The following is a 55,357-nucleotide window of genomic DNA, read 5'->3' as shown; positions in this document are numbered from 1 at the left end:
CGGACACAGGCTTCATAACAGTCAGGTGCAAGGACTGCGGGAACACCCAGATGGTCTTCGAGAGGGCCTCAACTCCCGTGAACTGTCTGGTGTGCGGCGCCACGGTGGCGACGCCGACGGGCGGGAAGGCGAAAATACGGGAGGAGTGCGAGGTGCTAGGGAGGGTGACGGACTAGATGGTCAAACTCTCGCCCTACCCCGAAGAGGGGGAGCTGGTGGTCTGCACCGTGAAGGAGGTGAAGAGCTTCGGAGCCTTCGTCGAGCTGAACGAGTACAAGGGGAAGGAGGGCTTCATACACATCGCCGAGGTGGCGACGGGCTGGGTCAAGTACATCAGGGACCACGTGCGCGAGGGTCAGAAGGTGGTCTGCAAGGTCCTCCGCGTCGACCCATCCAAGCAGCACATAGACCTCTCCCTGAAGCAGGTCAACGACCACCAGAGGAAGGAGAAGATACAGGAGTGGAAGAACGAGCAGAGGGCCGAGAAGCTCTTCGAGCTCGTGGCCCAGGCCCTGAAGAAGCCGGTCGAGGCCTGCTACGAGGAGTTCGGGAGGGCGCTGGTGGAGAGGTTCGGGAGCCTCTACGCGGTTTTCGAGGAGTGCGCGGTGGACCAGAGGGCGCTGGAGAAGGAGGGCTTCAAGGGCCCTTGGGTGAAGGCGCTCGTGCGCGTTGCGCAGGAGAACATAGTACCGCCGAGGGTCGAGATTCACGGCCAGTTCGAGCTCGTGTGGGAGGGCCCAGACGGCGTTAAGAAAATCAAGGAGGCCCTCATGCTGGCCGAGGGTTCCCATGGGGGAGGGGAGGTCACGATACAGTACCTCGGCGCTCCCCGGTACAGAATCACCGTCTCCGCGCTGGACTACCGGACTGCGGAGGAATCTCTCAAGGGAGCGGTGGAGCGCGTTCTGGAGCACGTAAAGAAGTGCGGCGGCCGCGCGAGCTTCACTAGGGAGAGGGGAGGGAGTTGCGCTCACACCTGAGGAAGTGTCCCGCTTGCGGGCTCTATACCCTGAAGGCATCCTGCGGCTCCTGCGGCGCGGCCACCCGCGTCGCGGCTCCGGCGCGGTTCTCCCCCGAGGACCATTACGGCGTCTACAGGAGGCGGCTGAAGAGGGAGCTGGAGGGCGAGAGCAGTGGATGAGGCGCTTGTGATTCATCACGAGAAGCCCGAGCTGAACAACCCCGTGCTCATCGAGGGTCTCCCGGGCGTCGGGAACGTGGGCAAGCTAGCGGCGGACCACCTCGTCGACGTTCTCAGAGCGAAGAAATTCATCACAATATGGAGCAAGCACCTGCCCCCGCAGGTCCTGGTCGGGGATGACGGCGTAATTCGCCTGGTCAGCAACGAGCTCTACTATGTGAAGAGGAAGGGGCGCGAAGTTCCGGATCTGATATTTCTGGTCGGAGACTATCAGGGAATCACACCCGAGGGGCAGTACGAGCTCTCCTTCAAGGCTCTCCAGCTACTAGAGAAATACAAGCTCAGCAGAATCTATACCCTCGGTGGCTACGGCGTCGGGCGCATCGTGGAGAAGCCGAGGGTCCTTGGCGCCGCGACCTCCCCCGAGCTCGTCGAGGAGATGAAGCGCGCGGGCGTGGTCTTTTCTAGCGGGGAGCCCGGGAGCGGCATCATCGGCGCCAGCGGCCTCCTGCTCGGGCTCGCGGCACTTTGGAAGATTCCGGGCGTGTGTCTGATGGGAGAGACCTCGGGCTACTTCGTCGACCCGAAGAGCGCCCGCATGGTGCTCGAAGTTCTCTCCTCACTGCTCGGCATCAAGGTGGACTACACGGCCCTCGAGGAGAAGGCCCAGCAGATCGAGAGGCTGACGGCCCAGTTCAAAGAGGCGGAGAAGGCGATGGCGGAGTCCCGGGCCGAGGACCTCAGGTACATCGGGTAGCGGCGCGCGGCGCGGGAGCGGCCACGCGGGCGAAGGCCGGGGAAAATATATATCGTAAACTGGGGATAAGGTAAGAGGGAATGACGGCGGACGAGGGCTCCGGGGGTCCGGGACCCGGAAGGAACGGGAAAGCGGTTAAGAAGGTCAAGAAGGTCAAGAGAGCGGCTGCGCCTTCCGCTGGCACTGGACCCCTCCCCCAGCCCCCGCCCCCTCCGGGTCCCGGGCAGCCGCCCACACCGCTCGCCCCCTCCACGCCCGCGCCCCCGGCTCGACTTGAGGCCCAGCCTCCGGTCGTCCAGACACCCCCGCCCCCTCCCCCGCCTCCACCTCCCACACCTTCGGCGCCGCAGCCACCGCCGCCGGCGCCGTCGCCGCCGGAGCCCCCGGCCCCGCCGCAGGCCGCCGGCTCGAGGCCTTCAACGGGCTATCTATCCACGATCGACATCGACAAGCTGACCGAGGAGCTCGAGAAGAACATCCTGAGCACGCTGACGAGCGAGCTGGGGGAATTACTGGCGTCCGAGCCATCCGAGCGTGAGCCCGGAGCGGAACAGCCGACCGGCGCGCCCACCGCGCCGGCGCCGCCCGCGCCTCCCCCGCCCCCCCGGCCCCGCGGGGCACCTGGCCCCGCAGCCCCCCCGCAAACCCCCGAGGCCCCGGCATCCGCCCCGCCTCCCCCCTCTCCCCCTCCGCCGAGGCCCGCGCCTGCCCCACCTGCACCGTCGAGGGCGTGGGACAGCGAGCAGCGGGAGAGGAGGGTGGCGCAGAGGCTGGGGCGAGAGTTCGACAAGCTGCCCGCCAACATGCGGAACGAGCTCGTCAAGACGCTGGCGAGGACGGACGACCCGAAGGTCAGGGCGGACGTTGTGATAGCGACGGCGAGCAACTTCGACAAGCTACCGCCCGACGTTCAGGCGCTCCTCAGGGCGCTCGCGAACGATCGGGATTCCCGGGTGAGGGAGGAGGTTGCGTTCGAGCTCAACCGTAGCTTCGCCCGGATACCTCCGGAGTATAGGAACGAGCTGATTCCGCTCCTCGCCCGCGACGTCGACGCCAAGGTGCGCGAGGACATCGTCGCCGCAATAGCGGCCTACTACGACCAGCACCCACCCCACATTCAGGGCCTGCTGCGCGCGCTGGCGGCCGACAAGAAAGCGAGCGTGAGGGAGCAGGTCAGGGTTGAGATTCAGACCTACGCCCACAGAATTCCAGAGGAGGTGAGGAGGGACCTCCTGAGAATAATGGAGGAGACGGCGATTCTGGAGGCCGGGGCCGCGGGAGGGGAGAGGGGCGAGCTCTGAGGAGGGGCGGGGGGACTGGGGGGATGGGTTGGGGCGAGCGCGCAGGAGGGGGTGCGGGTAAGGAGGTTGCTCTGTCATGGACCCCGTGGGAATCTACTTCGTTGGAACCGCCGGAGCTGGCAAGACCTCGCTCACGCGCGCGATGCAGGCCTGGATGGAGCTCAAGGGTCTGGACAGCGTGACCGTCAATCTCGACCCGGGGGCGGAGAGTCTCCCCTATTCACCCGAGTACGACATCCGCGAGTGGCTCTCGCTCAGGGACGTGATGGAGGAATACGGCCTCGGGCCCAACGGAGCCCAGATCGCGTGCGCCGACATGCTGGCGATGAGGGTCGGCGAGATTCGCGAGATACTCGACGGCTTCAGGAGCCCCTACATCCTCATCGACACACCCGGCCAGCTCGAGCTCTTCGCCTTCCGGAGGTCCAGCCGGCGCGTGGTCGATGCGCTGACAGGAGAGCGCTCGGCGCTTGCGTTCCTCATAGACCCGGTTCTGGCGAAAGTCCCCTCGGGGTTCATATCGCAGCTGATGCTCAGCGCGACGGTCCAGTTCAGGTTCGCGATGCCGATGATGAACGTGGTCAGCAAGGCCGACCTCCTCGAGGAGGAGGAGCTTGCGAGGCTCAGGCGCTGGGCCGAGGACGGGCTGAGCCTCCAGGCGGCAGCGCAGGAGGAGCTCGCGGGTGCTCAGGTCCAGTTCAACGTCGAGCTCTTCAGGGCGCTCGAGAGCGTGGGCGCGTTCAGGAACTTCATCACCGCCTCCGCTGAGGAGATGAGCGGGATGGAGGACATCTACGCCGCGGTGCAGGCCCACTTCTTCGCGGGCGAGGACCTGACGAAGGACTAATTCGCCGCCGCGCGGCCGGGGGGGCGAGGGGCGCGGGGCCGGGAGGCCCGGGCGACGGAGGCGCGAGTGAATTGGCGGCCGGCGGGTGCGTGGGCCCGAGTGCGCTCGGGCAGTGCTGGCGAGCTCCCCCGGCCTCAAGTATTAAATAACCGCCACATCGATTACTCGCTGGTGGTCTGAAATGCCGAGGAGGAGCCGCGCGACGCGCCAGCTGCTGACGCAGTGGCGTCACTACATTGCTGCGACGAGGAGGAACCTGAGCGACTTTCCGGACCTAAAGGAAGCGCTCGACGCTTTCGAGGCCAAGGTGAACGATATCGAGGCGACCAATCAGAGGCAGGAGAACCTTAAGGCGGAGCTGAAGGCGACGACGAAGGCGCTCGTGGCCTCGATGCGAGAGGCGGCCCGGACCGCCTCGATGCTCAAGAGGCGCTGGGAGGCGAAGTACGGCCCCCGCTCTCCAAGGCTCAGGGAGCTCGTCCCCGCGACCGAGGGCACCGTCAGGAGCCCGCCCGCGAAGGAGTGAGGAGCCGGCCACAGACGGCGGCGCTCCGCCTTCGGCCCTCTTGGGCCCCGCAACGACATCCGGGCCCCCGGCCGCGGGGCGCGGGACCCTCCGCACGAATTCGTGCGGCGGCGCGAGCCCGCGCGGGACGCGCGCCAGCCGGCGCGGGAGCCGCGCCACCCTGCCCGCGAGCCGCGCCATCTGGCGCGAGAGCCGCGCCGTGCGCCGCGCTGGCCTCGCCACGTGGCGCGAGGGCCGCGCCATGCGGCGCGCCGTTCGCGCCGTCCGGCGCAGGGGCCGCGCCATGCGTCTCGAGGGCCGCGCCGTCCGGCGCGGATGTCGCGCGCGGCCCTCCCACGGGCAGCCCCGGCCTCGCGCCCCCGGCGCGCCGCCCGGCCCGCCGGAAATCATACCAATAATGATTAATACCAAATAAGTAGAAGCGGATACGGGTCGGCGGGGTCGGCGTGGCCAAGCTCACAATCCGGGAGGGCTACGACAGGGTCGAGTTCGTCCCGCGAAAGCTCAGGGGCTACATCGACCTCGTCAGGCCATTCACGCTGCTGGCGCCCGCGATCGGCGGGACCGCGGCCGCGCTCATCGGCCTCTCTGTCTCGAATGGCGGGGCCGTCTCGAGGGCCGTTCTAATCGACCACGCCACCGAGCTCCTCTGGGGCGTGAGCGCGCTCGTGCTCGTCAATGCCGCCTCCAATGCCCTCAACGCCGCCTACGACGCTGAGATTGACAAAATCAACAAGCCCTACAGGCCCGTCCCCTCGGGCGTCGTGACAAAGGACGAGGCGAGGTCCATCGCCTGGATTCTCTACCTCGTCACAATCTGGAGGGCCGCCACGGCCTTCAGGCTCACATTCAGCTTCCTCGTTCTCCTGATAATGCTGATAACAATCACCTACTCGATGCCCCCGCTCAGGCTCAAGAAGAGGCTCTGGGTCTCCAACATTGTGATCGCGATCACCCGGGGCACGCTGGGCTTCGTCGCGGCCTGGTCCATCTTCGACGACCCGCTGCTCCCGCACGGCCCCCTGCCGTTCGACCCCGCGCCCTTCGTTATCGGGGGCATCATGAGCGTCTTCCTCACCGGAGCCACGACGACGAAGGACTTCACGGACGTCGAGGGCGACAGGAGGTTCGGCGTCAGGACGCTCCCCGTTGTCTACGGGCCCCGCAAGGCGGCTCTCCTCTCCTCGCCCTTCCTCGTCCTCCCCTTCGCCCTGATTCCCGCCGCCACATACCTCGACGTTCTGAAGATGCAGGCGAACTACCTCGTCCTCCTGCTCCCCTGGGCGCTCTACCTGATTCACCTGCTCAGGGAGGCGAGGTTCGAGCAGGACCCGCACCTCGAGAACAGCCCCGTCTGGAAGCACATGTACCTGATGCTGCTCGCCATGCAGCTCGGCTTCATGGCCGTCTTCGTCCTCCCACTCCCGTGGCCGTTCTCGTAGACTCCCTGTGTTCCGCCCCGCGAGCGCCGGGACCGAACGGCTCCCCCGAACCCTCCCCGGAGAGCACCGGCTCCTCCCCCGCGCCCCGCCACCGCCACAGCCCGCCCCCGCCACGCCCCCAGCGGGTTCTATCGCTCCTCCGCTGCCCCCCCTCCGCCGCTCCACCGGCTTTCCCCGCGCCCATCCATTCCCTCCACCCGTCCCTCCTCCCCCGGAGCCAACGAACATCAGCCCTCCCGGCCCTCCAGACTCCCCTCCGCAGTCGGCCCGCAGCCGCAGCCGCGCGCGTAGGAGCGGGCCTGACCCCGGGCCTAAACCGGCCCCCGCCCTCTTCTCTCCCTCCTCCGCGCGCTCGCCCCCCAGTGGCGCCTCCGCCTCTCCTCCGCCGGTGCGCGCACGAGCCTCTCGTAGGCGCTGCGAGCCGCGGCCGGCCCGGCCCGCGCCGCCAGATACCTCCAGCCCAGCGCCGCGAGCGCGAGCGCCGCGACCAGCGCGCCCGCGGAGGCGGCGAGCCACGGGGTGACGCCCCCCTCCTCCCTCTCGAGTACCGTCACGTTCACCGAAGCCATCGAGGAGGCTCCCCTCTCGTCCGTCACGCGCAGCTGGACAGAGTACCTCCCGGCCCTGCCGAAGGAGTGCCTGACGACCTGCACGAGGCCGGTGTCGACCGGGAAGCGGCCCCGGCCCTCGAAGTCCCACTCGAACCTGACGATTCTCCCTCCCCTGTCTGGGTCGTAGGAGCCTCCGGCGTTGAATGTGACAGTCTCCCCCGTGCGCACCCTCGTCCTCGAGGCGCTCAGGTGCGCCACGGGGGGCGTGTTGGGCTCGAGCGTCCTCGCCCAGACCTCGTTCGAGACCGAGCTCAGGCCGTAGGTATCGACCACGCGAACCCTGAACCAGTACCCCGTCGCCGGCCTCAGGCCGGTGTAGTTGTAGACGGTGACCGACTGCGCCAGCACGACCCTCGGCGTCAGGCCGGAGAGCGGGGCGCCCTCCGTCTCGGAGCAGAAGACCTCGTAGCGCGCGAAGTCCGCGTCCAGATTCTGGCTCCACTGCAGGAACACATAGTCCTCGCCCACGTCCACCGGGAACATCAGCGCAACCGCCTGCGGCGGCTTCTCGAGCGTCACGCTCCTGCGCGCCGGGACCGACAGTGCGTGGCCGTCGTAGCACCTCGCCCAGAGCGTGTGGGAGCCCGCGGGCTCGGACGAGGGCCTCCAAACGAAGGACCAGCTCTCCGCCCCCGTCGCCCTCAGCCACCGGCCATCGTCCACCCTGACCTCGACCCAGACCACCGAGTCCCCGGGGTCGGGGTCCGAGGCGTAGCCTGAGAGCTCCACCTCGCCCACGACCGTCTCCCCCTCAGAGGGCCGGAGAATTCCGCAGACCGGCGGGTGGTTGACAGTGAAGGTAACGCGGGCCTCCGAGGAGTTGACGATGCCGTCGCTCGCCTTCGCGAAGACCGCGTGCGGGCCGGCGGGGAGAGGCTCCGTGTCGATGTCGATGTGCCAGCTCTCCGCCCCCTCCGCCGCCCTCCACTCGCCTTCGTCCAACCTAACCCAAACCGCCCTCACTCCTTGCTCCTCGTCCCTCGCGGTGCCCGAGACCCTCATGACGCCCGTGACGACCTCGCCGGGCGAGGGGGTGGCGATGGTGCAGACGGGCGGCGAGTTGGGGCCCAGATTCTGGACGGTCACGTTCCTCACCGCCTCCTCCGACCAGCTCTCGCCGTCCCACGCCCTTGAGCGTATCGTGTGAGGGCCGTCGGGGAGGGCTGTGGTGTTCCACACGTAGCTCCAGCTCTCCGCGCCGCTCGCGGCCGCCCACGGGCCCCCGTCGATCGAGACCCGGACCTCCTCGACTCCGTCCCCAGCGTCGGGGTCCCGGGCCCAACCCCTGACGATGACCTCGCCCGCGACGCCCGCGCCCTCCGCGGGCTCGAGAATCGCCACCGAGGGCGGCCGGTTGGGGTTGCTGACGATGACGAGCCTGCTGTCCTCGACCGAGTGCGCGATGCCGTCGAAGGCCCTCGCGAATATCGTGTGGCCCCCGCTTGGCACCTTCGTGGTGTCCCAAAGGAAGCTCCAGCCCTCCGCCCCGGACGCGAGCTCCCACGGGCCGTCATCGACCCTCACCTCGACGGGGTCGAGCAGGTCGCCGTCCGGGTCCGCGGCCGCGCCCGAGACAAGGACGACGCCGCCGATGACATCGCCCGCGCCGGGCGACGATATGGTGCAGACGGGCGGGCTATTCGGCGGAACGTACCTGAGCACCGTGCCGTTCTCCCCCGCCGCGAGCGCGCAGCTCCCCGACGGCTCCCACGCGAGCGCGAGGAGCGCCGGGTGGCCGGAGGAGACCGTCCAAGAGCAGCTCGAGTTCAGACCGCACAGGAGACCGTCGCCCCCGCCCTGCGCCTCGGCGTCCCTCCCGGCGAGGAGCGCTAGCTCACGTCTGGGGGACCAGGCCACTGATGAGACGCTCCAGTTAAAGGGGAGGGGCACTTCAGAGGCCGAGCTCTGGTTGAAGCTGTATAGAGAGCCCCCGGCGGCGCAGAGGCCCACGCCGCTCCTCTCGCTCCACGCAATCGACGAGACTCCGGTGCCACCGGCCCCGGGAATCGAAACCCCTCCCACCACTTCCCTCCCATCGAATGCAATGACGCAGGGGGCCCCCGTCGAGCGCTCCTGTCCACCGATGAAGTAGAGGCCCCTACCCCTGCACATCGCAGTGAAGCGCCGGGCCCCGTCGGAGAGGGCCTCCGTGACGAACCCCCCCCTGAACTCAAGCACCAGAGCGCCGTCGTCCTCGTTGCCGGCGATGTAGGCCGCGGAGCCGTCCGGGGCCCACGCGATACCCCGGAGCTCGCGACAGAGGGGAATGTCCAGCCGTGTGAGCCCGCTCCCGTCCCACGCGACCAGAAGCCCCCTCTCCACGGCCCCGTCGCGCTCGACGCCAGCTAGTAGGGCCAGAAGGGGCCCCGAGGGCCTGAAGCCAACCGCGTGGAAGCTCCAGCCCGCGTCCGCCGCGATGGCCGAGAAAGCGTCCGGGGGCGTGTGGAGGAGGACCGCCCCTCCCTCGCCCGCGAGCAGAGCCACCCCGGAAGGGCCCCAGTCCAAGGCGCGCAGGGCCTGAACCGCCCCGCTCCCGAGCACTGTCACTTCGCCCCCTCCCGGCGCCGGGGAGGAAACCCCGAATTCCGCAGCGCTGGGGCCGGCACTGCCCGCGAGCGGCGCAGCGCTCTGGAGTAGGAGGGGGAGCAGAGAGATTAGGGCCGCGGCCCCGGGGCCTCGCCGCCCACTCGAGAACATCTGGAAGAACATCTCCGGCGTCGGAGATAAATATATTGGTCCGGGCATGAGACCTCCCTGGGCGCCCGTCGAAAGTTAATTAGATATAGGCAAACCGGAATAGGGGAATCGCTTCGATGCCCATTGTAAAGAGCGCCTAACGGTGAGCGAAATGGTGAAGTGCAAGAAGTGCGGAGAGGAGATCAGGAGCGGGGAGAAGGTGGTGGTCCAGTACGACGGAATCATGATGTACGAGAGGGGCGAGGCCGCGCCCACGCGCTTCGGCTCTCTAACGAAGTACTGGCACAAGAAGTGCAAGCCATGGCACGAGTGATTCGATGGGAGTCAAGCTGGTCGCCTACGACGGCTCCGAGGCCTCCAAAAAGGCCCTCCAGCAGGCCGCGGGGCTCATGAAACCGGGCGACGAGCTGGTTCTGGTCATGGTCGTCCCGACGGCGGTCATCAAGGAGTTCGCGGACGTCCCGCCCGACGTATCGACCTCAAAGGCCCGCGCGATGGTCGAGGCGGCCGTGGAGGAGCTGAGGGGCAGGGGCGTGAGCGCGCGGGGCGTGGTGCGAGAGGGCGACATCGCGGACGAGATTCTCAACCTGAGCGCGGAGCTTAGCGCGGACATCATCGTCATCGGCCACAGGGGCCTGAGCAAGATCGGCCGGTTCGCGATAGGCAGCGTTGCGGACCGCGTCGTGCGCTACGCAAGTAGGCCGGTGCTGATCGTGAGGTAAGGCCCGAAATCTCCCGGGCCGGCCACCCCCACCACCCTCGCGTCCGCTCATGGAGGGGGAGAGCGGGCGGGCGCTCGCCGGACGGGCCGCCGTGAGGACGATGACTGGAATCCGGCGGCGGGAGGGGGGCGGGTCTGGTTGTGGGTGGGCGGGGCGGAATTACTCATTGCGAGGGCTGAGGTACTCGATTACTGTTGCGGTGGTTGCGACGCCTCACCGGTGCTCCAATGAAAAATTTATCTTCTAACACATTCATTTAATAATCGCTGCGAATGCAGGAGTCCGGCATGACAGACAACAAGGGCCCACCGAGTAAATCGGCGGTCCTCCGGAAGCTGTCCTCCAGTGCGGAGAGGCTGCGAGAGTTCGGGGTCAGGAGAATCGGTCTCTTCGGCTCCGTGAGGGCGGGCCGCGCTCGTGAAGATAGTGATATTGATCTTCTGGTCGAGTTCGAGCCCGGCCGGGAGACTTTCGCCGACCTGATGGGCCTTCACTCCTTCCTGACGCAACTGCTGAGAGGGAAAATAGACCTAGTTACCGTGGGCGGCCTCAGCCCCTATCTTGGTCCGCACATCCTCCGCGAGGTTGAATATGCCGAAGGATTGCATTGAGTACCTCAGGCACATCCGGGACGAATGCGAGTATCTGGTCAATCTCACGAAAAAACGAATCTGGAGGAGTTCCTGGCTGATGAAGATTTCAAGAGAGCCTCGGTGAGGAGCCTCGAGATAATCGGGAAGGCAGCCAAGAGAATTCCTGAGGAGTTCCGGATGAGGCACTCCGAAGTCAACTGGAGGGAGATGGCGGGCATGAGGGATGTCCTTATTCATGACTATCTCGGTGTCGACTACAGAATCGTTTGGGATGTGATGACCAAACACATTCCGCCTCTGCTTGAAAAGATTTCCACAATGATTGAGTGATGCCCCTGCTTTTTAAATCTCTCCCGGGCGGGGTGTGGTAATCGTGAGCGTTAACGTGAGCGGTCAGTATCAGAGGCTTTTTTGCGCTCCCTATTGGCCCGCACAGGGGCGGGAGCGGGCTATTCATGAGGGCCCGGGACGCGGCAGGGAATGTGAACAGCATAAAATTAGTCCTGAGCCACGCCACTCCAAAGCCGCACCTGCCAGAGCCGTCTGAAAAAGTCGACTGGCTCCTGCCCGTCGCAATACTGATTGTCATCGCGGCCGCCGGGGCCGGATACATCGCCCTGAGGGCGAGGAAAAGGAGGACGGGCGAGGGGCCCGGGCCCCCGGGGCCGCCGTGAGGCGGATGGCTGAAATCCGGCGGGATATAAATGGGATATAAAGGCTATATAAACCGCGGCCGGATTTACGAAACTCATCGAAAAAAAATACTAGAAGAGCGTTATAGGAAGTGCCGGCTGGAGGGCCGGAAAAAGGGGTAGGGGGAAAGCGATATGAGGCGCGCGCAGAGGGCCAGAGTGGCGAAAGTTTTATGGAGGGCGATGGTCATTGGGATTCTGGTCATGACGACTATTCCAGTTCCAACTTTCGGCACAGGTGGCCCCTCAATTGAAGGATTCGTCACTGCAGAAAATACAGGACAACCTATTGTAAATCTGGACATAACATTTCAGCTCCAGAGGACAATGGCTGAGATCTACGCTCAAACAGATGAGCAAGGGCATTTTGAAGTTTTACTTGATGACTTTCAGGGAGGATGGCAGCCGGGGGATATAGTCTGGATAATTCCGGGGCAGATTGATGGCTACTATGTTTGCCATCCATATTTAGAAATCAGCAGTGTAATGGCACCAGATTATCAATTTCATATAGATTTATCGGCTACACCTATTTCTGAAGATTCCAATATAATTGATATGGGTTCAATGTGGTTGAAAAATCATGACCAGAACAGTAGTTATATTTACAAAACACTTATTGACGGTCAAGAAAAGCTTATTGATAAAAAGTTTAAAAGTGTGTCTATTGTATGTTCATGTTGTTATCAAGACGATGGAACCAACGACTTATCTCCAGGACAATCTTTAGATGTATATTATGTTTATACATTAGAAAGTCGTGTAAATGGGACCGTGCAATGGGGATATCACAATGACGTAACAAGTGGATATTATACTGTCTATTACGGTCGTAGTACTCAATCGAATCCTCCAAATATAAATTTCGAAATAACAAAACAAGAAAACTTTAATAGAAGATGGGATTTTCATTTCAATATATATTCAAGAAATCTTTATGATTCTAATGAAGTTTTTGTTAATAAAAGTGCTTATCTATATAATATCAAATTTAGATTTATAGAGTAAATAAGATTATGAAAACATATATTCATTACCTACTCATTTTGGGTTGCCTTTTTAATATATCAATTAATCATTATGTCTTTCCTTTTAAAACTTATGATGGAGAAAAATATCACTTGATAATCTGGGATGATAAAATAATAGATGATTATATAGTAGTCGAAAATAGCATTTTAATAATATATAAGAATTTAACAATTAAAATGGGAGGATTGTTGTGGATATCAGATTCCATAATTCTAATGAATCCAATATATAATGGTTCACACGCGATTATTATTGATTATGGAGGAACTCTTGAAATCTATAATTCAAAAATAGCAAGTAATAATTCATTTGGTTATAATGTGATATTGAAACAGAAATCAAATTGTCTCTTTTTCGAGACTGAGATTCGCAATATTGCATATTCATTACCAGAACATAAAGTCAATGGAATAATAACAGAATCCAATAATTTTACCATTTCCAAATCGACGATTTACTACGAAGGTATTGGAATTCTTACTAAAACTGATGAAATAATCGATATATCGACGACCATTCTGGATAGTACTTTTTATTCGAATAACACAAGAAGAAAAGAAGAGGGACTAGTTAGTTGGGGTCCAGTATATATCTATCAATGTTTAAATTTGATAATAAAAAATTCAACATTTTATGGCGACATTTTAAATCAAGATAATGATCTAGGTTTTTTTGATGTAGCAATTAATAATCCCGAGGGTTTTGTGATTATCGAAAACTCAACATTTATAGAAACATCCCTCTCTCTTGGAAAAGTACATATATATAATTCTTCATTCGTGAGTGATACTGGTGATTGGCTACTCGATATTATGTCTTATGGGGGATATATCGAAAAATGTAATTTTATCCACACCAATATTTCTAGAGGTTGTGCAATTCTATCTGATTACAATAGCATTGCTACATTTGTTAATTGTAGCATTCAAAGTAAAAGACTAGATATTGAGGTCGGATCTGACAATATAGTTTATGGAATTCTCAATTTAATAAACACTTCATATTCCACTTATTCGATTCAGAATAAACTAAGTAAAATTAACATATCAATGTTTTTAAATCTTGAAATTCTGCGTGAGAGTTACATGTCCGGTCTCGAGGGCGCCGATGTGAAAATATATGATGTAAAGGACAAACTAATTGCCCAGTGCACAACCGATAATGAAGGTCGCATTTCCTGGCTGCCGGTGATGTGGAAGCAAATCACGACAGACTTAATCTCTACTTTCACCCCCCACAAAATCGTTGCCCAATGGCGCAACCTCACCGCCACCGTCACCGGCGTCAACATGAGCCAGAATCAATTCGTGCGCATCATTTTGGACGACGTCCCGCCCCCGCTCGAGATCACCTACCCGCCCGAGGGCCTCATAACAAATTCATCTCAGATTAATATCATCGGCACCACCGAGCCCGGCGCGCGCGTCACCGTTAATGACGAAGCCATCAACAATATTGACGGCGTCATCAACCAGACCTGGTGGCTCAATGAAGGCCTGAACACGCTCGTCATTCAGGCCCGCGACGCGGCCGGAAACGTCGCGGAAGTGATAAGAAACGTGACCCTCGACCAGACCGGCCCCTATGTTACGATTGTCGAGCCGCCCGACGGCCTCGTGACCAACAAAAACCCGATTGAGGTGAGGGGAAGGACCAACGGAACGAGACTTGAAGTTGCGGGCAGGGAAGTTGAGATAAGTCCCAATGGCACCTTCTCCACGACCTTCACATTCCCGTTCGAAGGCCAGCACAGCATAATGGCCGTGGCGTGGGACGACGCGGGCAATACCGGAATGCACAGGGTCAGGGTCGAGTGGGACGCGACGCCGCCGGCCATTGAAATCGATAGCCCGCAGAACGGGAGCCTGACGAACAATAAGAATCTTGAGATTAAGGGGAAGGTGGTCGGGGCCTCCGTGGCCACGCTCAACGGCGTTCCCCTCGACCTGCGCAGGGACGGCGCGTTCGAGCACCCTGTAGAATTGATGGAGGGAGAGAATATATTCCTAATCGACGCCCGCGACGCGGCCGGGAACGAGAACTCGACGACGCTCATAGTTTATCTTGATACCGGGAACTTCATCGAGATTCTGGAGCCTAAGGAAGGCGCATTGCTCAACACGAGCAATGTTGTGGTCCGCGGCAGGACTGAGACCGGAGCGGCTGTGAGCGTTAATGGCATAGATGCGGCCGTTGACGACGGTAGCTTCAGCCTAATGGTTGACCTGAATGAGGGCGCCAACAAAATAACGGCCGTCTCGCTCGACCGCGCCGGGAACAGGGCAGAGGCAACCATCAGGGTTACGTTGGACACGACTCCGCCTCCGATTATTATTCTCGCGCCCGTCGAGAGGGTCCTGAAGATTGCGAATGTCGAGCTTAGGGTTCAGAGCGAGCCGGGGGCAACTGTGAGCATCAACGGCGAGCCCGTCAGCGGGACGGGTGGAATCTTTGCGCTCTCCGTGGTCCTGGAGAGGGGAGAGAATCGATTTGTTATCGAGGCCCGCGATGCGGCCTGGAATTTGAACAGGACGGAGCTGGTCCTGAGCTATTTACCCCCGAAGCCGCCGCCTCCAACCCCGTCTGAGAAGACTGACTGGCTCCTGCCTGTGGTGATACTGGTTCTCATCGCGGCCGCCGGCGCCGGATACATCATCCTGAGGCTGAGGAAGAGAAGAATGGGCGAGGGGCCCGGGCCTCCGGGGCCGCCGTGATGAGGCAGCTGCAAGCCGGCGGGATAAAACGCGGGTCCGCTCGTGAAGAGCCGGGCGGGTTAAAAAATAACTATTTTCAGAGTATTTAAATGGGATATAAAGGCTATATAAACCGCGGCCGGATTTCCGAAACTCATCGAAAAAAAAATACTAGAAAAACGATATAGGTAATGCCGGCCCGTGGGCCGGAAAAGGGGGAAAGGGATATGAGGCGCGCGCAAAGGGTCAGAGGAGCGAAAGTTTTATTGGATGCAATGGCGATTGATTGTGCGATGACTGCGGATACACTAAACCCGGCGGGGGTATATTGAAACGTCCGTAAGGAGGAGCGCAGGGATATCTGCCTCAGTTGTTCTTATCATTCTTATCCAGACGAGCGCGATGGGGAATGTAGCATTTGAGTCGTCTGACGTCAACTTAGACGGCTGGCAGAGCCCACCCCACGATGACGATACTATTTTACATATGAATTATTATCCATTTTTATTCCATAAATTACAGCATAATGAATATATTTTAGAAATTAATTCACCACAAGGACAACAGAATAATGCATATATTGATTCTCATAGAATGATTCCATTTCAAGGAGATCAAGAATATTATGCTGAATTATATGTTTACCCTATCAATGGACCTTTCCATTGGTTTTATATTTATGACAGCCGTCGGATAACGATAGTAATTGATCATGTACAAGATGGGAAACCATTGGTATATTATTATGATGGTCAATCTAGCGGATTTATCGGCTCATTATCTTTTAATCAATGGAATTCTGTAAAAATTCATGCAAATCCAGGAAACGGAATTGATTTTCAAGTCACACTGAATCAGGGGAACAGGGTAAATTGCCAGTTTAATGACGAGCAATCCAATGGCGATTCTATTCGAATGGGGGATGATGAGATTGGTCAAGTAGGAAATCAACAAAATTATGGTCATTGCTATTTTGACAATATTCGAATATATCATACGCCTCAACCATCGACAACCGTCAATGATTATGATTTATCTGAGGAATTCGGGATGGGGAAAGATTATCAAAATGGAGGCGCCGATGCAAGGGACTTCTGGACTGCCCAATCTAATGGAAATGGGAACGTTCAAACAGTTTTTAATGCCATTTTAAATGTCCCATCATGGAGGAATAATAAAAATAATATATATATAAATTGCCCCCCGTATAAAAAGGCTTGGGCAGAAACGCCCCATTTTTCTTATAATCCACAGAGCTGGAGTTATGGCGCGTATTGGGTCTCAATGTGGATTTATATAGATAATCCGAATTGTAATTTTTTCCATGTGATTTATAATGGTCACATAAACCTTGTTATTTATAAGGAAATAGAGAATACAGTAAAATTGAATTATGTTCTTACATCAGCTGATCATCCTGTGTGCGAATTGAATATCCATCAATGGTATAAATTAAATATTAAAGTAACTACACAACCTCAATCTGGTTCACCTTATTATCAAATATATATTAATGGTAATCTAATTATACCTCCAGGCTTATCAGATTCGAAAATAGACCTTATGTATCTTAATATAGTTAAAGATGAAAATGACCTCACATATTTGCAAATGGGTATCGATACACAAAGTAATGTTAATCATGGTGAAATGTATTGGGATCAAATAAGATTTGATCAATAAAATTAACTGTGATACAATGAATACTTATCAAATAAAATTATTAAAAAAAGATGTCTCAATATCATTAATTATTAATCAATTCCGAGCGATTACATTAATTCTAATTATCTTATTGTTATATATGCCATTATATTCATCCTTGGAAACAGAAATTTGGTTGATCAACGATATGGGTGGACCCGAAGGGTCTTCCAGCTCATATTTTTCTGGACTAGAAATAGGTGATATAGACAATAATGGAATTCCTGAAATCTATTTTCCAATTGAAGACAACTACAATAATATGGCAGGTTTTTATCAATATATTTATCAATCTTCGACCTATAATTGGTCAACAAGAAAGATTATGGGGGACGAACTTAAGATAATTAAAATGATATTTGGTGATGGAGATAATGATGATAAGAATGAGTTTTATGTGGTAGGAACGGCTCAGCCATCTCTCCCCTCTTACTTAATGCAGATCCAATATGAAAATAATAAATGGATCAAATATGATATTGAGATAAATCAGACAAAATCATTCGCAGATGACATATATATGGGAGATATTAATAATGATGGCCGGATTGAACTAATTGAAATAACTAGAGAACAAAATATAAATATGATTTATAAAAGTGATAACTGGAAAAGTATTCATATAGGCTCTTCTGAAGAGATAAGTCCAAACAGAAGAGATCCGATACATAGACTTGCAATTGCCGATGGGAATAATGATGGAAGCAACGAAATTTATGTAACTTCAGAATCTGGAGATATATATCAATTCAGCTATTCAACATTAACATTTTCTTGGACAAGAACACTATTGGGACAAGTTAAAACGAGTAATACTCTTGGTTATAAAATAAATATTAAAATTGACGACTTGGATCATGATAACCAAAATGAAATATATGTATCCTCCTGTGATGTAATTCAAAAGTTTATATATGACCAGAATGCTTCTTCTTGGATAAATAATACAATATTTTCATTAGAAAATAATGGATTCAGCATAATGGGACTTGCAATGGCTGATATCGACGCTGACGGCTCGAATGAAATATATATTAGCGGCTTTAACCGGGAATTGTTTGTTGATGGTCGAATTTATAAACTTTCTAGAGATAAAATGAGTGGCGATTGGACTCCTTCGCACATCGGGAATATTAAAGATAAAAAATTCTTTGAGATAGCAACCGGAAGCGCCATGGGCGACCCATCACAAAAAGAGATTTATGTAACCTGTAGCGATGGCCACGCCTACCAGCTGATAATGGAGAGGCCCGCCCCCGCGAACCCCGTCGTCTGGAGCGACACACACCCCCAGCCGGGAACATGGTACACGAACAACATCGTCCATGTGCTCTGGACAAATATCTCGGAGGCGAGCGGCTACTCCCTCGTCTGGGACAATTCACCGTCCACAATTCCCGACGACAAAATCGATGTGGAAGCCAGCATTCATGACGCCACCAGCTCGCCCCTCGAGCCCGGTAAGTGGTACTTCCACATCCGGGCGCGGGGCAGGAACCTGAGGTGGAACTCGAGCGCGGCCCACTTCGGCCCAATATGTATCGGCACCCCTCCGGACCTGAATCCGCCGGTCATATCCGATGTGAGCGTTTCCGGCATAACAGACACACAGGCAGTGGTTACATGGCGCACCAGCGAGCCCGCCGACAGCCGCGTTGAGTACGGCCCCACCACATCCTACGGACGGTTTGTGTCCGACGAGAGCCTCGTTCTCAGCCACAGCATCGAGCTCTCCGGCCTCTCGCCCTCGACGACATACCACTTCCGGGTTGTGTCGAGGAGCGGGGGTGGGGCGCTGGCAACCGGCGAGGACCACACGTTCACCACCGCTTCATCGCCCGACCTGAGGCCGCCCGTTATTTTTAACGCGGGTGTTGAGGGGATAACCGGGAACTCAGCCGTTGTGGTCTGGGAGACCGACGAGCCCTCGGACAGCCGCGCCGACTTCGGTCCAACAACCTCGTACGGACTCAGCGCCTCCGACGGCACGCTCGTCCTCCGCCACAGCCTCCTGCTCTCGGGGCTCTCGCCCGGCGCCAGCTACCACGTCCGGCCCCGCTCACAGGACCGTGCCGGGAACGCCGCCACGGGCCCCGACCTCACGTTCAGGACGATGGAGACGCCGATTCCGCCGGACAGGGCTCCACCCGTGATATCCGATGTCCGGGTCGAGGGAATATCAACCGACAGGGCCGTCGTGACCTGGCGCACCGACGAGCTCGCGGACAGCGAGGTGGATTACGGCCTCTCTGCAGAATACGGCCTCAGCGCCCGCGACCCCGGCCATGTCCTTTTCCATAGTGTAATGCTCCGGGACCTTTCGCCATCGACCAGATACCACCTCAGGGTCAAGTCAACCGACGTCTTCGGCAACGGGCCGTCCGTCAGCGAGGACATCGTCTTCAACACGAGCGCCGCGCCGGATAGCGCTCCGCCAGTCATAACGGGCATTGTTGTGCTAAATATAACCAACACGAGTGCGGTCGTCAGCTGGGTCACGGACGAGCTCTCGGACAGTCTGGTCGAGTTCGGAACGGACGTCCACTACGGCCAGGTATTGAGCTCCGGTGTTCTCGTCCGCAACCACTCCATGCAGCTCGCGGGCCTGACGCAGGGTACTACTTACCACTTCAGGGTCAGGTCCAGGGACGCCAGCGGGAACTGGGCGCCCTGGAGCGCGGACATGACCTTCACGACCCTGAAGGGCGCCGGGCCCGGCCCCGCCCCTCCCCCTCCGGCTAGGGGGGCTGGAATTACCACCGCCGGAACCCCCCTGTTGCTCTGGCTCCCTCTCGGGCTTGCTGTTATCGGAGCGTTGCTCGCTGTCTGCGGATGGAGGAGGAAGGGAGCGCGATCGCCTCCTGCCCCTCCCGGAACTCCAGGAGCTGCGCCGCAGCCCCCGGTGGAGGAAATCGAGACGCTCGAGATGGAGGAGGCTCTTCCCGGAGCGCCCCTCGGACCCGGCCCCCCCGGGCCTCCTGAGGGCTGGATTGAGGAAGCCCCGGCGCAACCGCCATCGCCACTACCTTCTCCGCCTACGGCACTGAAGCAAATAGAGTGCACGGGATGCCGGACCCGTTTCTATATCCAGCCAGCATCATACCCTCTCAGAGTAACGTGCCCGAGCTGCGGAAGGGCTGGAGTCTATCGAGGGCTGAGTGTGCCGCGGCAGTAGCCGCAATCTCCCGTCTGAGAGAAATTACCGGCTCTTGGCGGTCGAAGTCATTATTCTCCTCGCGGCGGCCGCTGCGGCGGGCTATCTTGCGCTGAGAAGGAGGAGGCCGAGATAGTGCAGCCCGACCCCCGGGCCTGTCCAGTCCCGAGCGGCTCCGGGCTGGATCGGGCCGGTCGGAGCCGGCCCGGAGGCGTCATGGTCCCCTCACGGTCCGCCCGGGCCCGCGCCCGAGCAGCCACTTCCAGAGCGGCGTCACATGAATTCTCTTTCCGTCGTGCCTGAGCACGTCCTCCATCTCCCAGCTCAGCACCGTGAGCCTGCGGCAGCCGAGCTCGCGCGACGCTCTGGCGAGGGCGTCGAGCTCGCGCCTCTCTGTTCTCTCGTCCTCAAAGTGGTGGCAGACCTGAATCAGCTCGGTGGCCCTGCCCCCTTCCACGACAACAAAGTCCACCTCGCGCTGCTGGTGGTCCTTCCAGTAGAAGAGCTCCCGGGGCCTGTCAGAGAGCTGGGCCCTCCGCAGGAGCTCCACCGCGACAGCGTTCTCCATCATCCGCCCCCGGGCCTCGCTCTCTGGCGGGGCCACGGCCCCCGCGAGTCCCGTGTCTATGGCGTAGAGCTTTCTAGGGGCGAGCGCGCGCTGCTTCAGCCTTCTAGAGAATCTCTCAAGAGTAAAAATAAGATAGACAGAGGATAAAAACTCCACATAGTTCTTTACTGTATGAACGTCCCTGAGGCCGAAGAGCCTGCCCAGGCCGCTGAACGTGATCTCGTGACCCGAGTTCGCCATGAGATACCTCGCCATGTCCCTGAAGGTTGCGCGGTAGCGCACGCCGTATCTCAGAATGGCGTCCTTGGTGACAATGTCGTCATAGATTCTCCTCAGGATGCCCTGCCCGAGCTGAGCGGCCTCGGGAAACCCGCCGGTGGAGATGTAGCTCTGGAGGAGGCTCTTGAGGCTGGCGATTCCCTTCGTTGAGTAGATGACCTCGTCCGAGACTCTGAAGTTCCTGACCAGCATGAACTCGTCGAAAGAGAAGGGGAGGAGGGTGAAGTCTATGTACCTGCCGGTGAGGCGCGCCGCGAGCTCCCCGGACAGGAGGCCGGCGCTGCTGCCCGTCACGAGAAGCCTCTTTGTTCTCCTGAGGCGGCTCGCGAAGAGCTCCCAGCCGGGAACGTTCTGGGCCTCGTCGATGACGATGTACTGCAGGCCCGGCCCGTGGAGGCTGTACATCGCCTCCAGGACGGAGTCGAGCTCTCTCGCTTTGATGCCCGAGAGCCTCTCGTCGTCGAAGTTCACAAATCCATATTCCATTCCCCTCAGCAGAAGGTTTGAGAGCACCGACTTCCCGCAGCGCCGGACGCCCAGTACGGCAAGTATGTTCGGGCGGGCGAGGAAGCGCAGGAGGTCGGGGGTCCTGCGGGGCACAATTCTCTCTGTCCTGAAGAGCTCGTCGATCTCCTCCCTCTGGCTCACGAGAACGCGCTTGATGGCCTCGACCTGCATGCTGAGTGCATTAACGGTGGTGATTAAAAAGTTTGTGATTTAAAACACAAATTTCGAATAAATATTTGTAGTTTATATTTACAATTACCACCATGGATTTCCGCCGGACCGGATTCTATGCCCCATCCATCGCCCGGGGCGGGGCGGAGACACGGCTCTTCCCCGGACCCACGAGCCGGAGGAGGAAGTGAACAGCGCGGGACCGGGCTTGCGGGCCGCGCCGGGCCGCTCAATCCGCAACCGTCCGAGAACGCCGATTCGATGCCGCGTGTGGTGATGCTGATTCTCCCAGCGGCCGCTCGGGCCAGCAATAATTTTATAACAGCGCAGCTCCATCACCCGCTGGAGGGATTGCTCTGCCGATATCGGGGTTCCAGAGGCCGCTGATGGAGTGGAGGCAAGAGTCGATCAACAAGGTCGAGCCCAGGCCTGGGGTGTTCGAGTTCTACGACAGTCTGGAGTTCATCATCTATATCGACGGCAGCAACAACATCCGCGAGACCCTCCAGAACATGTACAACACCGGCTTCGCCGGGAACCCCTGCTTGCGCAAGGCGACCCACTTTAGATTCGAGTACGTGGACAAGTGGCAGAGCGCCCTGAACAACCATTTCATCGTCCACAAGTCCACCTCCGGCGGGAACATGCCCGAGTGCAACCAGAGGTAGGCCCGCCGCTATATTTATAAATCAATTAGACAAGCATACCAATTAGAGTATATATTCTCCAGAAGCTTTATTTAGCAGCAGGTGGAAGGAGTTCCCGTGGTGGTCCCCCGGCGCATCTGGCCGGTCTGCGCGGCAGCGGCCGCTATCTGGCTGCTCTCAGCCCCGCTTCCGACCGCCTCGGCAGGGCCCTGCCCTGAGGACTCGGGCTCGCTGGAGCGCGCACAGGGCCTCCTGTGGACGCGGGCCGAAACCATAGCCTCCGATTTCTGTCCCACACCCCTTTCCCTGATTTCGAGCAGCGATGGCACCCAGAGCCTGATATGGGAGAGCGGGGGGGTCTGGCACGTCCTTCTCGACCCACAGGGCCGCCCCCTGCAGTCCCCGAAATATCTCGGCCCGGCGGCTCGGGAGCTCTGGGCCTCGCGGGGCGGAGCGCCGCAGGCGGCGCGTGATTCCTTCGGTTATATCCATTTCGTCCGCGCCTCAGGCGGGACCGAGATATACCTGACGAGCCACGACCCCTCCGGGAGACTGCCGTCGGTGGATAGGCTCGTCCGCAGCAACCCCTTCGGCGTCCACGGGCCTTCTATAGTTGCCGTGGGCGAAGGGCTGCTGGTCGGCTATGTGTCCTTCGAGCCGCTGGCGGGCCGCTACCTATATCTCCTCCAGCCCCTCGGCTCCGGCGGAACCCCGTCGGGGCCCCCCATTTCCTTCGAAGCCCCAGGCGGGGCCCAGGTGCTCGACGGCGCCTTCCTACCGTCTGAAAACGGTACCGTGGATCTCGTCCTGAGCACGACCTCCGGCGGAATTTATCTGCGCCTTGGGGCCACGGGAGGGGTCGAGCTCTCGGCCCACGTCCCCCTGCTGCCCGCCGGTACCCTGCCCGGGATCGCAAGGGACACGGATGGGTGTGCGGTCCTCGCCTGGAACACGGGCGGTCCCGGCGAGAAGGGCAGAATAGCCCTCGGGCGCCATGTGGTTGCGGGAGAGGGCTTCGATGTCATTCTCATCACGGGACCGGCCGAGGCGATCTCGGACCCCTCCCTGGCATTCGGCGCCGGCGGGGAACTGGTCGTGGCTTGGCTCGACGGCCGCTACGGAACCCCGGAGGCACTCTATGCCGTCCTCAGGGCCGGGGAGTGGAGGGCCTACCCGCCCAACCTGAGGCTAGGGCCCGCGGCCTGCGCCACATCCCCGCCCCTCCTGTCGGTCAGCGCGGGCGGCAGGCTCCACGCCGTCTGGGCCGAGGGCCCAGAGCTCAGGCTCGCGAGGGGCCTCACGGCGGGCTTCAGAATTCACGGGACCGGCTTCCCGGCCGACGAAGCGGTGGTCCACCCCTACGTCGCATCGAGAATTCCAGTCGTGGTCAGGAGCACGGGGGGCGCCCCCGAGACCCTCCTCGTGCGCATTGAGCCATCCTCCGTCCCGGCCGGCTGGAGAGCGGTCCCCGAGACCAGCGAGCTCTTCCTCCCCGGCGACGGGACAGCCGTCGCCATTGTCCTGGTCACCCCGCCCGCGTCGGCAAGCGGCGGGAGGGCAATGCTAAGTGTCGTGATTTCTTCCGCATCGAATTCCTCGCTCAGCCGCGCCGTCGAAATCCCTCTAAGGCTCGAGGTCAGGCACAGGGTAACCGCGCTCCTCGAGCCCTCTGAGCAGGCTGCCGCGCCGGGTTCGCCCGCGCGCTTCGTTGTCGAGCTTAGGAATGGTGGGGACTCCGACGAGGAGCTCGAGATCACAGCCTCTTCCGGCCCCCTCCTCTCCATCTCTCTCGACACGAGCGAGCTGATAATTCATCGCGGCGGGACCGAGAGGCGTTTTCTCACGGCCTCGCCCGACCCTCTGGCCCCACCCGGCAGCGTCCTCCCCTTCACCCTAAGGTTCGTGACGCCATCCGCGGGCGAGGCGGCCACCTTATCGGGCGCGGTATTGGTGGCGCCGCCCGTCCTCCTCCGAATTCAGCCCTCGGCGAGCGAGGCTGAGGTGGAGCCCGGGGGCACTGCCGACTTCAATATAACTGTGGGCAACGCCGGGACCCTTACCGGCGAGGTAGGGGCAGCCGTCGAGGTTGTCTCCGGCAGCGGCGGCTGGGCCCACTCCCTCTCGCCCGACCAACTCATCCTCGCGCCCGGCGAGGATGGCATGCTCCGGCTCACTGTCCGCGCCCCCGAGAGCACCCCGGGCCGTTTTGTCGCGAGGCTCTGGGCGTTCTCGAGGGAGTGGGGCACCTCGGCCGGGACCACCGTCACCGTCTCGGTGAGGGAGACCCACTCTCTCTTAGCCCACGCAATTCCCGAGAGGCCCACGGCCCGACCCGGTTCCGCGCTGCCTGTCCTCCTGACCCTCCGCAACCGCGGGAGCGCCGCGGAGGAGGCGAGAGTGGGAATCGAGCTCCCACCCGGCTGGAGTGCGGAGTTCATCGGGCTCCCGGAGCCTCTGCTCCTTGGACCCGGGGCCGAGCTCTCATTCAGGGTATTTGTCCACACGCACCCCGGCGCCCTCGCTGGGGAGTACAACCTCAGGGCCGTCTTCACCGCCCCCTCGGGCGCTCGCGCGGAGGCGGATTTCATCGCCGCTGTGGAGGAGGTCTTTGGAGTCTCCCTGACCACATCGTCGCCAGTGCTCAGGATGGCGCCGGGCGAGGTCGCCGTCGCCCTCGTCCATCTCAGGAACTTAGGTAACGCCCCGGACAATGTCTTGCTGGGAGTCGAGGCGCCGGAGGGCTGGACGGCCGTCTTGAGGGACGCGGAGATGCGCGAGGTCCGCGGAGTCAGCCTCGAACCGCGCGCAACCGCCGGTCTTGTGCTCGAGCTCAGGGCCCCGCTCGCGCCGGGCGAGGGCCGGCCGGAGATTTTCGTCACCGCCGTCTCGCGCGGAGGCCTCACGGAGCGCCTGGGCCTCGTTCTGCGCTACCTCCTCCCGGAGCTCTCCCTGAGCGTGCGCTACTCGCCCGACAGATTCACCGAGGGTAGGCGGGTCTTGGCCGCCGTCGCTGTGACCAACACGGGAGAAGTGCCGGCGCGCAACGTCCGTGTGAGCCTGAAGGTCGACGGTGAAGGCGCCCAGTTCGAGGAGATTCTGGTCCTCCCTGGCGGCTCGAAGGCGACGGCCTACTTCGCCTGGAGGCCGACCGCGGGCCCCCACACCCTCAGGTTCGAGGTCGACCCAGAAAACGCTGTCGTGGAGAGGGACGAGACCAACAACGTCTTCATCGAGAGGGTGAGAATCGGCGGGGGGCCCGCGGCAATGCCGTCGATTCCGGCGGCGGCGGCCGCGGGCGCAGCGGCAATAGCGCTCGGGGCGCTGGGGGCCCTTGGGGCGGGGACAGAGAGCGGGAGGTACGGCCTGCTCTCGTTCCTGCTCGTCCCGCTCTACACCAAGATAAAGAGGGACGACGTGCTCGACCACTTCGTCCGGGGGCAGGTCTACGGATACATCAAGGCCAACCCCGGCGAGCACTACAACTCGATTCGCAAGGCCCTGAGCCTGAAGAACGGGACGCTCGTCTACCACCTCAAGACGCTCGAGAGGGAGAACTTCATCAAGTCGGTGATGGACGGGAGGTTCAGGCGCTTCTACCCCGTGGAGATGAAGATACCCGAGCCCTCGGACGAGCTCGTGCTCAGGATGACGCGCATCCAGCGCGAGCTTCTGGACATTATCGCCAAGAACCCCGGCATCTCACAGAAAGAGATCGCGTCTCGAATAGGCCTGAGCGCCCCGACGGTCCACTACCACATCGACATTCTGACCGCGGCCCGGAAGATATACGTGAAGCGCGTGGGGAGGGAGACCCAGTGCTTCGCGACTGAGTCGGAGGAGGCCCCGGCGGGGTGAGCAAGCGCTCCGATGCCCCTCCACCGCCCCAATCCGAAAGCGACCGACACGGTGGACCCCCTTCTGGCGCCGCCAAACACGCGGGGTCTCCCCCACAACGCCGACCCTCCAGAGGGATAGGGACCAGCGGGGCCTCATTCCTCGCCGCCGCTACTCCTCCTCCCCCTCCCCGCTCTCCACCAGACCGGCCGCGAATTCCTGCCTGAAGCTCTCGAACCTTCGCGCCCTTATCGCCTCCCGCGCCTCGGCCATCAGCCACTCAACGAAGAAGAGGTTGTGGATGGACACGAGCCTCATCCCGAGCATCTCCCCCTCCCTCGCGAGATGGTGGAGGTAGGCCCTAGTGAAGCGCCTACAGACGGGGCATACGCAGCCCTCGTCCAGAGGAGCGCGGGCGCGCGCGCTATCCGGCCTCCTGAGGCTGTAGCCCCCGGAGCGTGACATCACCGTCCAGTGGCGCGCGTTGCGCGTTGGAAATGCGCTGTCGAACAGGTCCACACCCGCGGAGACCGCATCGAGCAGCTCGGCCGCAGAGCCCAGACCCATCATGTACCTGGGCTTGGAAAGAGGAAGGCAGGAGACCGACCAGCCAAGCGCCTCGAGCATCCTCTCCCTGGGCTCCCCGAGGGAGAGCCCCCCGATGCCATAGCCGTCTAGATCCAGCGAGACGAGGGAGTCGGCGCACTCCTTTCTCAGCCTCTCGTCGAGGCCCCCCTGGACGATTCCGAAGAATAGCTCTCCCTCGCCCGCGCCGGCGTCTATGGCCCTCCTGGCCCACTCGACCGTCCTTCTCGCGGCGCTCGCGATTTCCTCTGGGGGCGCCCCATAGCGCGGGCAGTGGTCGAGCGCCATCGCAACGTCCGCGCCAAGCGCCCTCTGAATCTCAAGGCTCCTCTCGGGCGTGAGCTCCTCGACCTCGCCCGTCAGGGGCGAGCGGAAGCGGATGCCTCCGTCCCGAATTCTCAGGTCGAAGCCGCTGCGAACGAGCTGGAAGCCACCGCTGTCGGTGAAGAGGGGCCCGTCCCATCCCATGAAAGAGTGGAGGCCGCCGAGCTCCCGAATCACCTCCTCGCCCGGCCGGAGGTGAAGGTGGAGGGAGTTTGATATCAGCGCGGGCGCCCCCACGGCTCTCAGCTCCTCGGGCGTGAGCGTCTTCACAACGGCCTTCGTCGCCACGGGCATGAACGCGGGGGTCCTCACCACACCGTGCGGCGTCCGGAGCACGCCCGCCCTCGCCCTCCCGTCAATCGCCTCAAGTTCGAACATCCTCTCACCGGCCTATAGAATGCACAACATTGCGTCCCCGAAGCTGTAGAATCGGTACTTTTCCCTGACGGCCTCGCAATAGGCCGCGAGCAGCCTCTCCCTGCCGACCAGAGCGCTCACCAGCATTATGAGCGTCGAGCGGGGCAGGTGGAAGTTCGTCAGGAGCATATCGGGCCTGACTCTGAACTCGTATCCGGGATAGATGAAGAGCTCCGTCCAGCCCTCGATGGGCATGACGCGGGCCCGGGGGCGGCCCCCATCCGTTGTGCCCCCGCCCCATTCCTCCGGCCCGGAGGGCCGCGGGCGCGGCTCCGCTGGGACCGCCGCGCTCTCCAGTGCCCTGACGGTGCTCGTGCCGACCACGACCAGCCTCCCCGTCCTGCGGTTGATCAGCTCCGCGCTCTCGGGCGGGACGCGGAAGTACTCCGCCTCCATCCTGTGTTCCTCGACGCTGTGGGACCTCACAGGAGCGAATGTGCCGAGGCCGATGTGGAGGGTTAGGTACGCGATTCCAACGCCCTCTCTTCTGAGCGAGGCGAGCATCTCTGGGGTCAGGTGGAGGCCGGCGGTTGGCGCCGCCACCGAGCCCACCTCTCTCGCATAGACGGTCTGGTAGCGCTCCGGCGCCTCCAGCCTTTTTTTAATGTAGGGCGGGGTCGGCATCTCGCCGTGGAGTTCGAGATAGCGGAGGAGCGGCGCGCCCCAGAGGGGCCCGGCTCTCCCGTCCCCCTCCCGGGACTTGCGGAATTCGATGGAAATGAGGTAGCGCGAGCCCGCAATCCTCCGTAGAACCCGGCCGCGCCCCTCGGGTAGATGGAATAGCTCTCCCGGTCTCAAGGGCTTTCCCCTGACCAGAGCCTCGACAGCGCCGCTCGCGTCCCCGAGGCCCAAGAGGAGGAGCTCGAGCCCGCCTCCCGTTGCCCTCCTGCCGCGAAGCCTCGCTGGGAGAACTCTCGTGTCGTTCAGGACGAGGACGTCGCCGGGCCTGAGATACCCGGGCAGGTCCGCGAAGCGCCTGTGCTCTATGCCCGAGGGCGAAAGGACGAGGAGCCTATCCTCCCCCCTCGATGCCGAGGGCTCCTGTGCGATCAGCTCGGGGGGCAGCTCGTAGTCGAAGTCCCGCGTGTCCACACATCCGGAACGCGCAGGGGGTTTATTATTGTGGGGGCAAGGGGCAAACGGGCCATCAGCGTCTGCGAAGGCGCGGGGCCAGACAAGGCGCGCCTCCTCACAGGGCCCGGGGTCGCGCATCGGGAGGACGGCCGGTTCGATATCGCGAGTCAGGCGATGGGTCCGCCGTCAATTCTCGTCTGGAGGCTCCGCAGACTCCTCAGCGCCCCGGCAGCGATGATTGGGTCAAGCTCGTATCCGACGCCGTTGCGCCCCAAGTCCCTCGCCGCCCTCAGCGTCGTCCCGGAGCCCGCGAAGGGGTCCAGAACGGTCTCGCCGACGTAGCTGTAGGCCTTGATGAGCCTCCAGGGGAGCTCGTAGGGGAAGGGCGCCACGTGGCTCCTCCTGTCCCCGCTGCCCTCGGGCCTCATCACCCAGACGTCGCTCTTCTTCAGCTCCAGCCAGAACTCCTTTTCAATCTTCGAGGCCTCCTTCTGCTCCCGCGTCAGGTGGCCGTATTTGTCGAAGCCCTTGGGCGCGGGCTTCTCGAACTCCAGGATGAACTCGTGCATGTTGTTGATGAGAATTCCCCCGGGGTATGGATAGGTACCGAAGTGGGCCCTGACGGCGTTGCTCTTTTGCCAGACGATGTCCCTCTTGAACACGAAGCCGATGCTCTCGCACAGGTCAATGGTCCTCCCCACCAGATTGAGCGTCCTGAAGCCCCCACCCTCCAGTCTAACGGGCAGATTCATGATGTTGATGAAGGCCTTCCTGCCGGGCTGGAGGACCCTGAATACCTCCCTCCATACCTCCCCTATTCTCCGGAACCACTCATCGACGTCGTGGACGTTCCCGAGGTCGCCGGGGAGGGGCTCTCGGGAGTACATCTTCGTGTCGAAGTAGGGCGGCGAGGTCACCATCAGGTGGACGCTCCCGTCTGGCAGCTCCTCCATCCTCGATGCGTCGCCGACATAGAGCCTCTGGACCGTCCCATTGCTCTCGACGGTGTTCACGCGGGGAATCTCGGCGGTGGGTCCGGCAGCGGCCCCGTGGGCGCACTCGTAGGCCTTCAGCGCCCCGATGTCGAAGCGTAGCTGGCCGCTCGCTGAGACCGTGGCCGGGAGCGCTCCTCTCCTGACGAGCCTGTGCAGCGCCCGCACCGTCGTGCCCAGATAGCGCGCGGCCTCGACCGCGGAGAGGTAGGTGCGGCTCTTGTAGTCGCGCGGCTCAGTGCCGGGCATCTCTGCACCCTTGGGTGCGCGGTCGCGCCCCGAACCCCCGAACCGCCCCGGCGCTATTGAGGCTTTCGACCGCTGTGCTTCCCGGAATTCGCCGCGCGCACCCTCCACAGACGCAATCGGACCGCGCCGGCTCCGGGAAGTGAGCGGAGCGGACAACTTTTTTATAGCCGCAACGGGATATTCTTCCGTGCACCAGAGCATCGCCGAGAAGATCGCGGGCGAGATAGTCCTATCGTCGGACCCGGGCCGGACGCTGCGGAAGTGGAGGGACGCTTTCAACATCTCGCAGCAGGACCTCGCGAGGGCGCTGGGCCGCTCGCCCTCGATAATCAGCGACTACGAGAAGGGCAGGCGCAGGTCGCCGGGCATAAAGACCCTGCGGAGAATCGTGTACGCCATTCTCGAGATAGACCAGAGGCGAGGCAGCCCGGTGCTCAAGCGCTACAGCCAGATGGGGGCCCACGAGGCGATACACGCCATACAGGAGTTCCCGATAGGAATTCCCGCGGAGAAGCTGATTCGCTCCATCGAGGGCAAGGTTCTGGCGTGCGAGGACAAGCTCGACAGAATGATCTACGGCTTCACAGTCCTCGACTCCCTGAGAGCGATAACCTCCCTCAGCGCCTTCGACTACCTGCGGGTGTTCGGGTGGACGAGCGAGAGGGCGCTCGTGTTCACTGGTGTCAAGTACGGCCGCTCGCCGATGGTGGCGATTCGCTCCCATCCGATGAAGCCCGCGATCGTAGTCTTCCACAGGCCCGAGAGGGTTGACGAGCTCGCGCTCAGGCTCGCCGAGATAGAGAGGATCCCCCTCGTCACAACCGAGCTCCATCTGGAGGTTCTGATAGAGAGGCTCAAGCGGCTCTGAGGCCTCCCCGAGCGATTCCGCCCCCCGGTCCCCCCTGCGCGCTCGCCCTCTTGGCCCCACCCGCCCGAGAGTGAGGCCCGGGGTTTCGCAGGCGGAGCCCCCGGGAATGCTCTGGGACGTGCCGTGGGCTCAATTTTGATGCTCGAACAGAGCGTGACCCGCGACTAGTATGGGAGGCGCGGAATCCATGGAGGACCGCCGCATGCGCGGGCGGTCTCTGTCGGGGCCCTACTTAACGGCCGGCGCCGCGGCCGGGCTCTGGGGTGGAGGGGACTGCCGCTCCGCCCTCCTTCCTGCCCTTCCGGGCGATTTAACCTTTCCATCTCCAAAATCCTCTAGGCATCTGTTCCTTGCGTCACGTCGGTATATCATCCACCACTCCTCCTCCGGTTCTGTCTCTGGGTTGGGTCCGCCGCGGGTCTTCCCGAAGGTGGCTCCATGAGCCCAGTCAGTGCGGGAAAACCGTGGGCACCAACCAGCATGGGGCTCATAGCTTATGAAATTTTTTGATTCCGGAGCGCGGGCCGTAGCGCGGATGAGTTTATTATCGAAAATTTTAGTAATTAATTGATTCATTGAGAGAGACAGCCCCCGGCCACGACAGTAGAGGTTTTTCTACTCTCGCATTCAGTGGACAACACTCGAGCGCGCCAGCTCCCAACAGCATCGTGTGGCGGGGCCATTAATGGACTATAAAAAATCATCAGCAATAAAATATTTATTTTATCGGGTCTGTTACCGAATTGGTTATCTGGTCGGGTGATGCTTGATGTTCGCGCGAGAGAAGGGTCTGCGTGCCCTCGTATTCAGGCACCTCGGAGACTCCGATAAGTCCATAAGCCAGCTATCGAGGGCTCTCTCCAGAGATGGTCTCAGAATTCACCGCCTCGTCCTCACGGGCTATCTGAGGGCTCTAGCCGACATGGGCGTCCTGAGGGAGAAGGACATTCCACCGTCGAAGGTCTACTCCCTCGCAGCGGCGAGAATTCAAGACATCTACGAGTCGCTGGGCGAGAAGCTCAGGGAGGTCGAGAGAAAGAGGGACAGGCGCGCGCGGATGGGGGTCTTCGTTTTCCAGAGGCTCTTCAGGAGGCCGGTATTTCTCGAGGAGCTGAGGCGAGCGGGCCTGACGCCGCCGAAGAAGTACAGGTCACCGGGGCCTGAGGAGAGGACGGAGGCCCGGAGGACGCTCGAGAACGCTGGGCTCGCCCTCCCCACCTCCGACCCCTGCTACCTGGTCTCGGACGACTTTGGCGCGGAGCTTTTCGACATCGTCTGCGACGAGCTCGTCGAGAGGGCGCAGCTCAGGAGTCTGAGGCAAGAGACGAGGCAGGTGAAGCTGATATGATGGGGCGGGAAGCTAATACCAAAAAATTGGTAGTTACAAAAAATATATTATGGCTCTGCCCATAACCGGGGGCGTTATGGAGTTACTCGGCGTCGAGGCGGCGATGGCCTCCCTCAGGAGGGGCGAGCCCGTCCTTGTCTACGACTCGGACAGGAGGGAGAGGGAGACCGACATCATCATCGCTTCCCAGCACATCACACCCGCCGCGATCCGGCAGATGAGGAGGGACGGGGGAGGGCTGGTCTGCGCCACGGTCCCCCCTCCCGCGTGGCGGCGCCTCGGAATACCCTTTCTCGCGGACCTGTTTCAGGAGGCGGGTGGGAGGCACCCACTGCTCGCAGAGCTCGTCCCGGACGACATCCCCTACGACACCAGATCTGCCTTCGCGATAACCATCAACCACCGCAGGACCTTCACCGGCGTTACCGATAGGGATAGGGCGCTCACGATATCCCAGCTCGCCAAAATGATTCGGGAGGCGCTGGAGTACCGCGGCCCCGACGACGACCTGCGCAGGGCCTTCGGCAGGCTCTTCAGGGCGCCGGGCCACGTGACCCTGCTCAATGCCGCCGAGGGCCTCCTTTCGAACCGGCAGGGGCACACGGAGATGGCGACCGCGCTCGTCGGCCTCGCGGGGCTGACCCCCTCGGCCACGATATGCGAGATGATGGGCGACGACGGCCGCTCCCTGCCGAGGGAGGCTGCGCTCCAGTACGCGCGGGAGAGGGGTCTGGCCTTCGTTGACGGGGCGGAGGTCAGGAGACTCTGGGAGGGCCTGGAGAGCCTCCCCGCCTGGACCAAAGGGCTCAGGGGCCGAGCGGGAGTGTGCCAGAATGGGCAGTAGGGGCAGGGTCGCCGGGCGCGGCGCGCGACGCCGGGCCGGCGCGGCGATTCAGGCAAAGCGGGGGAGAGTGGGAGAGGAAATGAGAAGACGGGGGGCAACGGCGAGCGGGGGAGGGGGCGAGGGTGAGGAGGGGGAATGTCTGATGGTAAAGGGGCGGAAGCCCTCCGGGGCGGGAGAGAGCCCGCCGGAGAGGGGAAAGAGAGGAGCGGGGGAGGGGGTGGCGCGCGAGGCGAGCGAGGGGGGGAAGGCGGGGGAGCGGGCGACGGGGAAGAGGAGCGATGGGGGGAGGGCGCGAGGGAGGGTGAGAAATGTTGCGGCGGCGGAGTCTCCCCGGAAGGGCCCGAGGACGGTGATGGCGACGGGTGTCTTCGACATCCTCCACCTCGGCCACCTCTACTATCTGACAGAGGCGAAGAAACTGGGCGACAGGCTCGTCGTCGTGGTTGCGAGGGACGAGACCGCGCGCAGGCTCAAGCGCCAGCCGATAGTCCCAGAGCATCTGAGGCTCGAGATGGTCCGCGCGCTCAAGCCGGTGGATGAGGCGGTCCTCGGTGATAGGGAGGACTTCTACAGGGTCGTGAAGGAGATAGACCCGGACGTCATCGCGTTGGGCCACGACCAGGCCCACGACCCCGAGAAGATAAAGAGGGAGCTGGCGGAGAGGGGCCTCAGGGCGGAGGTGGTCAGGCTCCCCTGCCTCAAGCACGACCTGATGGCGACGCGCAGAATCATCGAGAGAATTCTGGAGGCCTTCGGCCGGAGGGCTGGGGGCGGCGCGCTGGAGGGGGTGGAGGAGTGAGTCCCAGGACCGGGGTGAGTGGGTATGGGGGAGAGCGGTGAAGGGATGAAGAAGATAGGAATCGTGGACACGACCTTCGCGAGATACGACATGGGCTCGAGCGCGGAGGCGGAGCTTAGGGCCGCCGGGACCGGCTTCAGGATTGTCCGCAGAACGGTTCCGGGAGTGAAGGACCTGCCCGTCGCCTGCAAGAAGCTCATCGAGGAGGAGGGCTGCGAGCTCGTCATCGCGCTCGGGATGCCCGGGAAAGAGCCGATAGACAAGACCTGCGCCCACGAGGCCTCGATGGGCCTGATCGCCGCCCAGCTCGCGACCAACCGTCACATCATCGAGGTCTTCGTGCACGAGGACGAGGCGGAGGACGAGAAGGAGCTCGCCCGGCTCGCGGACAGGAGGGCAAGGGAGCACGCCCTCAACGCCTACTGGCTCCTCTTCAGGCCTGAGGAGCTCAGGAGGAGGGCGGGGACGGGCCAGAGGCAGGGCTTCGAGGACGTGGGGAGGCTGAGGGAGTGATGGGGGTCGGTCCCGGCTCTTGAGAGAGGTCGGCGGCACGCGGCGCGAGAGTGGATGGGAATGGCGAGGGCGGCATGAGGCGTGGAATGGGGGGTCGATGGGCCGCATGGAAGGAGGGAGGAGTGAGGTCGGGCGCACTGACTGTGATTGAGGGAGGGAAGGAAACGATGGAGGGTCGAGTCGAAGTCGAAACGGGGGTGAGAGCGCATGGCTGACAACAGAATGAGGATAGGAATCGTGGTGTCGGAGTTCAACCGCGACATCACGCAGATGATGCTGGAGCAGGCGAGGACACACGCGAAGTTCCTGGGCGTCGAGATCCTGAAGGAGGTCTTCGTTCCGGGGGTGTTCGACATGCCCTTGGTCATCAAGGAGCTCCTGAAAAGGAGCGACATCGACGGCGTGGTGACGCTCGGCGCGGTCATCGAGGGCGAGACCGACCACGACCAGATCGTGATTCAGCACGCTAGCCGCAAGATCACCGACCTCGCCGTGGAGTTCGGGAAGCCGGTTTCTCTGGGCATATCCGGCCCCGGGATGACGCGCCTTCAGGCCCAGGACAGAATCGACAGGGCCAAGGCCGCGGTCGAGGCGGTCGTCAAGATGCACAGGGCCGCGCAGGAGGCAAGGAAGTAGGCGACGTGGGCCCTCACGCTGGAGGAGAGCGGGAGCACCCGCGCGGTCCCGCCGCGGGGGCGGGGAGAAAGAGGACCCATTGGCGCGCAGTTGCGAACCCCGGCGGGCTGCGCGGCCCGCGCTAGGAGCGCCGCTAGCGCCTCCGTCCGCCGGGGGAGCGCCCGGTGGGCTGACGGCTCCCGCCAACGGGGAAGCGTGGAGAGCGCGCCAGCTCATTGAGAATTCTCTTGGCCACGCGCCTTCCCGAGGGCGTCAGGCTGTACCTGAGGAAGGAGCGGTCCCTCCTGAATGAGACAAGGCCCGCGCGCCTCAGGACCGAGAGATGATACGAGAGGCGCGTGTCGGAGCAGCGCGTGAGCTCCCTGAGAACGCAGACGCAGAGCTCGCCCCTCGTGAGCGCGAGGAGAATTCGGAGGCGCGTCCCATCAGACAGGGCGGAGTGGAGGAGGGCGAGGCGCCGCAGCTCCTCCGCCCCGGGCAGGAGCCTCGAAAGACCCTCCAGCCCGCCCAGGCACCCGAGCTCCTCCTCGATCTCATCGGGCAGTCTGGCGCACACGGCCCCCAATACGCGGGCAGGTATAAATAGATATTTCAATTTTTTTTGAAACCACAAAATATATTATCCGCGGCCGCAGTGGGGGCTTCAAGAAAATTTGAAATCTCGGGGGTAGGGAAGACGGACTGGCCGGCCAAGGCGCTGATGGCAGGGATGCTCACGCTCTGGGACTACATAGCCCAGCACACGGTTTTCTGCCTTGTGCCCGCCTTCTTCATCGCGGGCGCGATAGCGGCGCTTGTGAAGAAGGAGGCGATTCTCAGGTACTTCGGGGCCGGGGTCAGGCCGCACCTCTCCTACTCCGTCGCCTCGGTGTCCGGGACGGTTCTGGCGGTCTGCTCCTGCACAATCCTCCCCCTCTTTCAGGGAATATACAAAAGGGGCGCGGGCATCGGCCCCGCGACGGCTTTCCTCTACTCGGGGCCGGCCATAAACATACTCGCCATAGTCTACACCGCGCGCGTCCTCGGTCCCGCGCTCGGGGCGGCGAGGGCGCTTGCGGCGATATCCCTCTCGGTGGTCGTGGGCGGGCTGATGGCCCTACTCTTTCGCGGGGAGGAGGGGGAGAGGAGGGCCGGCGGCGCGGCCGCGGCGCCCTCCTCCGGCGGGGAGGAGAGGCCCGGCTGGGCCACGCTGCTCTTCTTCGTCTCGCTCGTTGCGATTCTGGTCATCGGCACATCGCCCCTCGAGCTCTGGATTCGGCTCTCGGCCATAATCCTCCTGATTCTCGTCGCCTCCGGGCTCCTGATATACCACTTCACCCGCGACGAGGTGACGGACTGGGGTCTCGAGACCTGGGACCTCGCGAAGAAGATATTCCCGGTCCTTCTGGCCGGGGCTTTTCTCGTGGGCGTCATTGCGTACTTCCTCCCCCCGGAGAGCTTCAGGCCCTACATCGGCGGCAACTCGCTCGCCTCCTGCCTCGTCGGGGCGGTGGTGGGGGCCCTGCTCTACATGCCCACGCTCCTCGAGGTCCCGATAGTGGGGACGTCGCTGGGCTACTCCCAGGGCGTGATGGGCGGGGGGCCGGCGCTGGCGCTCCTGCTCGCGGGGCCCGCGGTCTCCCTGCCCAGCATGCTCGTTCTCTACAGAATTATCGGGTTGCGCAAGACGACCGCCTACATCGCCATCGTGGTCCTCACATCAACCCTTGCGGGCTTCATCTACGGACTGGTCGGGGGGTGAGGGAGATGCGGGGGGAGGGACAGCCCAGACGAGAGCTCGGGGGCAAATATGGGGTGTCGCCGTGAGCGAATCAAAGAGGCCATGCTGCGCCGCGGCCGCGGCTGCGCAGACGAAGCAGCTGGTGGTCGGCGGGCACAGGGTGGGAATCGTGAACCTCGACGGAATTCTGGAGGGCGCGAGGGCGCGCTCTGGCGAGGGCGAGGCCGCGGTCCGCGCGGAGCTCCTGCGCCTCGCCAGGATATACAACTATGTGCCGTCGAGCGCTGAAAGGGATTACGAGGAGGCCCTCTTCGCCGAGTTTCTGACGAGGTTCGGCGGGGCCCGGGGCGGCGGGGGGGCCGGAGGCAGAGCGGGGGAGGGGGGAGCATGATTGATGGAGCGGGGTCAATGGAGGGGCAGGAGGGTGGGCCGGAGAAAAAGGAGGGCGCGAGGGCGCGGCCGGGAGTGGTGGGGAGGCGGGGTCCTCAGGGTCCGCAGGGGTGTTGGGGCAGTGAGGCAAAGGAACCGGGTTCTGTGAGGGAGAGAGAATGGCCGGGGAGCTGAGAGGCGGGCTGTCCTTTCTGGATAAATTCCTGACGGTCTGGATATTTTTGGCCATGGCCATCGGGGTGGCGGTCGGGTATTTCTTCCCCGGCGTCGCAATGGCGCTCGACGCCTTCAGAATAGACACGGTGTCGCTGCCGATAGCTGTCGGGCTTCTGGTGATGATGTACCCCCCTCTGGCGAAGGTGAAGTACGAGGAGCTCAGGAGGCTGGTGAGCGCGAGGGAGTCGAGGAGGGTCTTCGGGACCTCGCTCGTGCTCAACTGGCTCGTCGGCCCCTTCCTGATGTTCGGGCTCGCCTGGGCCTTCCTCCCCGACCTCCCCGAGTTTAGGATGGGGCTGATAATGGTCGGGCTGGCGCGCTGCATCGCAATGGTGCTGGTCTGGAACCAGCTCGCCGGGGGCGACACGGAGTACTGCGCGGTCCTCGTCGCCCTCAACTCGCTCTTCCAGATATTCATGTACTCTTTTCTGGCGTACCTCTTCATCACCGTCCTGTCCGGATGGATAGGCGGGGCCTCAGCCTCGGCGGTGGTCAGCGTCTCCATGGTGGACATCGCCAAGAGCGTTTTCATCTTCCTCGGCATACCTTTCATCGCGGGCGTGGTCACGCGCTTCGCGCTCGTTGCGAAGAAGGGCAAGGAGTGGTACGACGGCAGGTTCGCGCCGGCCATAAGCCCGCTCGCGCTCATCGGCCTGCTCTTCACGATAGTGGTCATGTTCGCGCTGAAGGGCGAGTACATCATCGGCCGGCCGCTAGACGTGGCGCGGGTGGCGGTTCCGCTGGTCGCCTACTTCCTGCTCATGTTCTTCGTCTCGTTCTGGATATCGCACAGGCTGGGGTTCTCCTACGCGCTCACGGCCACCCAGTCCTTCACCGCCGCCAGCAACAACTTCGAGCTGGCGATAGCTGTCTGCATAGGGGTCTGGGGCATAGGCTCCCTCCAGGCCTTCGCCGCAGTCATCGGACCGCTGATGGAGGTTCCCGTGCTGATATCGCTGGTCAATGTCTCGCTCTGGCTGAAGGAGAGGTACTTTGATGAGGGTGGAGCGGTTATGGAGGAGACGGGGTAAAGTCGGGGGGGACGGCGACAGGGAGTCGATCGCGGGATTGGGTCCGGATAGTCACGGGAGGTTCTCGCGGTGGCCGGGGAAACATCGGGGAGCGCGGGGGCAGGGCGCTGAGGGCGCGGTGGAGGTGGTTGCCGTGAGAGAACGGGTTGAGGAGGAGGGAGGAAGGGAGAGCGGGGCTCCGCGCCTCAGGCGCGGAGGGGTCGAAGGGTCAATGAGCTCGCGTGATGCAAAAGGAGGCTGTGTCGAATGAAAATAGAGGTTCTGGGAACGGGGTGCGCGAAGTGCAGGAGGCTGGAGGAGAACGTGAGGAGGGCCCTGAGCGAGGCCGGCGTGCAGGCCGAGGTGGTCAAGGTCGAGGACCTGGACCAGATAATCGGCCGTGGGGTGATGATGACGCCCGCGCTCATCATCGACGGCGAGCAGAAAGCCGTCGGGAGGGTCCCGGGGGTCGAGGAAATAAAGAAGATGCTCAGACAGGGGTGATGGGTTGCCGAAACCGGAAGTGCTCGTGTGCACCTGCGGGAGCGACTGCCCGGGGTTCAAGGACAGGAATCTGGTGGAGCTGCTGGCGAGGATACGGACGGAGCTTCCCGTGGAATACGCGGTGGCCCACCCGTTCCTGTGCGACGAGGACGGAGAACGGTTCCTGGGAAGGCTGTTGAAGGCTGACGGCACCTATGTCGTGGTGGCCTGCGACCCGAAGAAACAGCAGAAACTGCTGAGGGACGGGTTCGAACGGGCAGGCGTCGCCACGGAGGGGCACCTGGTATCCCTCGGGACCTCGAAGATGACCACCGAGCAGGCCTTCGAAGAGGTGAAGACGGCTGTGGAGGGCAAGGGGTGATGGATTGGGGGCGCTCTACCAGGGCATACCGAGAAATGAGATTGCTTGGTTTCCAAAAGTGGACATCGAGAAATGCTCGCGATGCGGCTCTTGCGCGGAGGAATGCCCGAACGACGTGTACGACTTCGATGAAGTGCCGATCGTAGCGAGACCGTATAACTGTTCGGTGGGATGCTCCAGCTGCGCAAAGGGCTGCCCGTCCGGGGCCATATCGTTTCCGGATTTGAAGGAACTCCAGAGGATTTTAGCTGGGCTCAGAATCAAATATAAAAATAAGGGCGCTGAACCAAATGACTAATGTATGTCGATAATGAGGCAAGAAAGGGGGTGCAGGAAATGAACGAATTGGTACAGGAAAAAAAGCCATCAGTCGACCAGGTCCTGAAGATGATGGAGCAGAACTTGGGCGCGGAGCCGAGGCCGATGGTGCTGATGTCCAAAATGGTCCCGGAGGCGGTGCTCAGGCAGGCGGGCGAGAGGAAGTTCGTCTTCGAACTGCCGGCCGTGCCCGCGAAATACAAGCACCTTATCTGCGCGGCGGTCGCGGCGGCCGTGAGCAGCCACCTGTGCACGGAGACCTTCATCCGCCTCGCGCAGCGCGCGGGGGCGACCAAGGAGGAGATCGGGGAGACCCTCCTGACGGCGAAGTTCGCGCTCGGCTCCACGGTCTTCGCCTCCGCCGTTGAAGGAATGGAGCTCGTGACGAAGGAGTGATGGCGGGATGCCCGGGATCGACATAGACCTGGATGCCTGCACGGGCTGCGGGAGGTGCGCCGAGCTCTGCCCCGCCAATGTGCTCGAGATGAAGGAGAAGAAGGCGGTGGTCGCCAACGGAGCGACCTGCACCCTCTGCGGGATATGCGCCGACCAGTGCCCGAAGAGCGCGATCAGGCTCGAGCGCAGGATGGACACCGGTAAATACATGATTGATTTTCGGGCAAAGGAGGAGTACAGGGAAGCGAGCGCAGCGCTCGAGAAGATTCTGAAACCGAGGAAGAGCCCGGTGGCGATAAGGCTCGTCAAGGATGCCGGGGAGGTCCCCGCCGGGGTCATGCAGCTCGATTTCCCGGTGAGGCATTGCGTCTCGATAAACATGGCCGCCCACGGGGCAGTGTTCTACCTCCCGGCGGACAAGCACGCCTGCAGCGCCGCCAAGGCCGCGCTGGGAATCAAGCCGCTCCCGGAGAAGGTCCGGAGCGGGAAGGTGCCCTACATGCACGGCCTGGCCGCCACCCAAGAGGCGGCGGCGAGGACGATGGCGGAGATTCCGAAGCTCCCGCCGGGAAGTACCATCGGGACCCTCCTGGCCCCGCTCGGAAAGGCGCCCTTCGACCCGGACGTGGTGGTGCTGACCGTGAACCCCATGCAGGCGATGTGGGTGGCAAACGCATTCCTCTTCAAGGACGGGGGGCCCCGGCTCACCGCCAGCTTCGCCGGGATGCAGGCCTCCTGCGGGGACGTGACCGCCCTGCCCTTTATCACCGGGAAGGTCAACTTCTCCCTCGGGTGCTACGGGTGCCGGTCGGCGGGAAAGCTCGGGGAGGATGAGATGTACGTCGGGGTGCCGGTCGGCCAGCTCGAAAAGCTGGTGCATGGGCTGAAAGGGCTTGGAAAGGCCATGAGGACCCTGGAGAAGGGGCATGTCGAAGGGAGCGGGCGATAGCATGGATACGGAAGAGCGTGTTCCGACGAACGCCATATTCTGTTGCTTCGGATGCATGTCGAGCGTCGGTACTCTGACCGGGGTGGCGATGCTGGAGGCGTACAAAAGGCTGGATAAGGAGAGGAACGGTCTATTCTGCACCTCGGCCATAGCCGCTGGAGTAACCAAGCACCGAAAGACAACGGAGCGGGCCAAGAGAATTATCGTCATTGATGGCTGTTACAATAAATGTGCAAAGAGGATTCTCGAGAAGGATGGCTTCAAGATAGACAAATATCTCAACCTTCTGCTGGATCTGAAGATACCAAAAATAGGACCGTTCAAGAGCCTGTCCATGAATTAAAGGTGATGATACACCTTTAGTGGTGCCATCATATACTCTACGCGCGCGTAGAAAGGTTTAAATCTAGAGACATCTATATCCCCATCCCGATGACAATGACGCGAAAATACATCTCCTATGACCCGAACCAAAACTACCTGCTTCCACCCAACCCGAGAGACTGGCTCCCCGAAGGACATCTTGCATTGTTCATCTCGGACACCGTCGATGATCTCGACATCTCGTCAATTTACGAATATTACGACAAAGCCGAAGCGGGCGCTCCCCCGTTCAATCCCGCCATGATGGTGAAGATACTCCTTTACGCGTACTGTAAGGGAATTGCCGGCTCCCGCAGGATCTCGGCGGCCGTGGAGGAAGACATTGCATTCAGATTCCTGGCCGCCGGGAACACGCCCGACTTCCGAACCATCTGCCAGTTCAGGAGGACGCACATTGAACCGCTCAAGGGAATCTTCAAGCAGGTTGTCCGTCTGTGCCAGAGGGCTGGCCTCGTGAAGCTGAATGTCGTAGCCGGTGATGGAACCAAGATGAAAGCCCACGCGAGCATGTCGAAGAGTAAGACGATGGACCCCCTTCTCGAAGAGGACGCTCGGCTCGAGAAAGAGATAAACGATGCTCTCACTGCTGGCATGAATGCCGACGAGGAAGAGGACCAAAGGTACGGGAAGGACAAGCGAGGTGACGAGCCTCCCGAGTTCATCCGCAACACCAGGAAGCGCCGAGAGTTTATCCGTAAGGGGATCGCGAGACTCGCCCAGGAAGAAAAGGAAAAGATGGATGCACAGGAGAAGAAGATCGAGGAGCGCCAGAGGAAGGAAGAGGAAACGGGGATGAAGCTTCCAGGGCGCAAACCGAACCCGCCGAAATCGGTGGTTGACAGCGAAAGGAAGGCCAACACCCCAGACCCCGACAGCCGCATCATGAAGACCCGGTCGGGCTACTTACAGGGCTACAACGGGCAGGTCGTCGTGGATTGCAACAGCCAAATCATCGTCGCGCAGGCGATAACGACGGACGAGAACGATGTCCATCAGATCGCCCCGATGCTGGACGAAGTCCGACGCATCACCGGATCGTTGCCGGCGATGGAAACGCTGGATGCCGGATACTGGAGCGAACAGGGCGTATTGAATGCCCCGCCTGGGGTGGAGCTGTTCATCGCTACGAAGAAAGACTGGAAGCAGAGGAAAGCCCTCCTGGAACTCCCGGCGCCGAGGGGACGCATTCCCGGGTCGGCTACCCTCCGGGATAGGATGGAGCGGAAACTGCTTACAAAGCGCGGCAGGGAAATCTACAAACTGCGGGGAAAGACGGTCGAGCCTGTTTTCGGGCAGCTCAAGGATGCAAGGAAGCTGGATAGGTTCCTCCTGCGTGGGGAGGAGAAGGTGGCGATGGAGTGGTCCCTCATGTGCGCCACCCACAACCTCCTCAAATTGTGGAAGCACGAGCGTGAGCTCTGGAAAGCCAGGGCAACTTAAGCTTAAACGGCGATTTCGGGCTTGAAATCGGAGCGAGAAAAGTCTATATCGCAAGGAGTTGCTCAAGATAGGTGCATGGGACGGGAATCATGGACGGGCTCATGTGGGAGGGAAAACCTCATGACGCAAGAATGCGGGACAGGTGGCTGGATAGAATTCATCGAGATACAGACGACCGAGCTCTGCACCGCGGACCCGAACAAGATCAGGATAATGGCGCAGGCATCCCCTTTCCCAGCCGGGTTGCTGCCGTATGTCGCCGCAGCAATTCCCAGGGCGTCCTATTCCGCCGAGATGGGCTCTGTGACCTGGAAGGAGGAGCTGAGGACCCACTCAATATTCGCGTCCAGCAAGGTGACCATTACTCAGCTCGGGAACCGGGAAGAAGCGATGGAGAGGCTCGAGGAGTTGAAGAGGAAGCTTAACGACATCTGGGCCCGAAGGGATACCATCGACCTGAATGCGAAGAAGAGGCGCATTGGCCCCTGGATATCTTGCGGCTTCTCCCGAAGACGAATTGCGGCAAATGCGGCCTTCAGACCTGCATGGCTTTCTCGGTCGCGCTTCTGTCCGGGAGCAAGAAGCCGGGCGACTGCGTGGAGGCCAAGGAGGAGGCGGCCCTGAAAAAGCTGATGAGCGAGGCGGGATATGCAAATGCTGAATGATAATAAAGCCGCTGGGATGATGGTCCTCGATGGAGAAAGAAATGGCGGTCTAGGTCATGGAGGGGCTCTGGTGAAGAGGCCACTCGCGTCCGCTCTCGCGGCCCTGCTCGCCGTGATGCTGGCAACGGGGATGAATGCCCATCCCGTTTCCGCCGACGGCCCGCAGCTGAATCTCAAAGTGGTCTCCCGCCTCCCGCTCGGCAGCTACCGCGCCGTGGCCGTCCCGTCCGGAGAGGAGGTCTTCATAGTCGGGGGCAGGGACTTTTCCGAGGTCAAGTCGGACATAATGGCATACAACACCAGCACCGGCCGGACCAGGGTCTGCGCCCAAGAGCTACCCGGACCGCGCATGTCGGCGTCGCTCATAAACACCGGTCCCGGGGCGTTCATCGTCGGCGGGAGCGACGGGCCGTCCGAGCTGGACACCATACTGCGCTTCTCGCCCTCCACCATGGGGCCCCCCCTCCTCACTGCAAGGCATCCGCTGCCCCGAGTAGGCACATTCTCGGCCTTCTCGGGCGGCTTCGGGTACATCTTCGGGGGGCACACGTCAGAGGGGCGCGAGACCGATGAGGTACTCCGGCTCGACCCGGTTACGGGAAACCTCACCCGCATGAACGCCACGCTCCCCTTCGGGCGGGCCGGCGCCGGGATATGCGCCGTCTCGGACGACATCCATATTTCCGGAGGGATGACCAACGACAATGTCCCCACCGACCAGGTCCTCCGCTTCGATCCTTCCACGCGCAAGGTGGAGGCCTGCCCGTCCGTCCCCCCTTCACCGCGGGAGCGTGTCAGCGCCGCGCTCGGAAACGGGAGCGTCTATGTCTTCGGCGGCCGGCTGGCCGTTCCCGCGTGCGACGAGGTCCTGCGCATTTCGGTCGCGCCGGCGACCGCCAAGGCGACATCGGGCCGGCTCCCCTCCACCCTCTATGCGGGCATCGCCATCCCGGTCGTCATCATCGTCGCGGCCGCGATATTCCTTCTGATGGCCCGCCAGAAAGGTCGGCGAGCGAATGCAAACCGAAAGAGGTGAGACACGATGTCTGATGAAAAAGGAGACGGGAACAAGGGACGCTGTCTGTGCGAGGCATCGGAGACTTTGATATTCCCCTGCTCGGGGGCGTCGAACGTCGGCCAGATCGCCAACGAGGCGGCGCTAAGGCTCCGCGAGGCGGGGAAGGGGAACATGTACTGCACCGCTGGCATCGGGGGCCATGTGAAGGGCCTGGTCGACGGTGCCAGGAGCGCGAAGCTCCTGGTGGGAATCGACGGCTGCGGCGTGGGCTGCGTCAAGAAATGCCTGGAGGGCGAGGGCCTGAGCCCGGGCGTGTACATGGTCATTTCGGACGAGCTTAAAGTGAAGAAGGGGTACGTCCGCCCCGAGGAGAGGGACGTGGCTGAGGCGGTGCGTCTCCTGACGTCCCGGCTGAGGGAGCATGTGAGATGATCGCGACCCGCAAACATGAGAGGTGCCCCAGGTGCGGGGCGAAGGTGAGGCGAGACAGGCTGGAGAGCCACATCCGGAAGGTGCACGGGCGGGTGGCTCCGGAGAGGCCCCGGGGCCACCCGGCAGGACGCCGGAGGCTCGACATCATCGCGATCGCGCTCGTGGTAACGGTCGTCGCCGGCGCGCTGGCCCTCTACGCTCTCTCAAGACAGGGAGAGGAGGAGAGGGGGACAGGGCGCGGGGAGGGATACGCGCCCAGGCACAGACCGGGCTCAGGTCCCGAGGACTTCTGGACAGTCTACCCCTCCGGCCATGTCTCGGCGGGGAAGCCGGTGCCCTTCCCCTCGTGGGTGCAGGAGGGGAGCGCATCGAAGGTGCTCCTGATTCTGGTCCACAGCGAGGGCTGCGCGCCCTGCATCCAGCAGCAGGCAGACGTCGCGGCCGTGATGCGCGACGCGACCTTCGCGGCCTCCGTAAGCTACGTCGACCTTCTGGCGGACGGCTCCGACCAGAGGGCGCAGGACTGCTTCCGCCTCTTCGACCCCGAGGGGGCGCAGAACTACATCCCCCTGACTGTGATTGTGGCGATGGACCCCGCTGGCACCTACTTCTGGCACTCCTGGGAGGGTGTGACAGGCAGAGCCAACCTCGAAGGCTGGCTCAGAGACGCGATGCACTACAAGACCGAGGGGCTGGGGGAATGAGCGCGCGGGGCTGGGCGGCCCCCGCGGCCGGGGCCGCGGTGCTGTTTGCTCTTTCGGCCGTCTTGGTTTTTTTCTCGAGCGCGAGCACAACGACCGGGGGCGTTGCCCCCTCCTTTACCGTCACGGACATTGACGGAGACACCATATCCCTCGATGAGCTGAGGGGGAGGGTCGTTGTTCTCCACCTGACCGTGGTCTACTGCGGCGGCGTCGTCACCGACGCCGGGAGGTACCAGATAGAGCAGCTCGGGGAGGCTCGGGAGCGGTGGGGGGAGGGGGTCGCGCTCGTGAGCGTGACCTCGGAAAACTGCCCGACAACGGAACTAGCGGCGGTAAGGAAGCAGCACAACATATCGTGGCCCCTGGTCAACGACTGGCCGGATTTTAGAATCTACGGGCCCTACGCGAACTACTTCAGCCTCCACGGAGACCCAACGCTCGTCTTCATAGACCCCTCTGGGAGAGTGGTGGGGCACACGGGGAGGGCGAGCGCCGGCGAGATACTGAGAGCGGTCGAGGCCGCCAGGGCCGGCAGCGCCCCTGCCTCCCCCGTGACATCGAGCATCGGCTTCGCCGGAATGCTGGCGCTGGGCGCGCTGACCTCGCTGGCCCCGTGCTCCATGGCGCTGCTGGCGACGATGCTCGCCTTTCTCATCTCCCGCGGGCACGAGAAGAGAAGCGGGGTAGTGGAGAGCGGCCGCGCCTCCGCAGTCCGGGGCCTGTCCATCGGGCTCTACTTCACCCTCGGCACGGGGCTGGTGTTCCTCCTTCTCGGCCTCCTCGTCGGCTATCTGGAGGTCTTCGTAACCCTCTCGCCGGCGTTCTTCGCCGTCGCCGGGGCGGTGCTGATAGTCCTCGGCCTGAACTCCGCATTCTCGATTTTCGAGCGCGTCCGTGGAATGGTGGGGAGGGGATCGGGCGGGGGCACGGGCGCGCCGGGCTGGGCCCGGGCCATCCGGAGGGCCTGGGGCCGCTCGCCGGAGCTGGGCGCGCTGCTGCTGGGGACGCTGTTCTCGCTCGCGTGGGCGCCCTGCGCGATATCGCTGGTGCTCCCGGTCATCGTGCTGGTGCTCGCATCGAAGGTCGGCCTTCTGGCGGGAGGAGCGCTCCTTTTCTTCTTCGGGCTGGGGCACGCGGTGCCGATAATCCCGATAGCCATGGTCACCGAGACCTCGCGCGCGAGACTGGCGGAGAGGTACATGAGGGCCGGGAGGGTGGTGACCGTGGTCTTCGGGCTGGCGGTCTCGGTGATGGGTGCGCTGTTCATCGCCAGAGCGCTCGGGGTTTATCTCTGGTGAGCGGGAGCGGGGCGCCTCTACAAGAAGAGGCGGCCGGAGACGCCGCCCGCCACCCATAAATAATACGGGCCCCATTAACCCCGGCCAGCCGGCATTGATGGGGTGGAGGATTGTCCGGAAGACCGAGCGGTAAGGCCATGGCGCCCGAGGGCCACCCAGTGCACACCCTGATGGCCGAGCACGATATTCTCCTCGACCTCGCGGAGGAGCTGGGCCTGACGGCCTCGGCGATAGGGAAGACCGGGAGGGCCGAAGCGTGCGGAGAGGAGCTCGAGCATCTTCAGGACATCATCGAGCACTTCAGGGAGTCGGAGAAGCACTATCTGCGCGAGGAGAACGGCCTCTTCCCGGTGATGGAGAGGCACGGCTTCTCCGGCCCGACGGTCCAGATGTGGACCGAGCACAACGAGATAAGGGAGGTGAAGAAGCGGCTCTACTCGCTGGCGGAGGCGGCGGTAAGGGGGGACCTGAAGGGCGCCGGCGGGCTGGAGGCCCTCTCGGGCGAGCTCAGGGCGATGCTCGAGAGCCACTTCACGAAGGAGAACTCGGTCCTCTTCCCCATGGCCCTGAGCACGCTGACCGGAGGTGAGTGGGCCGAGGTCGCGAGCTCCTTCGACGAAATCGGATACTGTTGTTTCACTCCGGCGGGCGCCCGCGGGCCCGGCGGGGCTGTGAGGGGAGAAAAGGAGAGAGGAGCCGGGGCGGGGGCCGAGGGCGCTGAGACGGCCGGGGAGAGGAAGGTCGCGGGGAAGGGCAGGGGCAGGAATTCAGGTGGGGGGATGGCAATGGAGCCGGAAAAGGAGCTGATCGAGCTGAGGACGGGCAGGTTCTCGAGGGAGGAGCTGGAGACCGTCCTGAACACCCTGCCCGTGGACATCACGTTCGTCGGCGTCGACGACGCGGTCAGGTACTACAGCGACGGCCCGCACAGAATCTTCCCGCGCACGGTTGCGATAATCGGGCGGAAGGTCCAGAACTGCCACCCGCAGAAGTCGATCCACGCGGTCCAGAGAATTCTGGACGAGTTCAGGGCAGGGAGGAGGGACGTGGCGGAGTTCTGGATAAACATGGGCGGGAGGGTGATACATATCCGCTACTTCGCGGTCAGGCGGGACGGGAGGTACCTCGGCACCCTCGAGGTCTCGCAGGACATCACTGAAATTCAGAAGATAAGGGGCGAGAAGAGGCTGCTGGACTGATGAATTCAGCCCCGAAGCAGGGCGCGTCGCGGCCCGGCGCGGCGGGGCGCGAGGAGACGGCGGGAGGCGCCACCCGCCTGAGCGATGGGGGGCCTGGAGTCGATGCGATGCCCGGGGAGCGGGGGCTGCCGGGGTCCGGCGCGACCCGCGGGCCAGGCGGGGTGGACCCGGCTCCCCGGATGTCTCCCGGCTCCAGGGCCGGAAATGGTTCGCGCCCCCGCATGGGTTCGGGGAATGAAGGAGCCTCAACGGTGCCCCGGGGGCTATGTGGGGCCCCGGGCCGCCGGAGAATCACAGGAGGGATGGAGGGTGAACCTCGAGACGCTGTTCAAGCTGGGCTGCGGGATGTACATCGTGAGCACCGCGCACGAGGGCAGGAAGGCCGGCCAGCTGGTGAACGCGATCGTGCAGGTGACGGCAGAGCCCGTCCAGATTGTGATGAGCCTGAACAAACAGAACCTGACCTGCGAGCTCCTGCAGAAGAGCGGGGTCTTCTCTGTCTCGGTGCTCGGCCGGGACGCGCCTATGGAGTTCCTCGGAAAATGGGGCTTCAAAACGGGTAGGGACGTGGACAAGTTCTCAGGCACGGCGTACATGACGGGGAAGAACGGGGCGCCCGTTGTGACCGACCACGCCGTGGCCTATCTCGAGGGCATGGTGGTGGGGACCCTCGACGCCGGGACCCACATTCTGTTTCTGGGCGAGGTCACAGAGGCCGAGACGCTCAGCGAGGCGGAGCCGATGAGCTACGCATATTACCGCGAGGTCAAAAAGGGGCTGACCTCGAGGCTGGCGGCGACCTATCAGGCGAAGCGCTGAGCCGCGCGCCAGCGCTCAACCACCCACCTTCGCCCCTCATCTTTCCCTACGTTTCTTCCATGCCGCTGCCAGAACGACTGCGGCGGCAATCAGGACGGCCCACATCCAGAAAAGGAAAGTCTCGCGAGAGATTCTCTCAGCCTGCACGGTTATCTCGAAGCTCTTCTCCGTCAGCGCGCCGTCGTCGGCGCGCACCGTCACCCTGACCAGATATTTGCCCGGCTTCGTAAAAGTATAGTTGACAACGGTGCGGTTGATGGTCTTATTTTCAATCAGCCAGCTCACGGCCTCGACGCGGCCATCGGAGTCGAAGGAGCCTGAGGCGTCGAGACACACTCTCGCGCCGGCCATGAGCTTTTCTTCGTATTTGAGCCCAATCACAGGGCCTCTGTTCCGCACATTTATCGTTATGCTGGTCACGTTCTCATCAAAATCATCGTCTATGACTCTCAGTTTTACTTCATAGGTCCCGTCGTCCCTGTATTCGTGGCCCGCGTTTTCGCCCACCGCAGTGGGTCCATCGCCGAAGTCCCATATATACAGCTTTACCACGCCGTCTGCGTCGTTCCCTGAGGCTGTGAAATTGACCCTCTCGAATGTGAGGGGGGAAGTGGAGGAGGCGTTTATCGCGCCCCGTGGCGGGATGTTTTCAATGATAATTTGCTTCCGGGCGATGTTGCTCATCGCGCCCCCGTCATCAATGACATAGAGCGTGGGCCAGAATGTCCCTTTTGTCCCGTAGCGGTGGACCGGGTTTGGCTCGCTGCTCGTGGAGCCGTCTCCAAAATCCCAGAAGTATTGCGATATCGTCCCGTCCATGTCGAAGGCCTCGGGCGTGAATGCGATGTCGTCGAGAACCGTGGCGGTGGTCAGGGACATATTGAAATCGGCCAGGGGGTCGCGGTTCATGACATATATCTTGAACTCGGTCGAGTTGGACGCGCCGTCGTCGTCCCAGGCGGTGAAGCGGACGGTGTAGATGCCGGCTCTGGAGTAGCTGTGGACGGGGTTGGGTAGCTCGCTGATGCTTCCATCACCAAAGTTCCAATATATTTTAGTAATGAAACCGTCAATGTTATATATAGAAATATTAAAATAAATGGGTTCATTAGCTAAATAAATAAAGGACAAAGAGCTACTTTCAATTACTGGGGACCTATTGTTTATTGTTAAATTAATATAGCACCAATTGCTTGTTAACCCATATTCGTCACGAATTTTTAATTTTGCTGTATAGTTACCCATCCTATTATATAGATGTTTAATCGATTTGTCCTTAATCCAATTTGAATTATTTCCGTCGCCAAAATCGAAAAAAAGATCGTTAAAAATAGTGATACCTTGAAAAGTAATTGCCTCAATTGTCAGAGCCTTATCTGGCCATACTATTATTTTTGGTAAATCTATTATTACGATGACGGCAAGATTATTATTATTTTCGTCTATTTCATTAAAATAATTATCAGGGTCAATAGTTAATAAGCAAATATGTGATAATTGATTTTGGTCCTCAAATTTAAGATTGAGATTGTATAGACTAGTGCCGTGACTCAAAATCGACTCCTGCATTTATGACCGAGAGATTCGAATCCTAGGACAACCATATCCCCTATTGATGGTGCTTCACATAAGGCCAATATCGGACGAGGAGGGAAATCGCCTTTCCCGGCTCATCAAACGAACCAGCAATGTCGTCATCCTGCGTCGGGGCCAAGTTCTTCTCCATTCGGCGCAGGGATTTACACCACCCAAGATTGCGAGCCTGTTGGGACTATCCGTTGAGTGGGTGCGCCATATAATAAGTGAGTTTAACAAATCCGGATTTGACTCTCTTAGTCCCAAACCAGCCAAAGGTGGGCGTCCAAGAGTGTTCGATGATGAAATCCGCCTCCAGATGGTCAATGTCGCATTGACACCTCCACCGAAACTCGGATACCCATTTAGGCAATGGTCTTTAAGAAAGCTCAGGGATGCTATCATTGAGAAAAGGATTGTTGACAAGATCAGCGTGTCAAACCTGCGGATAATAATGGAAGAGGAAGTACTTGCTTACCAGGTGGTAAAAACCTGGAAAGAGAGCAAGGACCCGGATTTCGAAAAGAAGAAGCGCAGGATAGACAGGCTGACACGTAAGCAGCACAATCCGCCAGTCGTCCTGGCCTATGACGAATTGGGTCCATTAGAACTAAGGCCTCATTCGGGTCGACATTGGCAGCTGAAAGGACATCCTAACAGGGTCCCGGGGACATACACTCGGAAGAAAGGTGCGAGACAATTTCTCGTGGCATTTAACTATCATAAGGGAACATTCTTTGGACGATTGCGTCGACGGAAACGATCAAAGTATATTTCAATTTTTTCAAATTATTACGGCTGCACTATCCTCCAGAACAACGAATCTATTTGATCATGGACAATCTCTCCGCGCATAAAAAGAAAGATATTCGTCATTGGGCTAGAATGAATAAGGTATCATTCGTATTCACACCGACAAATGCATCATGGCTAAATCCTATTGAATGCCATTTTGAAGATATCGAGGAATTGGCTTTATCGGGAACTGATTACAAGGAATGGCTGGAGATGAATGCCGCATTACAGGCAGCCCTCCAATATAAAAATTCAAGAAGAGCGGAAATGTTGAGAGCAAGGGAAGAAAGACGGAAGCGACGTCGCCATCTTTGGCGGTTCAGGTCAGATACATAAGTCTAGTTTTTGCACAACCCCGCCCATTCTATTTCTCAAATTAAAGATGTTATTTTATTGTAAAAAAATCCATTTACGCGTTCTGAAAGCCTCGGCCGGCTGTTTCGCGGTGGGTCACTTACGCGGGCCCAGCTGGGTCACGCGGGAGAAGTGGTTACTTCAAGCGCTAATTCGGGAGCCCTGTAGTCCCGCTCCCCCCGATTCGCCCTCCGGAGCAGATTCGGGGGAGTGGCCATCGTATCTGAAACCGAACTAAGCTTGCGAAGTCAAAGCTGACCGAAGGTCGACTGGTCGCAAACCACGCTGCCCAGCCCTCGTCTTGGGGCTGAGGCGAGGGCGTGCCGAGGACGAATGAAGCTCGTCAAGCTGGATGGTAAGAGTGCGCGGCTGGTTCGGGCAGGCAAAATTCCTGAAAGCGTCATGGGCGCGTGGCATGTGAACTCATGATATTCGCTCCATTCAAAGGTACTTCCTCATCTTCCCCTCTTCAAGGTCCTTGTAGAGCGCCCTGCGCACGTCGCCGTTTCTCAGCATGAACAAAGCGACGTCAAGCACCTCCTCCTTCAGGTTGTTCAGTATGTCGCAGTTGTTCGTGCACCTGACGCAGTAGGGGTGGCTCCTCAGCTTTCTGCGGATATCCCTCGCGCGCTCCGAGAACCAGAGCTCCTCGACCGGCGCCTCCCGGACGTTCCCGAAGCGGAACTCAGGCACGGGGAGCATCAGGCAGGGGTAGACCCCGCCCTGCGCATCGATATAAACCGTCTTGAATCCCCCGAGGCAGGGGAAGGGCCTGTGCGTCAGCCCGGGCCGGGTCAGGATCTCAATCACCTTCGAGTGGTAGTAGGCGTAGGCGGGCTCCTTAAGCCTGAGCTCTTCGAGGAAATTGACGAGCGTCCGCGCACTCTCAGGGGAGAGCAGGCCGCAGCCCTCCTCTTGATTGTAATAGGGGGAGACCGCGGCCGGGGTGATATTGACGTGGGGCGTGTGCTCTTTGAGGGTAGCGTAGATTCTCCCGAGCTCCTGCACATTCTGGTCCGTGATCACGGTCTCCGTGCCCGTTTCGAATCTCTCGTTTGCGAGCTGGAGCTTCATCAGCTGGTCGAGGGTCCTCATCGCCTTTTTGTAGGCACCGGGAGTGCCCCTGAGCTCGTCATGGAGCCTCCCTACTCCGTCTATGGACACGTTCACATTGAGCAGTGCCCGGCCCCCGAGCGCCTCGAGCATCTCTCTGACCGCACCCTCGATTCTCTCGCTGAGGAAGCCGTTTGTGGGTATAGCGACGAGTTCGAGCGAGGGCAGCCTGTCCCTGAGCGCCGCAGCGAGCTGGACGATGTCCTTTCTCAAAAACGGCTCCCCTCCTGTCAGGTTTACCCATCGGACCCGGCTGAAGAATGGCCTCGCCACGAGGTCCTCGAATTCCTTTAAAAGAAGCTCGCCCTCCGGTTTCGTTCTCCAGAGGCCGCACATCCTGCAGCGGCTGTTGCAGGCGGTCGTGACCTGATATATTAGGAATGTTGGCAGGTATCCGCGCGCGAGCGCCCTGCTCACCCGGAAGCCTACCCCCTTAAAGGCACCGAGGCCCTGCCTGAACAACGCCCAGCGCGCGCCCATTGTACCGGTTGGTCGTATGCGGGGGAGCGGTTAATAAAGCTACCCCTCCGCAATTCCACTGAGTGGGCCCTGGGGGCGACAATAAAGCATTAATATAAAAAAAGTCAATATGCTTTTTCCAGAGGAAAACAAGATGAGTAGCGAGACAGAGTTACCCGCGGTCCCTGTCTGGAAGGCCTTTCTGGCGTGGCTCTTCATCCTGAGCCTCGTTTTCGCGCCCCTGGCCGGTATGCTCGCCTACTTCTCGCCCCTCTCTGTCTGGATGGGCTGGTACGTTGGCACCTCCCTCCTTATCGGACTCGCCGCCGGGGTGGGTCTCAGTGCCCTCATCTCGGCCTTTTTCGCAATTAGGAGCAGGGGGTGAGCGCCTGAAGACCTACATCCGGGTGATTGTGAATAGCGAGGGAGCGAGCCCCGTCGAGATATCCACGGCCCTTCAGGAGCTCGGTTTCACGGCGTCCCTAGGTCAGCAGGACTTCTGCTACGATTGGGGGAAGAAGAAGGAGGTAGCGCTCGAGGTCGTGCTGGGCCTCATCGAGCGGGTCCACCGCCGCCTGAAAGGCATGAACGTTCAGTACGAGATAACCACAGTACCCTAGGCTGCTCTCGGCGCGGATGGGCCATGCTGATAAGCGTTGTCGTCACCATCAGGAACGAGAGGGACCATATCAGGGATCTGCTCGACAGTCTCGTGACGCAGGAGGGACCCGTCGAGATTATAGTCGTGGACGCCTACTCGGACGACGGCACGGTCGAGCTCGTGGAGGGCTATTGCAGGAATCACCCGCAGGTTAGGCTCCTGATGAGGGGCGGGACGAGGGGCGAGGGGAGGAATTTCGGCATCGAGGCGGCTCGGGGGGAGGCCGTGGCCTTCATCGACGGCGACTGCATCGCCAACGCCTTCTGGCTGAAGGAGATAAGAAAGGACATGAGGGCCGGTAAGGAGATCGTCGCGGGGAGGACGGTCCGGATCGGCAAGCCCGAATTCGCCCGACTCTCTCGCGTCGAGCTCTTCTATCAGGGCGTGGACGTGACCTACCCAAGCTGCAACCTAGCCTACAGGACTGAGATTCTGAAGGAGCTCGGGGGCTTCGACACCAGATTCAGGACGGCGGAGGACATAGACCTGAACTACCGCGCTGTGCACAGGGGCCACAGAATTCACTACAACGAGAATGCGATCGTGTACCACAGGGAGAGGGACAGTCTTGTCCCTTTCCTCAAGCAGGCGTTCTGGAACGGCTACGGCCGCAAGCAGCTAACCCTGAAGCACGGCGCGCTCTGGAGCAACTACAGCGTCTCGAACATGCTGCGCAGGGACATGTCTTTCTGGTATCTGATAAGGAGTTCCGTGGCCCTCTTGGGCTACCTCACCGCCAAGGCCCGAGAGAGGCGGGAGGACTATATAGGCGACGAGTAGGGTTTTCAGGTCCTCTTCATTTTCTCAAGCTCGGCGCGCCCCGGTCCCTCCACCTTCCCCGCCTGCGCGATCATCCTCTCCCTCTCCTCGATGGCTCTGGAGAAGTTCGCGAATATGTCTATGTGGGTCCGGAACCACTCGTCCCGTGCCTCGATGCCCCTCTTCGCTGCCCTGACCTCCTCCTCCAGCTCTTCGGCTAGGGCGAAGAGCTTGGCGTACCTCTCCCGCTCGATTCTGAGCTCGTTCTCCAGATTCCTGAGCTTAGGGTCCCAGGTGTTCTTCTCGTTGCGCAGGCCCGTGAGCTCGATCTCAAGCTCCCTCACACGACGGTCGCGGGCCTCGAGCACGTCCTTTAGGCTCTTGATGATTCTCTCCCTGTCCGCCAGCTCCGCCTCCAGAGCAGAGACCCTCTCCTTTACCGCGGCGAGCTCCTTCTCCTGCTTCTCATAGGCGTCCCAGAGCTTCGCGAGCCTTGCAGTCTGCTCCTTGTACTTCACTGACCAATCCGCGGCGGCTTCATCTGGCATCCTTCCTCCCCCGTTCACAGCACGTTTGCGAATAACTTTATGCTTAATATTCTTTTGTATAATTAGAGTTCCAACGCAGGCTCTTGATAGATAATACTGCCATTTAGTCGGCCAATCCCTGGCGACCGAGAGGAAGGTTAATCGCGTGGCAGGGCCTTACGGATGTTGATAGAACATGAACGCAAAGCCCTGCAATTACCCAAGGGTCAGGGTAGTACATAATCTCGTCGATGAACTGGTCCGGACAATCCGGTTCCCCAAAGGACCGAATGCCGAGTACAACGACCGGGAAATCATCCGGGTTATCGCGTTCGCGGCGGTCGAGAACATGGACATCGAGAATGCAGCACATAAACTCAGGGCCATGGGCCTCCACTTCCCCTTCATCTGCCCGAGCGGTCTGCATGAAGGGACCGGGACGGCATATCGGATGATATCCATTGAGGTCGTTGTTTCTGGAATACGGCTGACCATGGCGAACCTTCCCATAACGGCCCTGGCCAACCGTCCGAAAATCATCCTCGGATTGCTCCTTAAAGTGAGCCAGTATGCACTATAAATAACGTTCTTATGGAGCGGGGCTTCTTCTGTGCCTCTCTCCTCGATGAGCTTACTCAGGCGGGATTCACCTGGCTGATGCCCGTACCGAGGTCAGAATCCATCAAGGAGCACTTATCCACTATCCAGGGGTTCTCATGGTGGG

General features: G+C 60.7%; 59 protein-coding genes. 49 read left to right on the top strand and 10 right to left on the bottom strand.

Going from position 1 to position 55,357, the window contains the following annotated elements:
• The first annotated feature begins 14 nt into the window (after positions 1–14).
• The 8 genes from QW379_07000 to QW379_06965 all read left to right on the top strand — a co-directional run bounded on the left by QW379_07000 (position 15) and on the right by QW379_06965 (position 6,014).
• Positions 15–176, top strand: coding sequence for a 30S ribosomal protein S27e (locus QW379_07000; protein ID MEM2870150.1), 162 nt, complete (start codon positions 15–17; stop codon positions 174–176).
• Complete coding sequence (locus tag QW379_06995) at positions 177–980, top strand: translation initiation factor IF-2 subunit alpha (GenBank protein ID MEM2870149.1); 804 nt, start codon at positions 177–179, stop codon at positions 978–980. It begins immediately after the preceding gene.
• On the top strand, positions 965–1,141 hold the full coding sequence (locus QW379_06990) for an RNA-protein complex protein Nop10 (protein MEM2870148.1): 177 nt from the start codon (positions 965–967) through the stop codon (positions 1,139–1,141). Before QW379_06995 ends, QW379_06990 begins: the two co-directional genes overlap by 16 nt.
• Positions 1,134–1,898 carry a proteasome assembly chaperone family protein gene (locus QW379_06985; GenBank protein MEM2870147.1) on the top strand — a complete coding sequence of 255 codons (765 nt, stop codon included), beginning with the start codon at positions 1,134–1,136 and terminating at the stop codon, positions 1,896–1,898. Before QW379_06990 ends, QW379_06985 begins: the two co-directional genes overlap by 8 nt.
• 80 nt (positions 1,899–1,978) lie before the next feature.
• The gene (locus tag QW379_06980; GenBank protein ID MEM2870146.1) at positions 1,979–3,199 is read left to right on the top strand and encodes a HEAT repeat domain-containing protein; all 1,221 of its coding nucleotides are present in this window, start codon (positions 1,979–1,981) and stop codon (positions 3,197–3,199) included.
• Between the two features lie 76 nt (positions 3,200–3,275).
• Positions 3,276–4,046 (top strand): ATP/GTP-binding protein, encoded by a 771-nt coding sequence (locus tag QW379_06975; GenBank protein MEM2870145.1) that lies wholly within the window; start codon positions 3,276–3,278, stop codon positions 4,044–4,046.
• A gap of 181 nt (positions 4,047–4,227) precedes the next feature.
• Positions 4,228–4,572 carry a hypothetical protein gene (locus tag QW379_06970; protein MEM2870144.1) on the top strand — a complete coding sequence of 115 codons (345 nt, stop codon included), beginning with the start codon at positions 4,228–4,230 and terminating at the stop codon, positions 4,570–4,572.
• Positions 4,573–5,018: 446 nt separating this feature from the next.
• Positions 5,019–6,014 carry a UbiA family prenyltransferase gene (locus QW379_06965; protein ID MEM2870143.1) on the top strand — a complete coding sequence of 332 codons (996 nt, stop codon included), beginning with the start codon at positions 5,019–5,021 and terminating at the stop codon, positions 6,012–6,014.
• 311 nt (positions 6,015–6,325) lie between these two features.
• Here the strand turns inward: QW379_06965 and QW379_06960 are convergent, their stop codons facing one another.
• Positions 6,326–9,322 carry an Ig-like domain-containing protein gene (locus tag QW379_06960; protein ID MEM2870142.1) on the bottom strand — a complete coding sequence of 999 codons (2,997 nt, stop codon included), beginning with the start codon at positions 9,320–9,322 and terminating at the stop codon, positions 6,326–6,328.
• Between the two features lie 142 nt (positions 9,323–9,464).
• Between QW379_06960 and QW379_06955 the strand changes: the two genes are divergently transcribed.
• The 9 genes from QW379_06955 to QW379_06915 all read left to right on the top strand — a co-directional run bounded on the left by QW379_06955 (position 9,465) and on the right by QW379_06915 (position 19,933).
• Positions 9,465–9,635: a hypothetical protein gene (locus QW379_06955; GenBank protein MEM2870141.1), complete on the top strand. Its 171-nt coding sequence runs from the start codon at positions 9,465–9,467 to the stop codon at positions 9,633–9,635.
• 4 nt (positions 9,636–9,639) lie between these two features.
• Positions 9,640–10,044, top strand: a complete 405-nt coding sequence (locus QW379_06950; GenBank protein ID MEM2870140.1) for a universal stress protein — start codon at positions 9,640–9,642, stop codon at positions 10,042–10,044.
• A 272-nt stretch (positions 10,045–10,316) separates the two neighbouring features.
• Positions 10,317–10,655, top strand: coding sequence for a nucleotidyltransferase family protein (locus tag QW379_06945; GenBank protein MEM2870139.1), 339 nt, complete (start codon positions 10,317–10,319; stop codon positions 10,653–10,655).
• Between the two features lie 24 nt (positions 10,656–10,679).
• Positions 10,680–10,967 carry a DUF86 domain-containing protein gene (locus QW379_06940; GenBank protein MEM2870138.1) on the top strand — a complete coding sequence of 96 codons (288 nt, stop codon included), beginning with the start codon at positions 10,680–10,682 and terminating at the stop codon, positions 10,965–10,967.
• A gap of 125 nt (positions 10,968–11,092) precedes the next feature.
• A complete protein-coding gene (locus QW379_06935; GenBank protein ID MEM2870137.1) occupies positions 11,093–11,311 on the top strand; it encodes a hypothetical protein in 219 nt (72 codons plus the stop codon).
• A gap of 153 nt (positions 11,312–11,464) precedes the next feature.
• Positions 11,465–12,337 carry a carboxypeptidase-like regulatory domain-containing protein gene (locus QW379_06930; GenBank protein ID MEM2870136.1) on the top strand — a complete coding sequence of 291 codons (873 nt, stop codon included), beginning with the start codon at positions 11,465–11,467 and terminating at the stop codon, positions 12,335–12,337.
• A 1,109-nt stretch (positions 12,338–13,446) separates the two neighbouring features.
• Entirely contained in the window at positions 13,447–15,075 is a 1,629-nt protein-coding gene (locus QW379_06925; GenBank protein ID MEM2870135.1) for a hypothetical protein, read from the top strand.
• Between the two features lie 381 nt (positions 15,076–15,456).
• On the top strand, positions 15,457–16,737 hold the full coding sequence (locus QW379_06920) for a hypothetical protein (GenBank protein MEM2870134.1): 1,281 nt from the start codon (positions 15,457–15,459) through the stop codon (positions 16,735–16,737).
• A gap of 1,117 nt (positions 16,738–17,854) precedes the next feature.
• Positions 17,855–19,933, top strand: a complete 2,079-nt coding sequence (locus QW379_06915; protein ID MEM2870133.1) for a fibronectin type III domain-containing protein — start codon at positions 17,855–17,857, stop codon at positions 19,931–19,933.
• A gap of 193 nt (positions 19,934–20,126) precedes the next feature.
• Here the strand turns inward: QW379_06915 and QW379_06910 are convergent, their stop codons facing one another.
• Positions 20,127–21,437 (bottom strand): ATP-binding protein, encoded by a 1,311-nt coding sequence (locus QW379_06910; protein MEM2870132.1) that lies wholly within the window; start codon positions 21,435–21,437, stop codon positions 20,127–20,129.
• 386 nt (positions 21,438–21,823) lie between these two features.
• Between QW379_06910 and QW379_06905 the strand changes: the two genes are divergently transcribed.
• The gene (locus QW379_06905) at positions 21,824–22,105 is read left to right on the top strand and encodes a hypothetical protein (GenBank protein MEM2870131.1); all 282 of its coding nucleotides are present in this window, start codon (positions 21,824–21,826) and stop codon (positions 22,103–22,105) included.
• 81 nt (positions 22,106–22,186) lie between these two features.
• Positions 22,187–25,939, top strand: coding sequence for a winged helix-turn-helix transcriptional regulator (locus QW379_06900; protein MEM2870130.1), 3,753 nt, complete (start codon positions 22,187–22,189; stop codon positions 25,937–25,939).
• Between the two features lie 150 nt (positions 25,940–26,089).
• On the opposite strand, the gene tgt is transcribed toward QW379_06900, so the two are convergent.
• The 3 genes from tgt to QW379_06885 form a co-directional block, all read right to left on the bottom strand.
• Positions 26,090–27,205 (bottom strand): tRNA guanosine(34) transglycosylase Tgt, encoded by a 1,116-nt coding sequence (gene tgt, locus QW379_06895; protein MEM2870129.1) that lies wholly within the window; start codon positions 27,203–27,205, stop codon positions 26,090–26,092.
• A gap of 12 nt (positions 27,206–27,217) precedes the next feature.
• Positions 27,218–28,336, bottom strand: coding sequence for a tRNA preQ1(34) S-adenosylmethionine ribosyltransferase-isomerase QueA (gene queA / locus QW379_06890; GenBank protein MEM2870128.1), 1,119 nt, complete (start codon positions 28,334–28,336; stop codon positions 27,218–27,220).
• A gap of 149 nt (positions 28,337–28,485) precedes the next feature.
• Positions 28,486–29,559, bottom strand: coding sequence for a DNA methyltransferase (locus tag QW379_06885; protein MEM2870127.1), 1,074 nt, complete (start codon positions 29,557–29,559; stop codon positions 28,486–28,488).
• A 187-nt stretch (positions 29,560–29,746) separates the two neighbouring features.
• On the opposite strand from QW379_06885, the gene QW379_06880 reads away from it, so the two are divergent.
• Positions 29,747–30,427: a helix-turn-helix domain-containing protein gene (locus QW379_06880; protein ID MEM2870126.1), complete on the top strand. Its 681-nt coding sequence runs from the start codon at positions 29,747–29,749 to the stop codon at positions 30,425–30,427.
• A gap of 228 nt (positions 30,428–30,655) precedes the next feature.
• Here QW379_06880 and QW379_06875 read toward each other — a convergent pair whose 3' ends face one another.
• Positions 30,656–30,799, bottom strand: coding sequence for a hypothetical protein (locus QW379_06875; protein MEM2870125.1), 144 nt, complete (start codon positions 30,797–30,799; stop codon positions 30,656–30,658).
• Positions 30,800–31,196: 397 nt separating this feature from the next.
• Between QW379_06875 and QW379_06870 the strand changes: the two genes are divergently transcribed.
• The 6 genes from QW379_06870 (at position 31,197) to ribH (ending at position 34,567) form a co-directional block, all read left to right on the top strand.
• Positions 31,197–31,775 (top strand): hypothetical protein, encoded by a 579-nt coding sequence (locus QW379_06870; GenBank protein MEM2870124.1) that lies wholly within the window; start codon positions 31,197–31,199, stop codon positions 31,773–31,775.
• Positions 31,776–31,824: 49 nt separating this feature from the next.
• The gene (ribB, locus tag QW379_06865; GenBank protein ID MEM2870123.1) at positions 31,825–32,619 is read left to right on the top strand and encodes a 3,4-dihydroxy-2-butanone-4-phosphate synthase; all 795 of its coding nucleotides are present in this window, start codon (positions 31,825–31,827) and stop codon (positions 32,617–32,619) included.
• Between the two features lie 79 nt (positions 32,620–32,698).
• Positions 32,699–33,418: an adenylyltransferase/cytidyltransferase family protein gene (locus QW379_06860; GenBank protein ID MEM2870122.1), complete on the top strand. Its 720-nt coding sequence runs from the start codon at positions 32,699–32,701 to the stop codon at positions 33,416–33,418.
• Positions 33,419–33,463: 45 nt separating this feature from the next.
• A complete protein-coding gene (gene ribC, locus QW379_06855) occupies positions 33,464–33,931 on the top strand; it encodes a riboflavin synthase (GenBank protein ID MEM2870121.1) in 468 nt (155 codons plus the stop codon).
• Between the two features lie 74 nt (positions 33,932–34,005).
• Complete coding sequence (locus QW379_06850; protein ID MEM2870120.1) at positions 34,006–34,146, top strand: hypothetical protein; 141 nt, start codon at positions 34,006–34,008, stop codon at positions 34,144–34,146.
• Positions 34,139–34,567 (top strand): 6,7-dimethyl-8-ribityllumazine synthase, encoded by a 429-nt coding sequence (gene ribH / locus QW379_06845; GenBank protein MEM2870119.1) that lies wholly within the window; start codon positions 34,139–34,141, stop codon positions 34,565–34,567. The genes QW379_06850 and ribH overlap by 8 nt, the downstream gene beginning before the upstream one ends.
• A 133-nt stretch (positions 34,568–34,700) precedes the next feature.
• On the opposite strand, the gene QW379_06840 is transcribed toward ribH, so the two are convergent.
• Positions 34,701–35,123 (bottom strand): metalloregulator ArsR/SmtB family transcription factor, encoded by a 423-nt coding sequence (locus tag QW379_06840; GenBank protein MEM2870118.1) that lies wholly within the window; start codon positions 35,121–35,123, stop codon positions 34,701–34,703.
• Positions 35,124–35,201: 78 nt separating this feature from the next.
• Between QW379_06840 and QW379_06835 the strand changes: the two genes are divergently transcribed.
• The 18 genes from QW379_06835 to QW379_06750 all read left to right on the top strand — a co-directional run bounded on the left by QW379_06835 (position 35,202) and on the right by QW379_06750 (position 48,390).
• Positions 35,202–36,308 (top strand): permease, encoded by a 1,107-nt coding sequence (locus QW379_06835; GenBank protein MEM2870117.1) that lies wholly within the window; start codon positions 35,202–35,204, stop codon positions 36,306–36,308.
• A gap of 61 nt (positions 36,309–36,369) precedes the next feature.
• Entirely contained in the window at positions 36,370–36,678 is a 309-nt protein-coding gene (locus tag QW379_06830; GenBank protein ID MEM2870116.1) for a hypothetical protein, read from the top strand.
• Positions 36,679–36,681: 3 nt separating this feature from the next.
• Positions 36,682–36,825, top strand: a complete 144-nt coding sequence (locus QW379_06825; GenBank protein ID MEM2870115.1) for a hypothetical protein — start codon at positions 36,682–36,684, stop codon at positions 36,823–36,825.
• 10 nt (positions 36,826–36,835) lie between these two features.
• The gene (arsB, locus tag QW379_06820) at positions 36,836–37,924 is read left to right on the top strand and encodes an ACR3 family arsenite efflux transporter (protein MEM2870114.1); all 1,089 of its coding nucleotides are present in this window, start codon (positions 36,836–36,838) and stop codon (positions 37,922–37,924) included.
• A gap of 246 nt (positions 37,925–38,170) precedes the next feature.
• Complete coding sequence (locus QW379_06815; GenBank protein ID MEM2870113.1) at positions 38,171–38,407, top strand: thioredoxin family protein; 237 nt, start codon at positions 38,171–38,173, stop codon at positions 38,405–38,407.
• A 4-nt stretch (positions 38,408–38,411) separates the two neighbouring features.
• A complete protein-coding gene (locus tag QW379_06810) occupies positions 38,412–38,768 on the top strand; it encodes a hypothetical protein (GenBank protein MEM2870112.1) in 357 nt (118 codons plus the stop codon).
• A gap of 58 nt (positions 38,769–38,826) precedes the next feature.
• Positions 38,827–39,066, top strand: coding sequence for a ferredoxin family protein (locus QW379_06805; protein ID MEM2870111.1), 240 nt, complete (start codon positions 38,827–38,829; stop codon positions 39,064–39,066).
• Complete coding sequence (locus tag QW379_06800; protein ID MEM2870110.1) at positions 39,066–39,482, top strand: carboxymuconolactone decarboxylase family protein; 417 nt, start codon at positions 39,066–39,068, stop codon at positions 39,480–39,482. The genes QW379_06805 and QW379_06800 overlap by 1 nt, the downstream gene beginning before the upstream one ends.
• 7 nt (positions 39,483–39,489) lie before the next feature.
• A complete protein-coding gene (locus QW379_06795; GenBank protein MEM2870109.1) occupies positions 39,490–40,431 on the top strand; it encodes a DUF169 domain-containing protein in 942 nt (313 codons plus the stop codon).
• A 1-nt stretch (position 40,432) separates the two neighbouring features.
• On the top strand, positions 40,433–40,774 hold the full coding sequence (locus QW379_06790) for a putative zinc-binding protein (protein MEM2870108.1): 342 nt from the start codon (positions 40,433–40,435) through the stop codon (positions 40,772–40,774).
• Between the two features lie 89 nt (positions 40,775–40,863).
• Positions 40,864–42,255, top strand: coding sequence for an IS1182 family transposase (locus QW379_06785; GenBank protein MEM2870107.1), 1,392 nt, complete (start codon positions 40,864–40,866; stop codon positions 42,253–42,255).
• Between the two features lie 545 nt (positions 42,256–42,800).
• On the top strand, positions 42,801–42,920 hold the full coding sequence (locus QW379_06780) for a hypothetical protein (protein MEM2870106.1): 120 nt from the start codon (positions 42,801–42,803) through the stop codon (positions 42,918–42,920).
• Positions 42,910–43,956, top strand: coding sequence for a hypothetical protein (locus QW379_06775; GenBank protein ID MEM2870105.1), 1,047 nt, complete (start codon positions 42,910–42,912; stop codon positions 43,954–43,956). Before QW379_06780 ends, QW379_06775 begins: the two co-directional genes overlap by 11 nt.
• A gap of 6 nt (positions 43,957–43,962) precedes the next feature.
• Positions 43,963–44,370 carry a putative zinc-binding protein gene (locus QW379_06770; protein ID MEM2870104.1) on the top strand — a complete coding sequence of 136 codons (408 nt, stop codon included), beginning with the start codon at positions 43,963–43,965 and terminating at the stop codon, positions 44,368–44,370.
• Positions 44,367–45,074: a hypothetical protein gene (locus tag QW379_06765; GenBank protein MEM2870103.1), complete on the top strand. Its 708-nt coding sequence runs from the start codon at positions 44,367–44,369 to the stop codon at positions 45,072–45,074. The genes QW379_06770 and QW379_06765 overlap by 4 nt, the downstream gene beginning before the upstream one ends.
• Complete coding sequence (locus QW379_06760; GenBank protein ID MEM2870102.1) at positions 45,071–46,372, top strand: cytochrome c biogenesis protein CcdA; 1,302 nt, start codon at positions 45,071–45,073, stop codon at positions 46,370–46,372. Before QW379_06765 ends, QW379_06760 begins: the two co-directional genes overlap by 4 nt.
• A 110-nt stretch (positions 46,373–46,482) precedes the next feature.
• A complete protein-coding gene (locus tag QW379_06755; GenBank protein ID MEM2870101.1) occupies positions 46,483–47,571 on the top strand; it encodes a PAS domain-containing protein in 1,089 nt (362 codons plus the stop codon).
• Positions 47,572–47,805: 234 nt separating this feature from the next.
• Complete coding sequence (locus QW379_06750) at positions 47,806–48,390, top strand: flavin reductase family protein (protein MEM2870100.1); 585 nt, start codon at positions 47,806–47,808, stop codon at positions 48,388–48,390.
• 36 nt (positions 48,391–48,426) lie between these two features.
• Here the strand turns inward: QW379_06750 and QW379_06745 are convergent, their stop codons facing one another.
• On the bottom strand, positions 48,427–49,635 hold the full coding sequence (locus QW379_06745; GenBank protein ID MEM2870099.1) for a PKD domain-containing protein: 1,209 nt from the start codon (positions 49,633–49,635) through the stop codon (positions 48,427–48,429).
• Positions 49,636–50,005: 370 nt separating this feature from the next.
• Here QW379_06745 and QW379_06740 point away from each other — a divergent pair, with 370 nt between their 5' ends.
• Positions 50,006–50,797 (top strand): IS630 family transposase, encoded by a 792-nt coding sequence (locus QW379_06740; GenBank protein MEM2870098.1) that lies wholly within the window; start codon positions 50,006–50,008, stop codon positions 50,795–50,797.
• Between the two features lie 758 nt (positions 50,798–51,555).
• Here the strand turns inward: QW379_06740 and QW379_06735 are convergent.
• Positions 51,556–52,707: a radical SAM protein gene (locus QW379_06735; GenBank protein MEM2870097.1), complete on the bottom strand. Its 1,152-nt coding sequence runs from the start codon at positions 52,705–52,707 to the stop codon at positions 51,556–51,558.
• 133 nt (positions 52,708–52,840) lie between these two features.
• Between QW379_06735 and QW379_06730 the strand changes: the two genes are divergently transcribed.
• The 3 genes from QW379_06730 to QW379_06720 are packed head-to-tail and all read left to right on the top strand — an operon-like array spanning position 52,841 to position 54,127.
• A complete protein-coding gene (locus QW379_06730; GenBank protein MEM2870096.1) occupies positions 52,841–53,071 on the top strand; it encodes a hypothetical protein in 231 nt (76 codons plus the stop codon).
• Between the two features lie 28 nt (positions 53,072–53,099).
• The gene (locus QW379_06725; GenBank protein ID MEM2870095.1) at positions 53,100–53,306 is read left to right on the top strand and encodes a hypothetical protein; all 207 of its coding nucleotides are present in this window, start codon (positions 53,100–53,102) and stop codon (positions 53,304–53,306) included.
• 23 nt (positions 53,307–53,329) lie between these two features.
• Positions 53,330–54,127, top strand: a complete 798-nt coding sequence (locus QW379_06720; GenBank protein ID MEM2870094.1) for a glycosyltransferase — start codon at positions 53,330–53,332, stop codon at positions 54,125–54,127.
• 5 nt (positions 54,128–54,132) lie between these two features.
• Here QW379_06720 and QW379_06715 read toward each other — a convergent pair whose 3' ends face one another.
• A complete protein-coding gene (locus QW379_06715) occupies positions 54,133–54,654 on the bottom strand; it encodes a hypothetical protein (protein ID MEM2870093.1) in 522 nt (173 codons plus the stop codon).
• 175 nt (positions 54,655–54,829) lie between these two features.
• On the opposite strand from QW379_06715, the gene QW379_06710 reads away from it, so the two are divergent.
• Positions 54,830–55,213, top strand: a complete 384-nt coding sequence (locus tag QW379_06710; protein MEM2870092.1) for a hypothetical protein — start codon at positions 54,830–54,832, stop codon at positions 55,211–55,213.
• Positions 55,214–55,357: the final 144 nt, after the last annotated feature.

It is taken from the genome of Thermoplasmata archaeon, assembly GCA_038851035.1.
Classification (GTDB): Archaea; Thermoplasmatota; DTKX01; order VGTL01; family VGTL01; genus JAWCLH01.
This window is presented reverse-complemented; position numbering and strand designations above follow the sequence as displayed.

Excerpts from the sequence above, each read along its gene's own strand:
- ribB (MEM2870123.1), top strand. The coding sequence starts at position 31,825 with ATGGCTCTGCCCATAACCGGGGGCGTTATGGAGTTACTCGGCGTCGAG.
- QW379_06760 (MEM2870102.1), top strand. The coding sequence starts at position 45,071 with ATGAGCGCGCGGGGCTGGGCGGCCCCCGCGGCCGGGGCCGCGGTGCTG.
- QW379_06930 (MEM2870136.1), top strand. The coding sequence starts at position 11,465 with ATGAGGCGCGCGCAGAGGGCCAGAGTGGCGAAAGTTTTATGGAGGGCG.
- QW379_06750 (MEM2870100.1), top strand. The coding sequence starts at position 47,806 with ATGAAGGAGCCTCAACGGTGCCCCGGGGGCTATGTGGGGCCCCGGGCC.
- QW379_06885 (MEM2870127.1), bottom strand. The coding sequence starts at position 29,559 with ATGCCCGGCACTGAGCCGCGCGACTACAAGAGCCGCACCTACCTCTCC.
- QW379_06770 (MEM2870104.1), top strand. The coding sequence starts at position 43,963 with ATGTCTGATGAAAAAGGAGACGGGAACAAGGGACGCTGTCTGTGCGAG.
- QW379_06940 (MEM2870138.1), top strand. The coding sequence starts at position 10,680 with ATGCGAGTATCTGGTCAATCTCACGAAAAAACGAATCTGGAGGAGTTC.
- QW379_06995 (MEM2870149.1), top strand. The coding sequence starts at position 177 with ATGGTCAAACTCTCGCCCTACCCCGAAGAGGGGGAGCTGGTGGTCTGC.
- QW379_06715 (MEM2870093.1), bottom strand. The coding sequence starts at position 54,654 with ATGCCAGATGAAGCCGCCGCGGATTGGTCAGTGAAGTACAAGGAGCAG.
- QW379_06970 (MEM2870144.1), top strand. The coding sequence starts at position 4,228 with ATGCCGAGGAGGAGCCGCGCGACGCGCCAGCTGCTGACGCAGTGGCGT.
- QW379_06980 (MEM2870146.1), top strand. The coding sequence starts at position 1,979 with ATGACGGCGGACGAGGGCTCCGGGGGTCCGGGACCCGGAAGGAACGGG.
- QW379_06910 (MEM2870132.1), bottom strand. The coding sequence starts at position 21,437 with ATGCAGGTCGAGGCCATCAAGCGCGTTCTCGTGAGCCAGAGGGAGGAG.
- QW379_06950 (MEM2870140.1), top strand. The coding sequence starts at position 9,640 with ATGGGAGTCAAGCTGGTCGCCTACGACGGCTCCGAGGCCTCCAAAAAG.
- QW379_06745 (MEM2870099.1), bottom strand. The coding sequence starts at position 49,635 with ATGGGTAACTATACAGCAAAATTAAAAATTCGTGACGAATATGGGTTA.
- QW379_06935 (MEM2870137.1), top strand. The coding sequence starts at position 11,093 with ATGAGGGCCCGGGACGCGGCAGGGAATGTGAACAGCATAAAATTAGTC.
- QW379_06850 (MEM2870120.1), top strand. The coding sequence starts at position 34,006 with ATGAGGCGTGGAATGGGGGGTCGATGGGCCGCATGGAAGGAGGGAGGA.
- QW379_06860 (MEM2870122.1), top strand. The coding sequence starts at position 32,699 with ATGAGAAGACGGGGGGCAACGGCGAGCGGGGGAGGGGGCGAGGGTGAG.
- QW379_06915 (MEM2870133.1), top strand. The coding sequence starts at position 17,855 with ATGAGTGGCGATTGGACTCCTTCGCACATCGGGAATATTAAAGATAAA.
- QW379_06710 (MEM2870092.1), top strand. The coding sequence starts at position 54,830 with ATGAACGCAAAGCCCTGCAATTACCCAAGGGTCAGGGTAGTACATAAT.
- arsB (MEM2870114.1), top strand. The coding sequence starts at position 36,836 with ATGGCCGGGGAGCTGAGAGGCGGGCTGTCCTTTCTGGATAAATTCCTG.
- QW379_06945 (MEM2870139.1), top strand. The coding sequence starts at position 10,317 with ATGCAGGAGTCCGGCATGACAGACAACAAGGGCCCACCGAGTAAATCG.
- QW379_06875 (MEM2870125.1), bottom strand. The coding sequence starts at position 30,799 with ATGATATACCGACGTGACGCAAGGAACAGATGCCTAGAGGATTTTGGA.
- ribH (MEM2870119.1), top strand. The coding sequence starts at position 34,139 with ATGGCTGACAACAGAATGAGGATAGGAATCGTGGTGTCGGAGTTCAAC.
- QW379_06870 (MEM2870124.1), top strand. The coding sequence starts at position 31,197 with ATGTTCGCGCGAGAGAAGGGTCTGCGTGCCCTCGTATTCAGGCACCTC.
- QW379_06825 (MEM2870115.1), top strand. The coding sequence starts at position 36,682 with ATGGAGCGGGGTCAATGGAGGGGCAGGAGGGTGGGCCGGAGAAAAAGG.
- QW379_06800 (MEM2870110.1), top strand. The coding sequence starts at position 39,066 with ATGTATGTCGATAATGAGGCAAGAAAGGGGGTGCAGGAAATGAACGAA.
- QW379_06740 (MEM2870098.1), top strand. The coding sequence starts at position 50,006 with ATGGTGCTTCACATAAGGCCAATATCGGACGAGGAGGGAAATCGCCTT.
- QW379_06815 (MEM2870113.1), top strand. The coding sequence starts at position 38,171 with ATGAAAATAGAGGTTCTGGGAACGGGGTGCGCGAAGTGCAGGAGGCTG.
- QW379_06795 (MEM2870109.1), top strand. The coding sequence starts at position 39,490 with ATGCCCGGGATCGACATAGACCTGGATGCCTGCACGGGCTGCGGGAGG.
- QW379_06975 (MEM2870145.1), top strand. The coding sequence starts at position 3,276 with ATGGACCCCGTGGGAATCTACTTCGTTGGAACCGCCGGAGCTGGCAAG.
- QW379_06775 (MEM2870105.1), top strand. The coding sequence starts at position 42,910 with ATGCTGAATGATAATAAAGCCGCTGGGATGATGGTCCTCGATGGAGAA.
- QW379_06765 (MEM2870103.1), top strand. The coding sequence starts at position 44,367 with ATGATCGCGACCCGCAAACATGAGAGGTGCCCCAGGTGCGGGGCGAAG.
- QW379_06920 (MEM2870134.1), top strand. The coding sequence starts at position 15,457 with ATGGGGAATGTAGCATTTGAGTCGTCTGACGTCAACTTAGACGGCTGG.
- QW379_06735 (MEM2870097.1), bottom strand. The coding sequence starts at position 52,707 with ATGGGCGCGCGCTGGGCGTTGTTCAGGCAGGGCCTCGGTGCCTTTAAG.
- QW379_06785 (MEM2870107.1), top strand. The coding sequence starts at position 40,864 with ATGACAATGACGCGAAAATACATCTCCTATGACCCGAACCAAAACTAC.
- QW379_06720 (MEM2870094.1), top strand. The coding sequence starts at position 53,330 with ATGCTGATAAGCGTTGTCGTCACCATCAGGAACGAGAGGGACCATATC.
- QW379_06960 (MEM2870142.1), bottom strand. The coding sequence starts at position 9,322 with ATGTTCTCGAGTGGGCGGCGAGGCCCCGGGGCCGCGGCCCTAATCTCT.
- QW379_06730 (MEM2870096.1), top strand. The coding sequence starts at position 52,841 with ATGAGTAGCGAGACAGAGTTACCCGCGGTCCCTGTCTGGAAGGCCTTT.
- QW379_06790 (MEM2870108.1), top strand. The coding sequence starts at position 40,433 with ATGGATACGGAAGAGCGTGTTCCGACGAACGCCATATTCTGTTGCTTC.
- ribC (MEM2870121.1), top strand. The coding sequence starts at position 33,464 with ATGAAGAAGATAGGAATCGTGGACACGACCTTCGCGAGATACGACATG.
- QW379_06780 (MEM2870106.1), top strand. The coding sequence starts at position 42,801 with ATGGCTTTCTCGGTCGCGCTTCTGTCCGGGAGCAAGAAGCCGGGCGAC.
- QW379_06925 (MEM2870135.1), top strand. The coding sequence starts at position 13,447 with ATGTCCGGTCTCGAGGGCGCCGATGTGAAAATATATGATGTAAAGGAC.
- QW379_06905 (MEM2870131.1), top strand. The coding sequence starts at position 21,824 with ATGGAGTGGAGGCAAGAGTCGATCAACAAGGTCGAGCCCAGGCCTGGG.
- tgt (MEM2870129.1), bottom strand. The coding sequence starts at position 27,205 with ATGTTCGAACTTGAGGCGATTGACGGGAGGGCGAGGGCGGGCGTGCTC.